The organism is Streptomyces himalayensis subsp. himalayensis (assembly GCF_013778455.1).
Lineage (GTDB): Bacteria > Actinomycetota > Actinomycetes > Streptomycetales > Streptomycetaceae > Streptomyces > Streptomyces himalayensis.
This window is the reverse complement of record NZ_JACEHE010000001.1, coordinates 576,717-633,064: the sequence shown is the minus strand read 5'-3', so window position 1 is coordinate 633,064 and position 56,348 is coordinate 576,717. Positions and strand designations below refer to the sequence as shown.

General features: G+C 70.1%; 51 protein-coding genes and 5 tRNA genes (2 of these 56 cut by a window edge). 17 read left to right on the top strand and 39 right to left on the bottom strand.

Features of this window, described 5'->3' with window-relative positions:
* The 9 genes from mutM to fakA form a co-directional block, all read right to left on the bottom strand.
* Positions 1-707, bottom strand: partial view of a bifunctional DNA-formamidopyrimidine glycosylase/DNA-(apurinic or apyrimidinic site) lyase gene (gene mutM, locus H1D24_RS02775; RefSeq protein ID WP_181655687.1) — the 5' portion only. Its footprint begins 163 nt before the window's first position; the window shows 707 of its 870 coding nt (coding positions 1-707); its start codon is at positions 705-707; the stop codon falls past the left edge of the window.
* Between the two features lie 199 nt (positions 708-906).
* A complete protein-coding gene (gene rnc, locus H1D24_RS02770) occupies positions 907-1,725 on the bottom strand; it encodes a ribonuclease III (protein WP_181655686.1) in 819 nt (272 codons plus the stop codon).
* Positions 1,726-1,744: 19 nt separating this feature from the next.
* Positions 1,745-1,918, bottom strand: a complete 174-nt coding sequence (gene rpmF / locus H1D24_RS02765; RefSeq protein ID WP_028802425.1) for a 50S ribosomal protein L32 — start codon at positions 1,916-1,918, stop codon at positions 1,745-1,747.
* A 2-nt stretch (positions 1,919-1,920) separates the two neighbouring features.
* Positions 1,921-2,559 (bottom strand): YceD family protein, encoded by a 639-nt coding sequence (locus H1D24_RS02760; RefSeq protein ID WP_181655904.1) that lies wholly within the window; start codon positions 2,557-2,559, stop codon positions 1,921-1,923.
* Positions 2,560-2,771: 212 nt separating this feature from the next.
* Positions 2,772-3,911, bottom strand: coding sequence for a F0F1 ATP synthase subunit B (locus H1D24_RS02755; protein ID WP_181655685.1), 1,140 nt, complete (start codon positions 3,909-3,911; stop codon positions 2,772-2,774).
* A gap of 98 nt (positions 3,912-4,009) precedes the next feature.
* Complete coding sequence (gene coaD / locus H1D24_RS02750; protein WP_181655903.1) at positions 4,010-4,489, bottom strand: pantetheine-phosphate adenylyltransferase; 480 nt, start codon at positions 4,487-4,489, stop codon at positions 4,010-4,012.
* A 26-nt stretch (positions 4,490-4,515) separates the two neighbouring features.
* On the bottom strand, positions 4,516-5,100 hold the full coding sequence (rsmD, locus tag H1D24_RS02745) for a 16S rRNA (guanine(966)-N(2))-methyltransferase RsmD (RefSeq protein ID WP_181655684.1): 585 nt from the start codon (positions 5,098-5,100) through the stop codon (positions 4,516-4,518).
* A 96-nt stretch (positions 5,101-5,196) separates the two neighbouring features.
* Positions 5,197-7,386 (bottom strand): ATP-dependent DNA helicase RecG, encoded by a 2,190-nt coding sequence (gene recG / locus H1D24_RS02740; protein WP_181655683.1) that lies wholly within the window; start codon positions 7,384-7,386, stop codon positions 5,197-5,199.
* Between the two features lie 82 nt (positions 7,387-7,468).
* Positions 7,469-9,292 carry a DAK2 domain-containing protein gene (gene fakA / locus H1D24_RS02735; RefSeq protein ID WP_181655682.1) on the bottom strand — a complete coding sequence of 608 codons (1,824 nt, stop codon included), beginning with the start codon at positions 9,290-9,292 and terminating at the stop codon, positions 7,469-7,471.
* 272 nt (positions 9,293-9,564) lie between these two features.
* Here fakA and rpmB point away from each other — a divergent pair, with 272 nt between their 5' ends.
* On the top strand, positions 9,565-9,750 hold the full coding sequence (rpmB, locus tag H1D24_RS02730; protein ID WP_003957616.1) for a 50S ribosomal protein L28: 186 nt from the start codon (positions 9,565-9,567) through the stop codon (positions 9,748-9,750).
* Positions 9,751-9,923: 173 nt separating this feature from the next.
* On the opposite strand, the gene thiD is transcribed toward rpmB, so the two are convergent.
* Both thiD and H1D24_RS02720 read right to left on the bottom strand, forming a co-directional pair.
* Positions 9,924-10,739: a bifunctional hydroxymethylpyrimidine kinase/phosphomethylpyrimidine kinase gene (thiD, locus tag H1D24_RS02725; RefSeq protein ID WP_181655681.1), complete on the bottom strand. Its 816-nt coding sequence runs from the start codon at positions 10,737-10,739 to the stop codon at positions 9,924-9,926.
* A 10-nt stretch (positions 10,740-10,749) separates the two neighbouring features.
* Positions 10,750-11,721 carry a thiamine-phosphate kinase gene (locus tag H1D24_RS02720; RefSeq protein ID WP_181655680.1) on the bottom strand — a complete coding sequence of 324 codons (972 nt, stop codon included), beginning with the start codon at positions 11,719-11,721 and terminating at the stop codon, positions 10,750-10,752.
* Between the two features lie 236 nt (positions 11,722-11,957).
* Here H1D24_RS02720 and H1D24_RS02715 point away from each other — a divergent pair, with 236 nt between their 5' ends.
* A complete protein-coding gene (locus H1D24_RS02715) occupies positions 11,958-12,191 on the top strand; it encodes an Lrp/AsnC family transcriptional regulator (RefSeq protein ID WP_003997603.1) in 234 nt (77 codons plus the stop codon).
* Positions 12,192-12,211: 20 nt separating this feature from the next.
* The gene (locus H1D24_RS02710; RefSeq protein WP_181655679.1) at positions 12,212-12,721 is read left to right on the top strand and encodes a DUF3515 domain-containing protein; all 510 of its coding nucleotides are present in this window, start codon (positions 12,212-12,214) and stop codon (positions 12,719-12,721) included.
* 15 nt (positions 12,722-12,736) lie between these two features.
* Here the strand turns inward: H1D24_RS02710 and H1D24_RS02705 are convergent, their stop codons facing one another.
* The 3 genes from H1D24_RS02705 to H1D24_RS02695 form a co-directional block, all read right to left on the bottom strand.
* Positions 12,737-13,909, bottom strand: coding sequence for a D-alanine--D-alanine ligase family protein (locus tag H1D24_RS02705; protein WP_181655678.1), 1,173 nt, complete (start codon positions 13,907-13,909; stop codon positions 12,737-12,739).
* 127 nt (positions 13,910-14,036) lie between these two features.
* Positions 14,037-15,047 carry an NAD(P)H-dependent glycerol-3-phosphate dehydrogenase gene (locus tag H1D24_RS02700; protein WP_181655677.1) on the bottom strand — a complete coding sequence of 337 codons (1,011 nt, stop codon included), beginning with the start codon at positions 15,045-15,047 and terminating at the stop codon, positions 14,037-14,039.
* Entirely contained in the window at positions 15,044-15,889 is an 846-nt protein-coding gene (locus tag H1D24_RS02695; protein WP_309484179.1) for a lysophospholipid acyltransferase family protein, read from the bottom strand. Before H1D24_RS02695 ends, H1D24_RS02700 begins: the two co-directional genes overlap by 4 nt.
* Before the next feature lie 281 nt (positions 15,890-16,170).
* Here H1D24_RS02695 and cofC point away from each other — a divergent pair, with 281 nt between their 5' ends.
* Together cofC and H1D24_RS02685 are read left to right on the top strand one after the other, a co-directional pair.
* Positions 16,171-16,806 carry a 2-phospho-L-lactate guanylyltransferase gene (cofC, locus tag H1D24_RS02690; protein ID WP_181655676.1) on the top strand — a complete coding sequence of 212 codons (636 nt, stop codon included), beginning with the start codon at positions 16,171-16,173 and terminating at the stop codon, positions 16,804-16,806.
* A gap of 43 nt (positions 16,807-16,849) precedes the next feature.
* Positions 16,850-17,053 (top strand): hypothetical protein, encoded by a 204-nt coding sequence (locus tag H1D24_RS02685; RefSeq protein ID WP_181655675.1) that lies wholly within the window; start codon positions 16,850-16,852, stop codon positions 17,051-17,053.
* A 73-nt stretch (positions 17,054-17,126) separates the two neighbouring features.
* Here H1D24_RS02685 and H1D24_RS02680 read toward each other — a convergent pair whose 3' ends face one another.
* The 4 genes from H1D24_RS02680 to leuC all read right to left on the bottom strand — a co-directional run bounded on the left by H1D24_RS02680 (position 17,127) and on the right by leuC (position 20,490).
* Positions 17,127-17,741 (bottom strand): HU family DNA-binding protein, encoded by a 615-nt coding sequence (locus H1D24_RS02680; protein WP_181655674.1) that lies wholly within the window; start codon positions 17,739-17,741, stop codon positions 17,127-17,129.
* A 146-nt stretch (positions 17,742-17,887) separates the two neighbouring features.
* Positions 17,888-18,115 carry an SCO5555 family protein gene (locus H1D24_RS02675; RefSeq protein WP_181655673.1) on the bottom strand — a complete coding sequence of 76 codons (228 nt, stop codon included), beginning with the start codon at positions 18,113-18,115 and terminating at the stop codon, positions 17,888-17,890.
* Positions 18,116-18,465: 350 nt separating this feature from the next.
* Complete coding sequence (gene leuD / locus H1D24_RS02670; protein WP_181655672.1) at positions 18,466-19,059, bottom strand: 3-isopropylmalate dehydratase small subunit; 594 nt, start codon at positions 19,057-19,059, stop codon at positions 18,466-18,468.
* Between the two features lie 6 nt (positions 19,060-19,065).
* Positions 19,066-20,490 (bottom strand): 3-isopropylmalate dehydratase large subunit, encoded by a 1,425-nt coding sequence (leuC, locus tag H1D24_RS02665; RefSeq protein ID WP_181655671.1) that lies wholly within the window; start codon positions 20,488-20,490, stop codon positions 19,066-19,068.
* Between the two features lie 216 nt (positions 20,491-20,706).
* Between leuC and ndgR the strand changes: the two genes are divergently transcribed.
* Complete coding sequence (gene ndgR / locus H1D24_RS02660) at positions 20,707-21,423, top strand: IclR family transcriptional regulator NdgR (RefSeq protein ID WP_026278050.1); 717 nt, start codon at positions 20,707-20,709, stop codon at positions 21,421-21,423.
* 203 nt (positions 21,424-21,626) lie between these two features.
* Here the strand turns inward: ndgR and H1D24_RS02655 are convergent.
* The 13 genes from H1D24_RS02655 to H1D24_RS02595 form a co-directional block, all read right to left on the bottom strand.
* Positions 21,627-21,699: transfer RNA gene (locus H1D24_RS02655), tRNA-Glu, on the bottom strand.
* Between the two features lie 28 nt (positions 21,700-21,727).
* Positions 21,728-21,799: transfer RNA gene (locus tag H1D24_RS02650), tRNA-Gln, on the bottom strand.
* Positions 21,800-21,819: 20 nt separating this feature from the next.
* A tRNA-Glu gene (locus tag H1D24_RS02645) sits at positions 21,820-21,892 on the bottom strand.
* Positions 21,893-21,978: 86 nt separating this feature from the next.
* Positions 21,979-22,051: transfer RNA gene (locus H1D24_RS02640), tRNA-Glu, on the bottom strand.
* A 36-nt stretch (positions 22,052-22,087) separates the two neighbouring features.
* Positions 22,088-22,159: transfer RNA gene (locus tag H1D24_RS02635), tRNA-Gln, on the bottom strand.
* A gap of 86 nt (positions 22,160-22,245) precedes the next feature.
* Positions 22,246-22,968: an HAD family hydrolase gene (locus H1D24_RS02630; protein WP_181655670.1), complete on the bottom strand. Its 723-nt coding sequence runs from the start codon at positions 22,966-22,968 to the stop codon at positions 22,246-22,248.
* A gap of 252 nt (positions 22,969-23,220) precedes the next feature.
* Positions 23,221-24,507 carry a sugar ABC transporter permease gene (locus tag H1D24_RS02625; protein WP_181655669.1) on the bottom strand — a complete coding sequence of 429 codons (1,287 nt, stop codon included), beginning with the start codon at positions 24,505-24,507 and terminating at the stop codon, positions 23,221-23,223.
* Positions 24,507-25,295 (bottom strand): ATP-binding cassette domain-containing protein, encoded by a 789-nt coding sequence (locus H1D24_RS02620; RefSeq protein WP_181655668.1) that lies wholly within the window; start codon positions 25,293-25,295, stop codon positions 24,507-24,509. The genes H1D24_RS02625 and H1D24_RS02620 overlap by 1 nt, the downstream gene beginning before the upstream one ends.
* A 44-nt stretch (positions 25,296-25,339) precedes the next feature.
* Entirely contained in the window at positions 25,340-26,434 is a 1,095-nt protein-coding gene (locus H1D24_RS02615) for a sugar ABC transporter substrate-binding protein (protein ID WP_181655667.1), read from the bottom strand.
* Between the two features lie 41 nt (positions 26,435-26,475).
* The gene (locus tag H1D24_RS02610) at positions 26,476-29,142 is read right to left on the bottom strand and encodes a SpoIIE family protein phosphatase (protein WP_181655666.1); all 2,667 of its coding nucleotides are present in this window, start codon (positions 29,140-29,142) and stop codon (positions 26,476-26,478) included.
* 741 nt (positions 29,143-29,883) lie between these two features.
* Entirely contained in the window at positions 29,884-31,356 is a 1,473-nt protein-coding gene (gene gltX, locus H1D24_RS02605; RefSeq protein WP_181655665.1) for a glutamate--tRNA ligase, read from the bottom strand.
* A complete protein-coding gene (locus H1D24_RS02600) occupies positions 31,349-32,143 on the bottom strand; it encodes a fumarylacetoacetate hydrolase family protein (RefSeq protein ID WP_181655664.1) in 795 nt (264 codons plus the stop codon). The genes gltX and H1D24_RS02600 overlap by 8 nt, the downstream gene beginning before the upstream one ends.
* Positions 32,144-32,322: 179 nt before the next feature.
* A complete protein-coding gene (locus tag H1D24_RS02595) occupies positions 32,323-32,511 on the bottom strand; it encodes a hypothetical protein (protein WP_181655663.1) in 189 nt (62 codons plus the stop codon).
* 567 nt (positions 32,512-33,078) lie between these two features.
* On the opposite strand from H1D24_RS02595, the gene H1D24_RS02590 reads away from it, so the two are divergent.
* The 8 genes from H1D24_RS02590 to H1D24_RS02555 all read left to right on the top strand — a co-directional run bounded on the left by H1D24_RS02590 (position 33,079) and on the right by H1D24_RS02555 (position 43,526).
* A complete protein-coding gene (locus H1D24_RS02590; RefSeq protein WP_181655662.1) occupies positions 33,079-36,759 on the top strand; it encodes a sensor histidine kinase in 3,681 nt (1,226 codons plus the stop codon).
* A gap of 9 nt (positions 36,760-36,768) precedes the next feature.
* Complete coding sequence (locus tag H1D24_RS02585) at positions 36,769-37,182, top strand: roadblock/LC7 domain-containing protein (RefSeq protein ID WP_181655902.1); 414 nt, start codon at positions 36,769-36,771, stop codon at positions 37,180-37,182.
* Positions 37,183-37,333: 151 nt separating this feature from the next.
* Positions 37,334-37,741, top strand: coding sequence for a DUF742 domain-containing protein (locus H1D24_RS02580; RefSeq protein ID WP_181655661.1), 408 nt, complete (start codon positions 37,334-37,336; stop codon positions 37,739-37,741).
* On the top strand, positions 37,722-38,297 hold the full coding sequence (locus H1D24_RS02575) for a GTP-binding protein (protein WP_181655660.1): 576 nt from the start codon (positions 37,722-37,724) through the stop codon (positions 38,295-38,297). The genes H1D24_RS02580 and H1D24_RS02575 overlap by 20 nt, the downstream gene beginning before the upstream one ends.
* A 351-nt stretch (positions 38,298-38,648) precedes the next feature.
* The gene (locus H1D24_RS02570) at positions 38,649-41,855 is read left to right on the top strand and encodes a sensor histidine kinase (protein WP_181655659.1); all 3,207 of its coding nucleotides are present in this window, start codon (positions 38,649-38,651) and stop codon (positions 41,853-41,855) included.
* 10 nt (positions 41,856-41,865) lie between these two features.
* Entirely contained in the window at positions 41,866-42,279 is a 414-nt protein-coding gene (locus H1D24_RS02565; RefSeq protein ID WP_039658182.1) for a roadblock/LC7 domain-containing protein, read from the top strand.
* A gap of 94 nt (positions 42,280-42,373) precedes the next feature.
* Entirely contained in the window at positions 42,374-42,964 is a 591-nt protein-coding gene (locus tag H1D24_RS02560; protein ID WP_181655658.1) for a DUF742 domain-containing protein, read from the top strand.
* Complete coding sequence (locus tag H1D24_RS02555) at positions 42,945-43,526, top strand: GTP-binding protein (protein ID WP_181655657.1); 582 nt, start codon at positions 42,945-42,947, stop codon at positions 43,524-43,526. Before H1D24_RS02560 ends, H1D24_RS02555 begins: the two co-directional genes overlap by 20 nt.
* A gap of 260 nt (positions 43,527-43,786) precedes the next feature.
* Here the strand turns inward: H1D24_RS02555 and H1D24_RS02550 are convergent, their stop codons facing one another.
* The 3 genes from H1D24_RS02550 to H1D24_RS02540 form a co-directional block, all read right to left on the bottom strand.
* A complete protein-coding gene (locus H1D24_RS02550) occupies positions 43,787-44,002 on the bottom strand; it encodes an acyl-CoA carboxylase subunit epsilon (protein WP_181655656.1) in 216 nt (71 codons plus the stop codon).
* Positions 44,003-44,074: 72 nt separating this feature from the next.
* Positions 44,075-45,715: an acyl-CoA carboxylase subunit beta gene (locus H1D24_RS02545; protein WP_258563753.1), complete on the bottom strand. Its 1,641-nt coding sequence runs from the start codon at positions 45,713-45,715 to the stop codon at positions 44,075-44,077.
* 269 nt (positions 45,716-45,984) lie between these two features.
* Complete coding sequence (locus H1D24_RS02540) at positions 45,985-46,494, bottom strand: hypothetical protein (RefSeq protein ID WP_181655655.1); 510 nt, start codon at positions 46,492-46,494, stop codon at positions 45,985-45,987.
* Between the two features lie 320 nt (positions 46,495-46,814).
* Between H1D24_RS02540 and H1D24_RS02535 the strand changes: the two genes are divergently transcribed.
* Positions 46,815-47,435 carry a YceI family protein gene (locus H1D24_RS02535; protein ID WP_181655654.1) on the top strand — a complete coding sequence of 207 codons (621 nt, stop codon included), beginning with the start codon at positions 46,815-46,817 and terminating at the stop codon, positions 47,433-47,435.
* A gap of 117 nt (positions 47,436-47,552) precedes the next feature.
* Here the strand turns inward: H1D24_RS02535 and H1D24_RS02530 are convergent, their stop codons facing one another.
* Positions 47,553-48,074: a MarR family winged helix-turn-helix transcriptional regulator gene (locus tag H1D24_RS02530; protein WP_181655653.1), complete on the bottom strand. Its 522-nt coding sequence runs from the start codon at positions 48,072-48,074 to the stop codon at positions 47,553-47,555.
* A gap of 186 nt (positions 48,075-48,260) precedes the next feature.
* On the opposite strand from H1D24_RS02530, the gene sigJ reads away from it, so the two are divergent.
* Complete coding sequence (gene sigJ, locus H1D24_RS02525; protein WP_181655652.1) at positions 48,261-49,352, top strand: RNA polymerase sigma factor SigJ; 1,092 nt, start codon at positions 48,261-48,263, stop codon at positions 49,350-49,352.
* Here the strand turns inward: sigJ and H1D24_RS02520 are convergent.
* From H1D24_RS02520 to H1D24_RS02505, 4 genes are all read right to left on the bottom strand, one after another.
* On the bottom strand, positions 49,349-50,701 hold the full coding sequence (locus H1D24_RS02520; RefSeq protein ID WP_181655651.1) for a hypothetical protein: 1,353 nt from the start codon (positions 50,699-50,701) through the stop codon (positions 49,349-49,351). The two genes, sigJ and H1D24_RS02520, sit on opposite strands and share 4 nt — an antisense overlap.
* A 172-nt stretch (positions 50,702-50,873) precedes the next feature.
* Complete coding sequence (gene cimA, locus H1D24_RS02515) at positions 50,874-52,637, bottom strand: citramalate synthase (RefSeq protein WP_181655650.1); 1,764 nt, start codon at positions 52,635-52,637, stop codon at positions 50,874-50,876.
* Between the two features lie 345 nt (positions 52,638-52,982).
* Positions 52,983-54,071, bottom strand: coding sequence for a branched-chain amino acid aminotransferase (locus H1D24_RS02510; RefSeq protein WP_181655649.1), 1,089 nt, complete (start codon positions 54,069-54,071; stop codon positions 52,983-52,985).
* Positions 54,072-54,320: 249 nt separating this feature from the next.
* Entirely contained in the window at positions 54,321-55,361 is a 1,041-nt protein-coding gene (locus H1D24_RS02505; RefSeq protein ID WP_181655648.1) for a 3-isopropylmalate dehydrogenase, read from the bottom strand.
* A 231-nt stretch (positions 55,362-55,592) separates the two neighbouring features.
* Between H1D24_RS02505 and H1D24_RS02500 the strand changes: the two genes are divergently transcribed.
* Positions 55,593-56,348, top strand: partial view of a purple acid phosphatase family protein gene (locus H1D24_RS02500; protein ID WP_181655647.1) — the beginning only. Its footprint extends 828 nt past the window's final position; 756 of the gene's 1,584 nt are visible here — the first part of the coding sequence; its start codon is at positions 55,593-55,595; the stop codon falls past the right edge of the window.

The following is a 56,348-nucleotide window of genomic DNA, read 5'->3' as shown; positions in this document are numbered from 1 at the left end:
CCGTTCACATTGACGTAGAGGCTGTCGAAGCTGGTGCCGCCGACGGCCAGTGCGGCGTTCATGACATCCCGGACATGGCCGAGGAGCTCGGTGGTACGGGGGCGGGTGAAGGTCGCGGTGGGGCGGTCGTAGTGCAGCTTGGCCCGCCACAGCGCCTCGTCCGCGTAGATGTTGCCCACGCCGCTGATCAGTGACTGGTCGAGCAGGGCGCGCTTGATCGTCGTACGGCGGCGGCGCAGGGCGGTGTGGAACGCGGCCTCGTCGAACTCGGGGTCCAGCGGGTCGCGCGCGATGTGCGCGATGACGTCGGGAAGACCGTCGAGGGTGTTCTCGTGCAGCGAGAGCCCGCCGAAGGTGCGCTGGTCGACGAACCGCAGTTCGGTCCCCAGGTCGTCGGCGAACCGGATCCGGATCCGCAGATGCTTCTCGTCGAGGGCCTCGGCCGGCTGGACGAGCAACTGTCCGCTCATGCCGAGATGGGCGAGAACGGAGGTGTTCGTGTCGGCGAGCGGCAGCCACAGGTACTTGCCGCGGCGGCTCGGGGCGCCTATGACGTGGCCCTTGAGGCGGTGCGTGAAGTCGTCCGGGCCGCCGATGTGGCGGCGTACGGCGCGGGGGTGCAGGACCTCGGCGTCGGCGACGGTGCGGTCGGCTGTCCAGCGGGCGAGTCCGCGCCGTACGACCTCTACTTCGGGCAACTCTGGCACGGGTCTCCTCCGGAGGTGCTTGCCGACGACTGGGGCGCCGCCCCACGCCTCGGCAGCGTACCTCCGCGTCTGCGGCGCCGGCCGGGGACCCCTACGGCGCCCAGGCGCCGCACCCGGCAATAGCGCGAGGCACGCCAGGCAGGCGCCGACCGCAAAGCGATGGGCGCGTGGGTCGTCATATGACCCACGCGCCCCGCCGTCAGGCCGTCGTCGGGGCCGACGCAACGTCGTCGGGGACCCCGTCGGAGGCGGCGGCTGTCGCGGCCTCCGTCTTCGCCCGCTCGTCCGCCGCCGCGCGAATCGCGCGCCACGCGGACTCCGCGGCCTGCTGCTCCGCTTCCTTCTTGCTGCGGCCGGTGCCGGTGCCGTACGAGACGCCTCCGACGCGGGCGGCAGCAGTGAAGGTCTTCTCGTGGTCGGGGCCGGTCTCCGTGACCAGGTACTCGGGTACGCCGAGGCCTTCGGTCGCGGTGAGCTCCTGGAGACTGGTCTTCCAGTCCAGGCCGGCTCCCAGGTTCGACGACTTCTCGATCAGCGGGTCGAAGAGGCGGTGCACCAGCTCCGCCGCCACGTCCAGCCCCTGGTCGAGATAGACCGCGCCGATCACTGCTTCCAGCGTGTCGGCGAGGATCGAGGCCTTGTCCCTGCCGCCCGTGCCTTCCTCGCCCCGGCCGAGCCGGACGAAGGCACCGAGGTCGAGCCCGCGGCCCACCTCCGCCAGCGCACGCGAGTTGACCACCGCGGCCCGCAGCTTGGCCAGCTGGCCTTCGGGCAGGTCGGGGTGGGTGCGGTACAGCGTGTCCGTGACGACGAGGCCGAGCACCGAGTCCCCGAGGAACTCGAGCCGCTCGTTCGTCGGCAGACCGCCGTTCTCGTATGCGTAGGAACGGTGGGTCAGCGCACGCACCAGAAGGGCGGACTCGAGCTTGTACCCGAGCCGCCCTTCCAGAAGCGTGTGGGACGAGGCCGTGTTGTCCGCCTTGTTCTTGACGGTCGATTCCGCCTTGGCGTCAGACATCGCGCCTCTCACCAGCCGCTCAGACCTCGAGGACCTGGCGCTTGTTGTAGGTGCCACAAGCGGGGCACGCGATGTGCTGCTGCTTGGGCTCGTGGCAGCGCTCGCACGCAACCAGGGTGGGGACCGCAGCCTTCCACTGCGACCGGCGGTGGCGCGTGTTGCTGCGCGACATCTTCCGCTTCGGAACAGCCACGGCTACTTCTCCTGCTTCTCGTCGACGCCCGCTTCGGCGCCGCTCATCTCGTCCTTCTCGCCGTCCTGAATGGTCTCGGCGAGTCCCTGCAGTGCCGCCCAACGGATGTCGACGGCGTCATGGTGGTGGTCCGGGTCGTCCGCCAGCCGCGCTCCGCACTGGGAGCACAGACCCGGGCAGTCTTCCTGGCACACCGGCTGCATCGGCAGTGCGAGCACCACCGCATCGCGCAGCACGGGCTCGAGGTCGAACAGGCCGTCCTCGATAAAGAGCCTGTCCTCGTCGTCCTCGGCGTCGTCGCCCGGTTCCGCGATCACACGGCCCCGGTCGTCGGCGTCAGGGTACGAGAACATCTCCTGGAAGTCCGCTTCGAGCTCCAGCCCGAGCGGCTCCAGACACCTTACGCACTCCCCCTCGGCGCGCGCACGGGCGGTCCCTGTGACGAGCACCCCTTCCATGACCGACTCCAGCCGGAGTTCGAGCTCGACCGGAGCGCCTTCCGGCACTCCGATCACTCCCTGGAGACCGAAGTCCTTGGGAGCGTCGATCGTGCGGGTCAGGCGCTGAAGCGCACCAGGACGCCGCCCCAGCTCGTGTGTGTCGAACACGAGGGGGTTGCGGTGGTCGAGGCGGGCGTTCAGGGCCGTTCCTGCTTTCGATCGTCGAAGGTCGGGGGAGAGCCGCTCCGTCGTGGCCTCACCGGAATGAGGACCCGACGTTCGAGCAGCACGGATCGCGGGCGGTCTGCGAAGTCAGCGCAGCGCAAGCGCGACCGAAGAGCCAGGATACTGGACCTTTCGCTCTCGGCCCAATCCGCGCTTCGCCGGCCCCCCGGCTCGGAACCGGCGTGGGCTTAGCGCCCCTGTTCGTACTGGCGCAACTGCTCCGCGCTGATCATGCTCGTGTCGAAGAGGCTGGTCTCGTCGAGTGCGGCCGTCCCGTCCCCCGGCCGGCCGTGGCCGTATCCCTGCTCCTGGCCCTGCCCCGGGTCGTACGCCTGCTGCGGCTGCTGCCCGCTCTGGTCGTAGGCCTGCTGGTAGCCGTACGGGTCCTGCTGCCCGTAGGGCTGCTGGTAGCCGTACTGGTCCTGCTGCTGGTACGCGTAGGGGTCCTGATGGATGGGGGCACCTCCCGCTCGAGCGAAGTCGAGAGTAGGCGAGTACGCATCCTGCTGCTGGTAGGGCTGCTGGGCCGGGATGTGTGCGTCGGTCGCCGACCCGGACTGCGCTGGGGCTGACTGGGGCTGCGAGCCGAACGGGGAGGGCTCGGCCGGGTCTGCCAGCTGCGCGAGGTCCGCCAGGTACTCGGCGTCACTGGTGTGCTGGTGCGCCAAGCCGTCGGGGCCGAGCGCGCCCAGCTCGTCGGTGGCGATGCGGCCGTGGAGCTTCTGCCGGCCGCGGCCGACCGCCTCCAGCGTCTTGGCGAGCACCGCCTCGAAGGCGCCCAGCTTCGTGTCGACGTACTGGTCGGCGGTGCGGCGCAGGGTCTCGGGGTCGTGGCTGCGCTGGGGGGCGTCCTCGTCCTCGTAGCCCTGCTCGTCGAGGCCCGGTCCTGTGCCCAGCAGCTTCTCGCGGCCGCGGCCGACGGAGCCGAGGGTCTTGTTGAGGACCACCTCGAAGTTGGCGAGCTTGGAGTCGACGTAGTCGTCGGCCTCGGCGCGGATCTCCTCGGCTGCCTTGCGGGCCTCGTCGAGGATGCGCTCCGCCTCGCTCTGCGAGCGCCGGGCGATCTCCGTGTCGGAGATCAGCGAACCGCGCTCGGCGTGCGCGCTCTCGATGATCCGCTCGGCCTCCTGGCGGGCCTGCTCGACCATCTGCTCGCGGTCGCCGATGAGCTCCTGGGCCTGCGCCAGGGAGCCGGGCAGCGCCTGACGTACTTCCTCGAGCATCGAAAGCAGCTCGGCACGGTTCACCACGCAGGAGGCCGACATGGGCATGGAGCGGGCATTGCCGACCGCCGCGACGATCTCATCGAGCTTCTTCTGCACGTCCACCGGCGCTCGCCACTCTCTACAGCTGTGTTGAAGACGGACAAGGCGACTGTACGGGCAGTCCGCTGCGGCCCGACACCGGGTGACGGCCAGTCAGGGCTTCAGTCCTTGCCGAGGCGCTTCTTGAGGGCCTCCAGGACCACTGGCGGCACCAGGTGGGAGACGTCGCCGCCCCAGGTCGCGACCTCCTTGACGAGCGAGGAGGAGAGGAAGCTGTAGGTGGGGTTGGTCGGGACGAAGAGCGTCTCGACGCCGGTGAGGCCGTTGTTCATCTGGGCCATCTGCAGCTCGTAGTCGAAGTCGCTGACGGCGCGCAGGCCCTTGACGATGGCCGGGATGTCGCGCTCCTTGCAGAAGTCGACGAGGAGGCCGTGGAAGGACTCGACCTCGACATTGCCGAACTCCGCGGTGACCTCGCGGATCAGCTCGATCCGCTCCTCGATGGTGAACAGGCCCTTCTTGGACTGATTGATCATCACCGCGACGTGCACCACGTCGTAGAGCTTGGAGGCTCGGGCGATGATGTCGAGGTGTCCGTTGGTGATGGGGTCGAACGACCCCGGACAGACGGCGCGGCGCAACTTGAGTCCCTCGCTCTCCGGTCCGGTCATGGTGCGTCTTCGCACGTAGAGGCGGCGCGACCGTACCAAAAGGTCCCCTCGCCGTAACGACGGGCCCTGATCGCTTCGAAGCCGTCCGGCCACCTGAATTCGCCGCCCCTGGTGCTTCGCTCCACGGTGACGAGGGCATCGGCCGCGAGCCAGCCCCCGGTGCGGAGTGTGAGCAGAATCTCGCGAAGATCGTCGTCTGAGACGGCGTACGGCGGGTCGAGAAAGACCAGGTCGTACGGGTCGGACGGGGCCGGTCCCGCGATGATCTGGGCGGCTTTTCCGGTACGTACGTCTGCTCCCGGAAGTCCCAGAGTGCGCACGTTCTCGCGGACGGTGCGGGCGGCTCGGCCGTCGGCCTCGACGAGAAGGGCATGCGTGGCACCGCGGGACAGCGCCTCAAGCCCGACGGCCCCCGAACCGGCGTACAGATCGGCTATCCGGACGCCTTCGAGCGGGCCCATGAGGGACTCCCACGTGGAGAAGAGGCCCTCGCGTGCGCGGTCGGATGTGGGGCGGGTGCCGTTGCCCGGCGGTACGGCGAGGCGGCGTCCGCCGGCCCGGCCGGCGATCACGCGGGTCATCTCTGTCCTTGTCGGAGTACGTGCGCGTTGGTCACGCCTTCAGTTTCCCAGCCCCCGTGCCTCCATTCTGTCAGTCCTCACCTGGCTGCGGCTCTGTCAGCCCTTGTCCAGGTACTGCTCGCGCTCCTCGTCCAGCAGTGCGTCCAGGGCCGTGCGCAGGCCGGGGAGATGCTCGAGCTCCGGGTCCTGGGCGACGACGGCTGCCGCTTCCTCGCGGGCCTCGGCGATGATCTCCTCGTCGTCGATGACGGTGAGCATCCGCAGGGAGGAGCGGACGCCGGACTGGGCCTGGCCGAGGACGTCGCCCTCGCGGCGCTGCTCCAGGTCGATACGGGAGAGCTCGAAGCCGTCCAGTGTCGCTGCGACGGCATTGAGCCGGGCCCTGGCAGCGCTCGCCTCGGGCATCTCGGAGACCAGCAGGCACAGGCCCGGGGCCGAGCCACGGCCTACGCGGCCGCGCAGCTGGTGGAGCTGGGAGACGCCGAAGCGGTCCGCGTCCATGATCACCATCGCCGTGGCGTTCGGGACGTTCACCCCCACCTCGATGACCGTCGTCGCGACCAGGACGTCCGTCTCGCCGGCGGCGAAGCGGCGCATCACGACGTCCTTGTCGTCGGGCTGCATACGGCCGTGCAGGATCTCCACCTTGAGGCCCTTCAACGGGCCTTGTGCGAGCTGCTCGGCGACGTCCAGGACAGCGAGCGGCGGGCGCTTCTCCGCCTCGTCCTCGGGCGACTTCTTCTTGCCCTTGGCCTCCGGCTCCTCGTCGCCGATGCGCGGGCACACGACGTACGCCTGGTGGCCCTGCTCCACTTCCTCGCGCACGCGCTCCCAGGCGCGCGCCAGGAAGTGCGGTTTGTCCTGGGCAGGTACGACATGGCTGGCGATCGGTGAGCGTCCGGCGGGGAGCTGGTCGAGGACCGAGGTCTCCAGATCGCCGAAGACCGTCATCGCTACCGTGCGCGGGATGGGCGTCGCGGTCATGACCAGGAGGTGCGGCGGCTGCTTGCCCTTGCCGCGCAGGGCGTCGCGCTGCTCCACACCGAAGCGGTGCTGCTCGTCGACGACGACCAGGCCGAGGTCGTGGAACTGCACCTTGTCCTCGATCAGGGCGTGCGTACCGATGACGATCCCGGCCTCGCCGGTGACCAGGTCGAGCAGGGCCTGGCGGCGGGCCGCTGCGCCCATGGAACCGGTGAGGAGGACGACCTTGGTGGCCTGCTCGGCGCCGCCGAGCATCCCTCCCTCTGCCAGCTCGCCCATCATCTCGGTGATCGACCGGTGGTGCTGCTGGGCCAGGACTTCCGTGGGCGCGAGCATCGCGGCCTGGCCGCCCGCGTCGACGACGGCGAGCATCGCGCGCAGAGCCACCATCGTCTTACCCGAACCGACCTCGCCCTGGAGGAGGCGGTGCATCGGGTGCTCGGCGGCCAGGTCGTCGAAGATCTCCTTGGAGACCTTCTCCTGGCCTTCCGTGAGCGTGAAGGGCAGCCTGGCGTCGAAGGCGGCGAGCAGGCCGTCCGGCTTGGGCTTGCGTGCCACGGCGGGGAGCTGGGTGTCCGCGTACCGCCGCCGGGCCAGGGCGACCTGCAGCACGAACGCCTCGTCCCACTTCAGGCGCGCGCGGGCGTCCGCGATGTCCGCCTTCGTACTCGGCCTGTGGATCTTGAGGAGCGCTTCGGGGAGCGGGACGAGTCCGCGCCCCTCACGCAAGGCGGGCGGCAGCGGATCGACGGCCTCCCGGGCGCTGGGCAGCACCGTGTCCACCGACTTGGCGATCTTCCAGGACTCCAGCTTCGCCGTGGCCGGATAGATCGGGATGAGCGCTCCGGCCCACGAATCCACGGTCTCGCCGTCCTCGCCGCCGCGCAGCAGCTGGTACGCGGGGTGGGCCAGCTGCAGCTTGCGGTTGAAGACGGAGACCTTGCCCGCGAACATCGCGCGCGTGCCGGGCAGCAGGTCCTTGTGGGGCTTGTGCACGCCCTTGCCGAAGAAGACCAGCTGCAGCTGGCCGCTGCCGTCGGTGATGACCACCTCGAGGCGCTGGCCGCTGCCGCCCCTGAACTTCATGATCCGGGCGCTCGCGACCTGCGCGACCACCGTGACGTGCTCGTCCAGCGGGAGGTCGGCGAGGCGCGTGAGCTCGCCCCGCTCGGCATACCGCCGGGGGTAGTGGTGCAGCAGGTCGCCGACGGTGTGCAGGCCGAGGTGCTCGGCCATCACCTTCGCTGTGGCGGGGCCGATCACTTTCTTCAGGGGTTCTTCGAGCACGGGCACGAGATCCATTGCACACCACGGCACTGACAAAGCCGTAGACGTCCGGGGAATCCGCGACGCAGGCGGGCCGGCTTACCGGGCCGTTCCCGGCTTACTCGACGCCGATCAGCATCGGTGCCGCCTGCCGGCCGCCGCGGTAGACCACCGTGTCGACGGCCAGGTAGTTCTCGCGTACGTGCTGCTCAAGGCCGTCGGCCGTGGCATCGGGTACGTCGTCGCCGAGGACGAGCGTGACCATCTCGCCTCCCGCCGCCAGCATGCGGTCGAGGACCGTTTCCGCGACGGCCGCGACCTCGGAGCCGATCACGGCGACATCGCCGTCGATCAGCCCCAGCACATCGCCGGCCTGGCAGATGCCGGCCATGGTCCAGGACTGCCGCTCCGCGACGACGACTTCGGCGTGCCGGGTCGCACCGGCCGCCGAGGTCATCGCGACGACGTCCTCGTCGAAGCGGCGGTCCGGCTCGTGGACGGCGAGGGCGGCGATGCCCTGGACGGCTGAGCGGGTGGGGATCAGTGCGACGCGCAGGCCCTCGGAGCGGGCCTGCTCCGCTGCCGCCGCCGCGGTGTGGCGCAGCTCGGCGTCGTTGGGCAGCAACACCACCTCGCGCGCGTGGGCGTGCCGGATGGCGTCGACGAGCTCGCCGCTCGCGGGCCTCTCCCCCGGGCTCACCGGCACTGTCGTCGCCCCGGCCTCGGCGTACAGAACCCGCAGGCCCTCGCCCGGCACGACCGCCACGATGGCGCGCTGCGCCCGCTCCCGGGGCGGCTGCACGGCGGATGCCGTGTGTGCGTCCTCCGCGCCGAAGTGTGTGATGCGGATCCGGTAGGGCCGCCCGGCCTCGACGCCGGCCTCGACGGCGGCGCCCGCGTCGTCGACGTGTACGTGGACGTTCCACAGGCCGTCGCCCCCGACGACGACGAGGGAGTCCCCGAGGGCGTCGAGCCGGGTGCGCAGCAGGGCCACGGCCGCGTCGTCGGCCTCCAGCAGGTAGATCACCTCGAATGCCGGGCTCGCCCCGTCCACCGGATCGTCCGGGCAGGCCTCCGCCGCGTCCACGCGCGCGTGGGGCTCGCGGTCCACCCGCGTGTGGGGGCCGCGACTGTGCTTCTCTGCGGCTGAGGACGGGCCTCCCACGCGCGCGTGCAGCGCGTCCGCCGGCGTCGGCGGCTCCCCCGTGAAGGTCTGGACGAGTGCGCCGAGGAGCGCCAGGAGGCCCCGCCCGCCCGCATCGACCACGCCCGCCTGCCCGAGCACCGCCAGTTGCCCGGGAGTGGCGTCGAGCGCCGCCCGCGCCCCCTTGTAGGCGGCTCGCGCCACCGTCGCGCAGTCGCCCTCGGTCCCCTCGGCCGCATCCGCCGCCGCGGACGCCACCGTCAGGACGGTGCCCTCGACGGGGTGCGCCACGGCTTCGTACGCGGACTCCGCCGCCCGCCGCAGCGCGAGCCGCAGACGGGGGCCGTCGGCGTGAGAGGTCTCACTCGCCGTCTTCACAGCGGCCTGGCTTTCCGCGGCCCCTGTGGCGGGTGCATGCGCAGCCCCTCCCGCCGTGCTCGCCGCAGGCGAGGCTTCGGCACGCGGGTTCCCCGCGGCCAGCACCTGGGCCATACCGCGCAGCAGCTGCGCCACGATCGTGCCGGAGTTTCCGCGGGCCCCGATCAGCGCGCCATGGGCCATGGCGCGCATCGCCTCGGCCGTGGAGGGCTGCTGCGGTTCGAGGCCCTGGAACGCCGCCTCGACGGCCTGGGCGGCCGACTCGACGGTCAGATACAGATTCGTGCCGGTGTCACCGTCCGCGACCGGATAGACGTTGATCGCGTCGATCTCCTCGCGGGCCCGTCCGAGGGCTTCCAGGGCCAGACCGCACCAGGCGCGCACAGCGACAGCGTCGAACCTCTGCGGCACCTGCGGCACCTGCGCCTCCTCGTCGAGCAGCTGGACTGGGACGCAGCGTAGACCCCGGACGGCCCCCTTCCGGAAGAGGGCCGGGGCGGTGGCCGCGGGCGAGGGTGTGGAGCAGAGGCCGGAGCAGCCATGGTAATTTCGTTGTACCGAGGCAGCCGTTGTATGCTGCTCCGGTTGCCCGATACGCATCGGGCCATTACCCCTGGCAACGCCACTCAGATCACTGATCCCGGCATGCCGGGTTCCAACCGTAAGTGCATCTGAAGTCTTTGGAGTGACCCGTGGCTGCCAACTGCGACGTCTGCGGCAAGGGGCCGGGCTTCGGCAACAACATTTCCCACTCGCACCGCCGTACGTCTCGCCGCTGGAACCCCAACATCCAGCGCGTGCGTGCCGTGGTCGGTCGGACGCCGAAGCGGCTCAACGTCTGCACCTCGTGCATCAAGGCCGGCAAGGTCTCGCGCTGACGTAGTGCTAGCGCGGCCACCTCGCTGGTTGCTGCAGGGCCGGTTCCACCTCCTGGTGGAACCGGCTTTTTGCATGCCCGGCGTGCCGACCATGCCGGGCACAGCGGCGCCGTCCCCCGCGGGCTTGCTGATGATCCAGGATCTGACGGACGTTGCCGACGCAGTGGCATCCCCTACACGGCCCTGAACCGCCAGCCGTGATCCACCGGCCCGATCCCGCCGCCCAGTGCGAACCCGCCGGCGATGGCCCCGGTGACGTAGTCCTTGGCCGCCGCGACCGCCTCCGGCACCGACTGCCCCTTCGCGAGTCCCGACGCGATCGCGCTGGCGAGGGTGCAGCCCGTGCCGTGCGTGTGCCGGTTGTCCAGCCGCGTGGCACGCAGCCAGTGCTCCTCCGAGCCGTCAGTCAGGAGGTCCACCGCGTCCACCGCCTCACCGCTGAGGTGACCCCCCTTGATGACCACCCAGCGCGCGCCGTACGCGAGAACGGCGGCCGCCGCCCGCCGCATGTCGTCCTCCGATTCCACGCGCACACCCGTGAGTTGGGCCACCTCGTCGAGGTTCGGCGTGGCGACTGTCGCGGTCGGCAGCAGCTTCGTACGGACCGAGTCGAGCGCGGACGCGGCCAGCAGCGGGTCGCCGTGCTTGGAGACGCCGACGGGGTCGACGACCACCGGGGCTTGCGTGTCCGCGAGGAGCTCCGCGACGGTCTCCACCAGCTCGGCCGACGACAGCATGCCGGTCTTGACTGCCTGGACGCCGATGTCGTCGACGACACTGCGGTACTGGGCCCGCACGGCCTCTGCCGGCAGCTCCCAAGCGCCTTGCACGCCGAGGGAGTTCTGGGCGGTCACGGCGGTCAGCACGCTCATGCCGTGCGCACCGAGGGCGAGCATCGTCTTCAGGTCGGCCTGGATACCCGCGCCGCCTCCGGAGTCGGAACCGGCGACGGTCAGCACTCGGGGAAGCGCTCGCGATGGTGTGTGCATGGCTCCGACGCTATCGCCCGCCCTCGATGTCCCCGAAGTGGTCCCAGCCGCCCGTGCTGGTCCAGGGCGCCCCGTCCACCGTCACCTGCGGCATCGCGGAGGGATTGAGCACCTCGCCGATCACCTTCCAGCGGGCGGGCAGCTTCACGTCCGACGGGAAGGTCGCCACGATGGCGTGGTCCTCGCCGCCGGTGAGCACCCACTGCAGCGGGTCGACGCCGACGGCCTGTCCGATGTCGTTCATCTGCGAGGGGATGTCGAGCGCGCCGGAGCGGACGTCGATGCGCACCTTGCTGGCCTCGGCGATGTGCCCGAGGTCGGCGATCAGACCGTCGCTGACGTCGGTCATCGAGGTGGCGCCGAGCCCGGCGGCCGCGGGGCCCGCGTGGTAGGGCGGTTCGGGCCGCCGATGGGCCTCGACGAACGCGCGGGGCGACCGGAAGCCGCGGGACAGCACCGCGTACCCGGCGGCGGACCAGCCGAGCCAGCCCGTCACGGCGACCACGTCACCAGGCTGGGCACCGGCACGGGTCACCGGCTCGTGGCCGCGCATGTCGCCGAGCGCGGTGATCGCGATGGTGATGGTCTCGCCGCGTACGACATCGCCGCCCACCACGGCGGCGCCCGCGACCTGGCACTCGTCCCGCAGCCCGTCCATCAGCTCGACCGGCCAGGCGGCCTGGAGCTCGGCGGGGACGACCAGGCCGAGCAGCAGTGCGGTCGGTACGGCGCCCATCGCGGCGATGTCCGCGAGGTTCTGCGCGGCCGCCTTACGGCCGACGTCGTACGCCGTGGACCAGTCGCGGCGGAAGTGCCGTCCCTCCAGCAGGACGTCCGTACTCGCCACCACCCTGCGGTCCGGTGCCGCCACCACCGCGGCGTCGTCGCCCGGCCCGAGCCGTACGGCCGGGGTGGAGGTGAGCCGGGAGGTGAGCTCCCTGATGAGCCCGAACTCCCCCAGCTCGCCCACGGTTCCCTTCACCGCGGATCACCTTGCCCTTTCACCAAAAGCCCCGTTCATTCCGAAAGCCCCGTCCCGGCGTGCGGTCGCGTGCCGTCACCGTCCTGGGTACGGTCGACGTGTCCGCCCACCTGTGCTGTCCGTGCACCTCCGGTGTGCACGCCACAGCCTCCGCGGGTCTCCCCGCAGCGTGCAGCGACGCGATACCGTGGCGTCCCTTCTCCCCACATGATCCTCGTGGCCGCCCTGGAGGTTCCGTGGTACAGGCGTACATCCTGATCCAGACGGAGGTCGGCAAGGCCTCGACCGTCGCCGAGACGATCTCCAAGATTCCGGGGGTGATCCAGGCCGAGGACGTGACCGGACCGTACGACGTGATCGTGCGCGCACAGGCCGACACCGTCGACGACCTCGGTCGCATGGTGGTCGCGAAGGTCCAGCAAGTGGACGGCATCACCCGCACCCTGACCTGCCCGGTCGTGCACCTCTAGCCCCCGTCTACCCTTGGCCGGTGAACATCTTCCGTCACCGGCCCCGCACCTTCGTCGGGCCGCCCGCGCTCGCACTGCTGATCGCCGCCACGGGCTGCTCCTCAGCAGACGACACGGCGACAGCCGTGGTTCCCTCCCCGGACGCGAAGGTCACCGAGCTGTGCCGGAACCTGGACAAGGTGCTGCCGAAGAAGGTGGACGGCTTGGACCGGCAGGATCCGGAGCCCGTGTCCGCGCTGACCGCGGGCTGGGGAAGCCCGGCGATCATACTGCGCTGCGGTGTCGGACAGCCCGCGAAGATGGTCGACCCGAAGGTGGCCGACGGCAACGACCCTGACGCGATCGGCGGCGGCGTGAACGGCGTCGGCTGGCTGATGGAGAAGCTGGACGACGGGTCGCAGCGCTTCACCACCAGTCTGCGCCTCGCGTACGTCGAGGTGACCGTACCCGCGGGAGTGGACAGCGCCGGCGTGCTCGTGGACCTGGCCGCGCCCATCAAGAAGGCGATCCCCAAAGGGATCGCCTCCTGAGGGCTCGGGCCGGATTCAGCGCAGCCCGGTCGACCGCCTGAGCGCCGCCTGGATCAGCAGATCCACCAGCTCCTGGTAGGCGACTCCGCTCTCCTGCCACATCCGCGGGTACATGGAGATCGGCGTGAAACCGGGCATCGTATTGATCTCGTTGATCACGAACTTCCCGTCCTCGGTGAGGAAGAAGTCCGCGCGCACCAGCCCCTCACAGGACGCGGCCTCGAAGGCCTCGACGGCGAGCCGCTGCACCTCGGCGGTCTGCTCGTCGGTGAGCGGGGCGGGCACGATGCCGGAGGCGGAGTCGATGTACTTCGCCTCGAAGTCGTAGAAGTCGTGCGACTGCACGGGCGGGATCTCGGCGGGCACGCTCGCACGCGGGCCGTCCTCGAACTCCAGCACCCCGCACTCGATCTCACGGCCGCGCAGCAGCGCCTCGACGAGGATCTTGGGGTCGTGGCGCTGCGCCTCCTCGATGGCCTCGTCGAGGTCCTCGAAGGAGTCGACCTTGGTGATGCCGATCGAAGAGCCCGCGCGCGCGGGCTTGATGAACAGCGGCCAGCCGTGTTCGCCCGCGAACTCCGCGATCCTCTTGCGGGCGGCGGACTCGTCACGCTCCCACTCGCGCGGGCGGATCACCAGATACGGGCCGACGGGCAGCCCGAAGGAGGTGAAGACCCGCTTCATGTACTCCTTGTCCTGGCCGACGGCGGACGCGAGCACGCCCGAGCCGACGTACGGAGTTCCGGAGAGCTCCAGAAGCCCCTGGAGAGTGCCGTCCTCGCCGTACGGGCCGTGCAGCATCGGGAAGACGACGTCCACCTCGCCGAGGGCCTTGGGCACCGATCCGGGTTCGCTGTAGACCACTTCGCGGGTCGAGGGGTCGACGGGGATCACGACGCCCCCCTCGGCCGACTCGGCGAGTTGCTCCACGTCGGGCACCTGCCGGTCCGTGATGGCCATCCGCTCCGGCTCGTCGGCGGTGAGCGCCCAGCGGCCCTCCCGCGTGATACCGATGGGCAGGACGTCGTACTTCGTACGGTCGATGGCGCGCAGTACGGCCCCCGCAGTGACGACCGAGATGCCGTGCTCGGAACTTCGGCCGCCGAACACGATAGCCACGCGCGGCTTGCGGGATTCCCCTCCTGGCGTGGAGGGAACCGGGCTCTGGGTGGTGTACTCGCTGCTCATATCGCGATGAGCGTACCTGCTGGTAGTCCTCGAGTCAGCGCCCGACGGGCCCTGTCGCTCAGCGTTGCCGCCGCCTGGCGCAGCGCGAAGTCGCGGGTACCGCCCGGGCCTCGCGCCACGCCGTGTATCAGCGCCGTTCGGGCTTCGCGCTGCGCGACATCAGCTCCTTGAGGGCCACCATCGGCGGCTTTCCCTCGTGGACGATGCCGACCACGGTCTCCGTGATGGGCATGTCGACGCCGTGCCGGCGTGCCAGATCCAGCACCGACTCGCAGGACTTGACGCCCTCGGCCGTCTGCTTGGTGACCGCGATGGTCTCCTCCAGGGTCATGCCCTTGCCGAGGTTGGTGCCGAAGGTGTGGTTGCGGGACAGCGGCGACGAGCAGGTCGCCACCAGGTCGCCCAGGCCCGCGAGTCCGGAGAAGGTCATGGGGTCGGCGCCCATCGCGAGGCCGAGTCGGGTCGTCTCGGCGAGTCCGCGGGTGATGAGGGAGCCCTTGGCGTTGTCGCCGAGGCCCATGCCGTCGGCGATGCCGACGGCGAGTCCGATCACGTTCTTGACTGCGCCGCCGAGTTCGCAGCCGATGACGTCGGTGTTGGTGTACGGCCGGAAGTACGGCGTGTGGCAGGCGGCCTGGAGGCGCTGGGCGACCGATTCGTCGCGGCAGGCGACAACCGCGGCCGCGGGCTGGCGGGCGGCTATCTCCCGGGCGAGGTTGGGCCCGGTGACGACGGCGATCCGCTCGGCGCCCACCTTGGTGACGTCCTCGATGACCTCGCTCATCCGCATCGCGGAGCCGAGTTCCACGCCCTTCATCAGGGAGACGAGGACGGTGTCGGCGGCCAGCAGAGGCGCCCATTCGGCGAGGTTGCCGCGGAGTGTCTGCGAGGGCACGGCGAGCACCGTGAACTCGGCGCCGGCCGCGGCCTCGGCCGGGTCGGTGGTGGCCCGCAGGTTCTCGGGGAGTTCGACGCCGGGCAGATAGTCGGGGTTCGTACGCGTGGAGTTGACCGCGTCCGCGAGTTCGGCGCGACGCCCCCACAGGGTGACGTCGCATCCGGCGTCGGCGAGCACCATGCCGAAGGCCGTGCCCCAGGATCCGGTCCCGAAGACGGCCGCCTTGACGGAGTTCGTCACTTGGCGTCCTCCGCATCGCCGTTGCCGCCCGCCTTCGCGGTCCGGCTGTCGTCGCCCGCGTCGGCGGCTTCGCCGGTGGCCTGCCCGGGGACCTCACCGCGTACGGCGCCTCTCGTCGCCCTGCGCCGCTGCTCGATCCGTACGATGCGCGGGTCGAAGGGCGTCGCGGGGGCCTTCTCGCCGCGAAGCTCCTCGAGCAGCGCGGTGATCGCGGCCATGATGACCTCGGTGGCCTCCTTGAGGACCTCGGGGGTCATCTCCTTGTCGTAGAAACGCGAGAGGTCCACGGGCGGCCCGGCGAGCACGTGGTGGGTCTTGCGGGGCAGCAGGTCCGGCTTCTTGGCGTACGGCGGAAGCAGCAGGTTGGCGCCCCACTGGGCGACGGGGATGACCGGGCACTTCGTCTTGAGGGCCACGCGTGCGGCGCCGGTCTTGCCGGTCATCGGCCACTGGTCGGGGTCGCGGGTGAGGGTGCCCTCGGGATAGAAGGCGACGCACTCGCCCCGCTCGACAGCCTCGATAGCGGCCCGGAAGGCACTGAGCGCATCCGTGCTCTCGCGGTAGACGGGGATCTGTCCGGTGCCGCGCATCATGGTGCCCACGAAACCCTTTTTGAAAAGGCCGTGCTTGGCCAGGAATCGCGGAACTCGACCCGTGTTGTACTGGAAATGGGCATATGCGAACGGGTCCACATGGGAATTGTGGTTCACCGCCGTGATAAATCCGCCCTCGGCCGGAATATTCTCCATTCCGCGCCAGTCCCGCTTGATCAGAACCACCAGCGGCGGTTTGCAGATGACCGCTGCCAGGCGGTACCAGAAGCCGATTCTGCGGCGGGACACTCGGACACCTTCCTCTAGGACCTGGTCGGCCGCACAAGTGTCGCTCCAGGCCGCCGGTCTGTCGAGAACACCGTACGCCCACCCTCCTCCGAGGCCGTCAGGGCGTGGCGTACGTCATCTCCGCGCCGCCGCCGCTCCCGTCGGACCCGGTCCTCTGCCCTCTCCCGGAGAAACTGACCCGCTGTTCTCCTCGCGCCGGAGCGGTCCAGCATTCTCGCCTCGGCACGGTCACCGCTGCACAGCAGGCCACAATGGGCCCGAAACGAAGGGACGGAGCGCTGGTGCAGTGGACTCTGGTGATACCGCTGAAGCCCCTGGCACGGGCCAAGAGCAGACTCTCGGACACGGCCGGCGACGGGCTGCGGCCGTCCCTCGCGCTCGCCTTCGCCCAGGACACGGTGGCCGCGGCAGCGGTCTGTCCCGCGGTGCTGGATGTGGTGGTCGTCACGGATGACCGCCTCGCCGCGCGCGAGCTCGCGGAGCTGGGAGCCCGGATCGTGCCGGACTCTCCCGGTGCGGGTCTCAACGCCGCCCTGGCGCACGGAGCTGCGGCGGCGCGCGCGGCCCGCCCGGACGCCCCCGTCGCCGCTCTCAACGCGGACCTCCCCGCGCTGCGCAGCGCGGAATTGGCCACGGTCCTGGCGGCCGCCGCACCGTTTCCCCGGTCTTTTCTCCCGGATGCGGCGGGCATCGGCACCACATTGCTGTCGGCACTCGCCGGCACGGAATTGCGCCCTGCATTCGGCGGCGAATCCCGTGCCCGGCACGCGGCTTCCGGGGCGGTGGAACTCCGTCTCGACTGCGTCGACTCGGTGCGCCGGGACGTGGACACCGGCGACGATCTGCGGGCCGCGCTGGCGCTCGGCGTCGGTCCGCGCACGGCCGCGGCCGCGGCCCGGCTGCTGATCGCGGACTGAGCGGCCCCGCGGTGTCCCGCCCCAAATCGCCTACGCTTCCCTCATGCAGGCGACCTCGTACACGTACGACCCCGAAACCCGCAGCGGCAGCGTGCTGCTGGACGACGGCACCCCGGTGCCCTTCGACGCCCCGGCGTTCGACGCGGGCGGCCTCCGGCTGCTGCGGCCGGGACAGCGCGTGCGTATCGAGGTGGAGGGCGAGGGCGACGCCCGCCGCATCACACTGATCACACTCGCCACACTCTGACCAGCACATACCACGGGCCGGGCTCCCTCGGGGAGCTCGGCCCGGTGCGTGGTGCGTGAATAGCCAGTGCCCGTCAGCGGGCAGTGGTCTTCTTGGCGGTGGTCTTGCGCGCCGTGGACTTCTTGGCCGGCGCGGTCTTCTTGGCCGCCGTCTTCTTCGCGGTGGTCTTCTTGGCGGTGGTCTTCTTGGCCGCCGCCTTCTTCGCCGTGGTCTTCTTCGCGGTCGTCTTCTTTGCCGCGGCCTTGGCCGGCGCGGCCTTCTTCGCAGGCGTGACCTTCTTCGCCGTGACCTTGCGTGCCGGCGCCTTCTTGGCGGCGGCCTTCTTGGTTGCGGCCTTCTTCGCGGCCGCTCCGACCTGGAGGCTCCCCTTGGGGGCCTTCTTGACGGCCACCTCGCCACCTCGGGGCAGCTTCTTGGTGCCGCTCACCAGGTCCTTGAACCCCTGTCCCGCACGGAAGCGCGGAACCGAGGTCTTCTTGACCCGCACACGCTCACCGGTCTGCGGGTTACGGGCGTACCGGGCCGGCCGGTCGACCTTCTCGAACGAGCCGAAGCCGGTGACAGAAATCCGCTCACCGGCGACGACAGCACGGACGATGGCGTCGAGTACCGCGTCGACGGCGTCGGCGGCCTGCTGACGCCCGCCGACCTTGTCGGCAATCGCTTCTACGAGCTGCGCCTTGTTCACGTCTTCCCCTTCGGAGACATCGCCGGAACGAAAGTGTTCAAGCTTTTTCGCACGTTAGGCAGATATATACCGCAAATCAAACACGAAACGGGCTAATCACCCTTGTGCCGCAACGAACTCGGCGTCATGGAGTTGGGGCTTGATGCTCAGACGTCTTCGGGGAAACGACCCGCGTCGAGGTCCGCCGTCAATCGCTCCAGACGCCTTGCCGCATCGGCGAGATCGTGTTTGGCCGCGGCCGTAATGACCAGCAGCTTCCGGGTCAGCGCCATCCGTACGCCCTCCGGGACTTGCAGTGCGCGCACCCTTGCGTGCGCTTCCTTCAGCCGGGCCGCGACCGCCTCGTAGAGCTCGAGTTGGCTGTCGCGGTCCATGCACCGATTGTGCCATCTGGGGCGAGTTGTCGCCTGCGCAGGGGGCAACTACCCTGCCGAGCCGCCTTTCCGGCACCTCCCCACAAGCACCGCCTTTCCCGTGGAAGCCGTCTCTACTCCCCTTTTCCGCGGGCGAGTTGACACCGTCCGCACGGCCCGTCCGGGCTCCGGCGGACCCCGGAGGGCCCCGGAAACGGGCATACAGATGTACCCCCAACCGTGATCGGTCGGGGGTACATCTGAGTACTGCGTGAGGGCCGGCGCCGCGGTCGGATGCGGTCGAGGGGCCGGTTCGGGAGCCGCTTCCGCCTCGGAGCGGCCTCTGCGGGGACCGGTGGGCCCGGTGGGCCTCAGACCTGGAGCGTCCGCGGCTTGTACGAGGGACGCTTCGCCTCGTACGCAGCGATGTCACCCTCGTTCTGCAGCGTGATGCTGATGTCGTCCAGGCCGTTCAGCAGCCGCCAGCGGGAGTTCTCATCCAGCTCGAAGGCGGCGGTGATGCCCTCGGCGCGCACCTCGCGGGCCTCGAGGTCGACGGTGATCTCCGCCGTCGGGTCCTGCTCGGTCAGCTCCCACAGGGCGTCCACGATCTTCTGCTCCAGAACCACCGTGAGCAGGCCGTTCTTGAGCGAATTGCCGCGGAAGATGTCGGCGAAGCGCGAGGAGATGACGGTCTTGAAGCCGTAGTTCTGCAGTGCCCAGACGGCGTGCTCGCGCGAGGATCCCGTACCGAAGTCTGAGCCGGCGACCAGCACGGTGGCACCCTGCCGCTCGGGGCGGTTGAGCACGAACTCGGGGTCCTTGCGCCAGGCCTCGAAGAGCCCATCCTCGAACCCGTCGCGGGTGACCTTCTTCAGCCAGTGGGCGGGGATGATCTGGTCGGTGTCGACGTTGCTGCGGCGCAGCGGGACGGCACGTCCGGTGTGCGTGGTGAATGCTTCCATGATTGCTCAGACTCCGGCGGTCGCGGGGGCGTCGGACAGGTCGGCGGGCGAGGCCAGGTGACCCAGGACGGCTGTGGCGGCAGCGACCTGGGGTGACACCAGGTGCGTACGCCCGCCCTTGCCCTGCCGGCCCTCGAAGTTGCGGTTGGAGGTGGACGCGGAGCGCTCGCCGGGGGCGAGTTGGTCGGGGTTCATACCGAGGCACATGGAGCAGCCCGCGTGCCGCCATTCGGCGCCGGCCTCCTTGAAGACCACGTCCAGGCCCTCCTCGACGGCCTGCAGACCGACCCGCGCGGAGCCGGGGACGACCAGCATCCGTACGCCGTCGGCGACTTTGCGACCCTCGACGATCGCGGCGGCCGCACGCAGGTCCTCGATACGGCCGTTGGTGCAGGAGCCTACGAAGACGGTGTCGACGTTGATGTCGCGCAGCGGCTGCCCGGCGGTCAACCCCATGTATTCCAGGGCCTTTTCGGCGGCCAGGCGCTCCGAAGCATCCTCGTACGAAGCGGGGTCGGGGACGTTCGCCGACAGGGGCGCGCCCTGGCCGGGGTTGGTACCCCAGGTGACGAACGGCGACAGAGAGTCGGCGTCGATGAAGACCTCGGCGTCGAAGACCGCGTCGTCGTCCGTCTTCAGGGTCTTCCAGTACTCGACGGCGGCGTCCCAGTCCTCGCCCTCGGGGGCGTGGGCGCGGCCCTTGATGTACTCGAAGGTGGTCTCGTCGGGGGCGATCATGCCCGCGCGCGCACCGGCCTCGATGGACATGTTGCAGATGGTCATGCGGGCCTCCATCGAGAGCTTCTCGATGGCGGAGCCGCGGTACTCCAGGATGTAGCCCTGGCCGCCGCCCGTACCGATCTTGGCGATGATCGCGAGGATCAGGTCCTTCGCGGTGACGCCCTCGGGCAGTTCGCCCTCGACCGTGATCGCCATGGTCTTCGGGCGGGCCAGCGGCAGGGTCTGGGTGGCCAGCACGTGCTCGACCTGCGAGGTGCCGATACCGAACGCCAGCGCACCGAAGGCGCCGTGGGTGGAGGTGTGCGAGTCACCGCAGACGACGGTCGTGCCGGGCTGGGTCAGGCCCAGCTGCGGGCCGACCACGTGGACGACACCCTGCTCGATGTCGCCGAGGGGGTGCAGCCGTACGCCGAATTCGGCGCAGTTCTTGCGCAGCGTCTCCAGCTGGGCGCGGGAGACGGGGTCCGCGATGGGCTTGTCGATGTCGAGGGTCGGGGTGTTGTGATCCTCGGTGGCGATGGTCAGGTCGAGCCTGCGCACCTGGCGACCGCCCTTACGGAGGCCGTCGAAGGCCTGGGGGCTGGTCACCTCGTGCAGCAGGTGCAGATCGATGAAGAGGAGGTCGGGCTCGCCCTCGGCGCGCCGGACGACATGGTCGTCCCAGACCTTCTCCGCGAGTGTCCTACCCATCGCTTTCCCTCCGGCCGGCGTTGCTGCCGACCCAACTAGAGATGTGAGCGCCTCCGCCCATGCCCCTCACAGGGCCCCCGCCGCTCGAGCGAAGTCGAGTGGGGGGTGGACTTCGGCCTGGGACCCGTCGGTCGCCGGGCCGCTGCCACTCCAGAGTCGCAAGTTCCCCGGAAAATTGAACTTGCGTTTCACAGAGTGAGACGCGAATATCGTTGCATGGACAACTCTAGCGGCGTCGGCGTTCTCGACAAGGCTGCTCTTGTTTTGAGCGCCCTGGAGTCCGGTCCGGCCACCCTCGCCGGGCTGGTCGCGGCGACAGGGCTCGCACGACCCACGGCACACCGCCTTGCCGTGGCACTGGAACACCACCGGATGGTGGCGAGGGACATGCAGGGCCGGTTCATCCTCGGCCCGCGCCTGGCCGAGCTGGCCGCGGCGGCGGGCGAGGACCGCCTGCTGGCCACGGCAGGACCGGTACTGACACATCTGCGTGACGTGACGGGCGAGAGCGCGCAGCTCTACCGCCGCCAGGGCGACATGCGCATCTGCGTGGCCGCCGCGGAGCGCCTCTCGGGCCTGCGGGACACGGTCCCGGTCGGCTCGACCCTCACGATGAAGGCCGGCTCGTCGGCCCAGATCCTGATGGCCTGGGAGGAGCCGGAGCGCCTGCACCGCGGCCTCCAGGGGGCCCGCTTCACGGCCACGGCCCTCTCGGGCGTACGCCGCAGGGGCTGGGCCCAGTCGATCGGCGAGCGCGAGCCGGGCGTGGCGTCGGTGTCGGCACCCGTCCGCGGGCCGTCCAACCGCGTGGTCGCCGCCGTCTCGGTATCCGGACCGATCGAGCGCCTGACCCGCCACCCGGGCCGTATGCACGCCCAGGCGGTCATCGATGCGGCCGCCCGCCTCTCCGAGGCCCTGCGCCGCTCCGGCTGACCCTGCACCACCACCAGTAACACCCGTCTCACCGGCACAGATCGGCGGGCCGCCTCAGCGCCGCGGCAGCCCGCGATCACTACGCCGCCCCCACCCGCCGCTGCCAAGTCGCCCGGCCGGTAAGGGATGCGGACAGTATGGGATGCCTAACGCCGTGAACGCCGATGGGCCCTCCGCCGAAGCGGAGGGCCCATCGCCCTGTGTACCCCCGACCGGATTCGAACCGGCGCTACCGCCTTGAGAGGGCGGCGTGCTAGGCCGCTACACAACGGGGGCGAGGATCTTACGTTTCCGCAGATCCGAGCTGGTCTACCTGGACTCGAACCAAGACTAACTGAACCAGAATCAGTCGTGCTGCCAATTACACCATAGACCAATGCGGTTTAGACCAGTTTGTACCCCCGACCGGATTCGAACCGGCGCTACCGCCTTGAGAGGGCGGCGTGCTAGGCCGCTACACAACGGGGGCCTTGGCGATCCCACCCGACGTATCGCCGGGTGTTGTCACCGCCGGATCAACGGGAGCTACCCGATTGATCATGCGGGATGGATCAGTACCCCCGACCGGATTCGAACCGGCGCTACTGCCTTGAGAGGGCAGCGTGCTAGGCCGCTACACAACGGGGGCTTTGCAGACGTCTCTGCAGAGACGGGCATCTGCGAGCTGGGGTACCAGGACTCGAACCTAGACTAACTGAACCAGAATCAGTCGTGCTGCCAATTACACCATACCCCACCAAAATTCAACCCCCGCCCGGGGGTTCATTCGGTGTGCGCTTCCCGTCCAGCCTCTCGGCCCGCTCGGGCGGCGCAGGAAGAACATTACCCGAAGGTGGACGGCGCTCCAAAACGGGTATCGGCCAGCAGTGCGGGGAGCTCCGCCAGGCTCGTGATCCGGTGCACGCCGGTCGGGGCCGGCCGGTCGACGCCGGTCCGGTCGAGCCAGATCCCCAGCATTCCGGCGTCGCGGGCGCCCCGGGCGTCGATCTCCGGCTGATCTCCCACGTAGGCGATCTCCGCGGGATCCAGCGCGAGTGCCGCGCACGCGGCGTGGAAGGCCTCGGCGGCCGGTTTGGAGACACCGAGCTCCACGGCGCAGAGCACGACCTCGAAGCGGTCGCGCACGCCGAGGGAGCGCAGCTTGCGTTCCTGGTGGACGGCGGCGGAGTTGGACAGGACGGCGTGCCGGTAGCTGCCGGCGAGCGCGTCCAGGGTGGGCACGGTGTCCGGGAAGAGCGACCACGCGGCCTCGTAGTGTCCGCGATGGCGCTCGAACCAGGCATCGGCCTCCGTGTCGTCCAGGTCAGCGTCGAGGAAGTCCCGCACACGGTCGCGCCGCTGAGTGTGGAAGTCGACCTCTCCCGCACCGAAACGCGCCCAGTGGTTTTCGGTGATCTCCTTCCACCGGGCCAGGGCGTGCTCCGCCGTGACGTACCGGGCGGGCAGCCCCTCGGCGAGCAGATGCGCGTGCATGCCGGCGGTGTCCGCGCCCGCGTAGTCGAAGATCGTGTCGTCGATGTCCCAGAGCACGGCTTGGATCGGCATGAGACGACCGTACCGGCGACCGTGGTCTCGGCTGGGGGTTCGGGGGTTATCCCCCGAGAAATGCAGTGTCGATGTCCCAGAGCACCGCTTGGATCGGCATGAGACGACCGTACCGGCGACCCCTTCTCGGCTGGGGGTTCGGGAGCCCGCGGCGGAGCCGCAGATGAATACAGCCCCCCGAAAAGTGCGGTGTCGATGTCCCAGAGCACGCCTGGATCGGCGTAGGAGGACGTACTCATCCGAGCCCCCTCGTCATGCCCGGCCGTGGGCCTCCTGGGAGCGTCGTGACAGGGAGTCGATGACTACCGCCAGGAGCAGGACGCCGCCGGTGATCATGAACTGGACGGCGGCCTGGACGCCCATGAGTGCCATGGCGGACGCGATCGACTGGATGACCAGCATGCCGAGCAGCGCGGACCAGGTTGTGCCGCGGCCGCCGAACAGGCTGGTGCCTCCGATGACGGCTGCCGCGATGGCGTTCATCAGCAGGATGCCGGAGCCGGACGTCTGGCTGGCCGAGGTGATCCGGGAGGCCAGGAACAGGCCGCCGATCGCGGCCATCGTCCCCGACACCATGAACACGGAGATCCGCACCAGCACGACGTTGATGCCGGCGCGGCGGGCCGCCTCGACGCCGCCGCCGAGCGCGAACACCTGTCGTCCGTACCGCGTGCGGCGCAGGAGGTAGTCCAGGCCGACGACGACGAGGAGGAAGATCAGCAGAGCGAGCGGCAGGCCCTGGAACTGGTTGAGGACATAGGCCGCCGCAAGGGCGATCACCGCGAGGGCGCCGGTGCGGAATCCGAGCCGGCCGAGCGACCGGGACTCCATGCCGCCGGCCCTGCGGCGCAGGCTGTCACGGTAGGCGGCGAGGAAGAACGCGGCCGTGCCGAGGACGGCCAAGCCGTAGGCCACGGCCGCGTCGGAGAAGTAGTGGCTGGTCAGCTTGGCGACCAGGCCCTGGTCGTCGATGCTGATCGTCCCGCTTTCGCCGAGGACGTAGAGCATCAGGCCGTTCCAGCCGAGCAGTCCCGCGAGGGTGACGACGAACGAGGGCACGCCGACCCTGGCGAAGAAGAACCCGTGGACGGCCCCGACCGTCGTGCCGCAGAGCACCGCGACGATGACCGCGAGCCACTCGGGCATGCCCTGATGGACGTTGAGCACGGCGAACATGGCTGCCGCGAGACCGCTGACCGAGCCGACCGACAGGTCGATCTCGCCGATCAGCAGCACGAAGACGATGCCCACGGCGATCAGGCCGGTGCCGACGATGTCCACGCTGAGGTTGGACAGGTTGCGTGGTGAGAGGAAGTTCTCGTTGAGGATCTCGAAGATGATCCAGATCAGGGCGAGTCCCAGTACGACGGGGAGCGAGCCGAGCTCTCCGTCGCGCAGCCGGCGCCGGAATTCGTCGACGGCGCGCCCGACGTCCCCTCTGCGCACGAGCAGGCGCCGGCCGGCCGCGGCGGGCGCCCGCGCCTCGGGTCCGCCTGCCGTTCTGCCGGGTTCCGTGTTTCGGAATGTCTCTTTCCGCATCACAGCCACGCCTCCCCCGTACGCCCCATGCGGGTCCTGCCGGCGTTGTCCGTGGCACCGGTGATCGAGGAGATGACCTGTTCCTGGGATGTGGTGTTCACATCGAAGAAGCCGTTGTTGCGGCCGAGGCGCAGCACCGCGACCCGGTCGGCGACGGCCTTGACGTCACCCATGTTGTGGCTGATGAGCAGCACACCGAGACCACGGTCGCGCAGGTGGTCGATGAGGTCGAGGACCTGGGAGGTCTGCTCGATGCCCAGGGAGGCGGTGGGCTCGTCGAGAAGGAGGAGCTTGGGTACGCCGAGCAGCGAGCGGGAGATCGCGACGGCCTGGCGCTGGCCGCCGGACAGCGAGGCCACGGGGAGGCGGATGTTGGGGATTCTGATCGACAGGGTGTGCAGCAGCTCGACGGCGCGGCGCTCCATCTCCACCTCGTCGAGGACGCCGACCCTGTGGATCTCCCTGCCGAGGAAGAGATTGCCGACGACGTCGAGGTTGTCGCACAGCGCGAGATCCTGGTACACGGTCGCGATGCCGAGTGCCTGGGCGTCGTGAGGGCGCCTGACCTGGACGATCCGGCCCTGCCACTCGATGACACCGCTGTCGGCGGGGCTGACACCCGCGATGACCTTGACGAGGGTCGACTTGCCTGCGCCGTTGTCACCCACCAGGGCGATGACCTCACCACCATGGATCTCCAGCTCGACATCGCAGAGCGCCTGGATGGCGCCGAAGCGCTTGGAGACGCCGCGCAACGCCAGCAGGGGTGGAGCCCGCACAGAAACCATCTCCTTCTTCCGGGCCCGGCCCCCACGGAGGCCGGAGACCGGCCCTATCCGGTCAGTCCGGCCTTGTCGCAGGCAGACCTGAACTTCGGGGTGCAGATCTGGTCGATCGTGTAGAGGCCGTCCTTGACCACGGTTTCCTTGATGTTGTCGACGGTCAGGGAGACCGGCGTGAGCAGGACGGCCGGAACCGCCTGCGCGGTAGGGCTGTTGACCGTCGTGTGCTCGGCGATGCCGTCGAGGTTTTCACCACGGGCCAGTGCTACGGCCATCTCGGCGCCGGCGGCGGCCTGCGGCTCGAAGGGCTTGTAGACGCTCATGTACTGCTCTCCGGTGACGATGCGCTGAACGCCTCCGAGTTCGGCGTCCTGGCCGGTGACCGGCGGCAGCGGGTTGATCTTGTTGGCCTTGAGGGCGGAGATGACGCCGGCGGCGAGGCCGTCGTTGGCGGAGTAGACGCCGTCGATGTTGTCGGCACCGAGGGTGGAGATGGCTCCGGACATGTTGGTGTGGGCGTGCTCCGACCTCCAGCCGGGGTTGTCGTACATCTTGGCGATCCTCACCCTGTCCTCGAGAACGGACAGCGCGCCCTTCTTGAACGCGGCGGCGTTGGGGTCGGTCGGGTCGCCGTTCATCATGACGATCCGGCTGCCGTCCGCCTTGTCGCCCAACGCGTCGAGGAGCCCCTCGCCCTGGAGCCTGCCGACCTCCTCGCCGTCGAAGGAGACATATCCCGAGATCGGGCCCTCGGCGAGGCGGTCGTAGGCTACGACCCGGACGTTCGCCTCGTCCGCCTTCCTGACCGCGGGCTGGAGCGCCTTGGCGTCGACGGCGGCGAGGACCATCACATCCACACCCCTGATGATCATGGAGTCCACCTGCTGCTGCTGGGTGGCCACGTCGCCCTTGCCGTTGGCGTGCTCGACCATGCACTCGGCGCAGAGTTCCCTGATCTTCTTCTCGAGCAGCGGCCTGTCGTCCTTCTCCCAGCGGGCGGTGGTGGCGTCGGGCAGCAGCAGGCCGATCTTCAGGGCGTCCTCCGCCCTGTCGGCGGAGCCGCCGTCGCCCCCTCCGCAGGCGGCAAGGGCCACGGCCATCGACAGCGCGGCGATGGCGGCGGCTTCCCGCACGTAGGTCTTCATCGGAGGGACCTCCCTTGTCCTTCCACGGGGAGAAGGCCTGGTCAGGGTCCTCGGGACGGCAGCAGGCCGAGGGGTTCCGCAGCCGGTCCTGTTCCGGTCTCCGTGCCCGGGGGCTCGTGGGGGGGCACAACGATCTCGCTCCACACCTGCTTGCCACCGCTGACCGGCACCGATCCCCAGCCCGCCGACATCGCCTCGACGAGGAGGAGTCCACGTCCGCCGGTCGCCTCCCAGTCCACGATCACCGGCTTGGCCGGCGCGCGCGGAGACGAGTCGCTCACGGCGACCCGCAGCCGGTCCGCGGCGAGCGTGAGGTCGAGGCGTACCGCGCCGTGGGTGTGCACCAGCGCGTTGGTGACCAGCTCGGAGACCACCAGCAGCACGACGTCGGCCTCCTCGGCGAGGTTCCAGGAGCGCATGGTGCGGGCGGTGAACCGGCGCGCGTGCATAACGGCGTCGGGGAGTCGCCATACGGTCCAGCCGACCCGGATCGGGCGGACCTTCAGACCGTCGTAGCGCATGAGCAGCAGTGCCACGTCGTCCTCTCGCCGACTGCGGTCGCCGAGGAGGTCGTCGGCAACGTGCCCGGCGTCGGAGGGGTCGGTGGAGGAGAGCACCTGCTGCAAGCGGCGTAGGCCTTCGTCCAGCGGCAGGCTCGAGGACTCGACCAGGCCGTCCGTCGCCATGACCAGGAGCGTGCCCGGGGTCAGTCCGGCCGCGGTCATGGGGTACTCCGCGTCCTCGACCACGCCCAGCGGAAGTCCGCCCTCGATGGCCATCTCCTCGGTGGTGCCGTCCGGGTTGCGCAGCAGCGGTGGCAGATGCCCGGCCCGGACGAACCAGGCGTTGCCCTCCTCGATGTCCAGGTCGACATAGCAGCAGGTGGCGAACAGATCGGTCTCCATGCCGACGAGCAGCCGGTTGGCGTGCGAGACGACGACGTCGGGCGGGTGGCCCTCCACGGCGTAGGCCCTGATCGCGGTACGGATCTGGCCCATGATCGTCGCGGCCGCGGCGCTGTGTCCCTGCACGTCCCCGATGACCAGCGCCACATGGCGGTCGGAGAGGGATATGACGTCGTACCAGTCACCGCCCACCTGCAGTCCTCTCCTGGCGGGCAGATAGCGGGCGACGGCGACGCAGCCGGGCAGCTCCGGAAGGCGGCGGGGCAGCAGGCTGCGCTGGAGCGTCGTGGCGAGTTCCTGCTCGGCGTCGTACGTCTGCGCGCGCATCAGGGCCTGTCCGACCAGCCCCGCGGTCGCGGTGAGCAGGGACCGTTCCTCGGGGACGAACTCGTGCGGCTCGTCCCAGCCGACGAGGCAGACACCGGCTATCCGGCCCTGGGCCAGGAGCGGCAGTACGGCGAGTCCGCCCGGGCCGACGCCCGCGAGACCGGGTTCGAGCTCGGTGCCCGCGTGCCAGAGGCTGGGACGGCCTTCCCGCAGTGCGGCCTGCAGCGTGGGCAGGGCCTGCAGCGGTGCGTCGGGCCACTCGGAACGCCATTCGGAACGCCAGATCTCGGGCCAGGCGCTCGGCTCCGGCGGGTCGAGGACGGTGACCACCAGTCTGTCGGCCGCCTCGAGCCCGGCGAGTGCCACGCGGTCGGCTCCCAGCGGCTCGCGCAGGGCGATGGCCACCACGCGGCTGACGTCCCGGACGGACAACGCGTTGGCGAGTGAGGCGGCCAGCCGCTGCACCCGGGAGACCTCGTCGGCGACGGGGCGCAGAATGGATGCGTCGGCGACCACGCCCAGCACCTGCTCCGGTACCCGGCCGGGTCCACGGTCGCCGCCGGCCGGCACCCGGCAGCTCAGGCGCAGCCAGCGAAGTTCGCCGTTGGCGCAGCGGATACGGAAGTCCAGTTCGCGCCCGCCGACGGCCTGACGCGGCTCGACGACGGACATGAGCGCGGGCAGGTCCTCCGGGACGGTTTGTGCGAGCAGGGTCTCCACCCTGCCGTCGAAGGCGTCGGGGGCGACGCCGACCAGCTCCAGGACGCGTGCGTCAGCATCGATGAGGCCCGAAGCCGGCGCCAGGGTGAAGGAGCCGACTCCCAGACGGTCCAGGGCCGGGCCCAGCAACGGGCGCCGTGTGGCGGGGCCGCCCGCCGGGCCGTCGCGGGGAGCCGGGCCGTCGGCGTCCGTGGTGCTCGTGCCTGCTCCCTCTGAATCTCCGCGGCCCGGGACTCCGCTTTGCCGGCCTTCACCACCGGGGGCTCGACCACCGGGGCGGCCAGACGTGCCCTGGCCGCCCGGGCCCGGGGCGATCGGTTCAGCGGCCGTTTCGAGCCCGGCGGCGACCTCTTCGGCGTACAGCTCCAGAAAGCTGCGCTGCTCGGGAGCGAAGCCCTCCGCGGTGTCGCCGACGACGAGCAGGCAGCCCAGCCGCGTGCCGTCGGTCGCCAGGGGCAGCACGCCCAGCGATACGCCGCTCGGCAGGGTCGGAGTCTCCGAGCCGTTCTCCGTTTCGCGGTACGTGTCGAGTTCGGCGGCGTCCCACCACATGGAGCGGCCTGCGCGGACGGCGTCGGCGGCGGGTGAGCGGCCGGACAGGGCGTAGCTCTCGGGCGGCCCGTACCCGGACGGGGCGCTCGCGGTCCTCCCGCTCCTTTCGGCGAGATCGAGCAGCCGCAGCTTGTCGTCCTTGCCGGCCAGTGCGTAGACAGCGCTCAGTGCGACCCCGGCGAAGACCAGGACCTGGTCCTTCATGCCCGGCCACGGCGCCGAAGGGCGCGGACCTGCCTCGGCTGCCCCGGCCAGGTCCGCCCTCGGCCTCGGGAGCCCGGAACCGGCACCGCCGTCATCGCGCATGTCGTCACCCGACCTCCCCTCCATGCCCAGCGCGGGGGCAGGCAGAGGCCCGGAGATAAGCGGACGGCCGTGATGCAGGCTTCGGACGAAGCCATGCCTGAATCGCGCCGCCTCGAGGCAAGGCGCCCACACCATCAGAATGGCACCCGGTGGGGCGGGCTGCGAGGGCAGGCGGGGTCGGGCTGGGCTTGGTGCCCGGCCCTAGCCCGCCTGCCCTCGCAGCCGGAGCGGCCGCCCTTCCGCCGGGGGACCGCCAACTGGTCGGCACAGCCCATGTCCCACGGCGCCCGTCGTCGTGGGTTGTGCCCACCCTCCCCCATTGCCTTAGAGGTCCTCAGAAAATGGGTGTCCGATCAGCTCGAGGCGCCTGGTGCGTGCGATCGCAAGGCGCCGGAAGACCCTCGATGGGGGCACCTCCCATGCCCTTAAGGCAATGGGGCAGGAGCTCTGGGGTGTTCCGGCAACGCGGCGTGGGGGCATCTCCTGGGGGCACCCCCAGCGTTAGCTGGGGGTGCCCCCAGCGTTAGCTGGGGGAGTGCGTGCCAGGCGCCTCGAGCCGGGCGCCCATTTTGTCAGCACCTCTAAGGGCATGGCAGGTACCCCCATCGCCCATACGGAACGATTGCCCACAACGGTGCGCTACGCCGTCAGCTTCTCCAGGGCCCGGTCCACGCGAGCCAGGGTCTTCTCGCGGCCCAGGACCTCGAGGGACTCGAAGAGGGGGAGGCCGACCGTGCGGCCGGTGACGGCGACGCGGACCGGGGCCTGGGCCTTGCCGAGCTTGAGGCCGTGCTCCTCGCCGGCGGCCAGGACGGCCGCCTTGAGGGCCTCCGCGTTCCAGTCGGCGGCGGCGAGCTTCTCGCGGGCCGTCTTCAGGAGCGCGTCGGAGCCCTCCTTCATCGCCTTGGTCCAGGACGCCTCGTCCTCCACCGGCTCCGGCAGGAAGAGGAAGTCGACGTTCTGCGTGATGTCCGAGAGGACGGTCAGGCGCGTCTGGGCGTGCGGGGCGATGGCCTCCCACGCCGCCTGGTCGAAGTCCTCGGGCGCCCAGGGGGCGCCCGGGGACTTCAGCCACGGGCCGCAGGCCTCGACGAAGGTCTTCGGGTCCAGCATCCGGATGTGGTCGGCGTTGATCGACTCGGCCTTCTTCAGGTCGAAGCGGGCCGGGTTCGGGTTCACATCCGCGATGTCGAAGGCCGCCACCATCTCGTCGAGCGAGAAGATGTCGCGGTCGGGGGCGAGCGACCAGCCAAGGAGGGACAGGTAGTTGAGCAGGCCCTCGGGCAGGAAGCCGCGCTCACGGTAGAGGTTCAGGGACGACTGCGGGTCGCGCTTGGAGAGCTTCTTGTTGCCCTCGCCCATCACGTACGGCAGGTGGCCGAAGGACGGGATCTCTTTGGCGATGCCCAGTTCGATCAGCGCCTTGTAGAGGGCGATCTGGCGGGGCGTGGAGGAGAGCAGGTCCTCGCCGCGCAGGACGTGGGTGATCTCCATCAGCGCGTCGTCGACCGGGTTGACGAGCGTGTAGAGGGGTGCCCCGTTGGCGCGGACGATGCCGTAGTCCGGAACGTTCTCAGGCGTGAACGTCAGCTCGCCGCGGACCAGGTCGGTGAAGGTGATCGGCTCGTCGGGCATGCGGAAGCGGACGATCGGCTCCCGGCCATCGGCCCGGTACGCCTCGGCCTGCTCGGCCGTCAGCACGCGGCAGTGGCCGTCGTAGCCGGACGGCTTCCCGGCGGCGCGGGCGGCCTCGCGGCGGGTGTCCAGCTCCTCCGTCGAGCAGTAGCAGTAGTACGCGTATCCGCCGTCGAGGAGCTTCTGCGCGACGTCCTTGTAGAGGTCCATACGCTGCGACTGGCGGTACGGCGCGTGGGGGCCGCCCACCTCCGGGCCCTCGTCCCAGTCGAGGCCCAGCCAGCGCAGCGAGTCGAGCAGCTGGTTGTAGGACTCCTCGGAGTCGCGGGCCGCGTCGGTGTCCTCGATGCGGAAGACCATGGTGCCGCCGGTGTGCCGGGCGAACGCCCAGTTGAACAGGGCGGTGCGGACCAGGCCCACATGGGGGTTGCCGGTCGGCGAGGGACAGAAACGTACGCGGACGGGTCCGTTAGCCACGCTTGATCACCTTGTTGGTGAGAGTGCCGATGCCTTCGATGGTGACGGCGACCTCGTCGCCGACACTGAGGGGGCCGACCCCTGCCGGGGTGCCCGTGAGGATCACGTCGCCGGGGAGCAGCGTCATGGCCTCGGAGATGTTCACGATCAGATCCTCGACGGAGTGGATCATCTCGCTCGTACGACCCAGCTGGCGCTGTTGACCGTTGACCGTGCACTGGATCGTGAGGTCGGACGGGTCGAGATCCGTCTCCACCCAGGGGCCGAGCGGGCAGGAGGTGTCGAAGCCCTTGGCCCGCGCCCACTGCTTCTCGCGCTTCTGGACGTCGCGGGCGGTGACGTCGTTGGCGCAGGTGTAGCCGAGGATGACGTCCTTGACGCGCTCGCGCGGGACCTCGCGGCACATGCGGCCGATGACCACGGCCAGTTCGGCCTCGTGGTGCAGGTCCTGCGAGAAGGAGGGGTAGGCGATCTCGTCGCCGGAACCGATCACCGAGGTGGACGGCTTGAAGAAGGCGAAGGGGGCCTCAGGCACCTCGTTGCCGAGCTCCTTGGCGTGTTCCGCGTAGTTGCGGCCGAAGGCCACGACCTTGTTCGGGAGCACGGGGGGCAGCAGCCGGACCCTTGTTCTTGAATCAGAAGGGGCCAGCGGGACCTTCGTACCGGAGAGCTCGAAGTCCGCGAACGGGATGCCCTTGATGATGTCGAGGACGAGCTCGTCCGGCTTGTCGCCCTCGACCGCGCCGAAGGCGACGTTCCCGTCGATGGAGAATCTGGCGATGCGCACGGGATCCTTGCGCCCCACTTTCCGCTGGCTGGAGTCTGACGCTCCAGGCTAACGCGGCGGGGGCGCGCTCCTCGCGCCATCAGGGCGCGGCCTGGCCGGTGCCGACCCCGGGCGGCACCACAACGATGAGCAGAGCCGGAGAAAAACGGTGAGCAGAGCCGGAGAAAGCGGCTCCTCCGCTACGCCGCCGAAGTCCGTTCCGGGATCTCCATGAGAATCGTGCGGCGCGGGTTGGCCGTCTGCGTCGGCAGGTCGACGGGGTGCTCCGGCAGCTCCGCCGCGGTCGTCATCTCGTCGGCGTCCTCGAGGTGCGCCAGCGTCGTCCGCCGCGGATTGGCTATGTTGCGGAACATCATCGTCGTCTTCATCTGTCGCTCGAGACCTTGTCCATACGGGCGCCGGCGGCGCCGGTTGTCGGATTCCCCATCCCTGTAAAGCGCCAGGTTAAACGTGCAATTCCCAGCCACAGCCGCGAACACCCCTTGATGTTCATGTGAGTTTGCTCACGAGCGAGTGGGCAAATGGGTTAATTCAGGCCATCAACTCACCGCGATGAAACGGACATTGCACCACTGAAGGCATCATTCCGCTCCCGATCATGCCGACTGGGACAGTCCGTAACGGCCAGGATCTCGCGGCAAACGCCCGTTATGTACGGGAACTCCTTCTACGCCACGTAACCCATCCGTCACAGCAGGTGACAGGGGCCGTCCCCTGCCCCTCGGGCCTTGTTGGAGATCCTGCACTGTGCTGAAATTCGCGGGACCGCCGCAGATTCAAACCGGCGCGCTGGGGGCGCAACGCAGCGCCGAGCGGCGGTGGAAAGGGGAAGCAGCGCCGGTCACTCACGACCACCATGGGGACTCACCGCCCCACGACGCCGACACCGTCCCGCTGTCACAGGGGGGACGCCTGGTCCAGAGGTTGCGACGCTAGTGCAGGGACGTTTCAAGAGGGATGGCAGCGCTGCGGCGGAGCAGGAGCCGCACGGCGGGACCGACCGCGGCTCCTCGCCCCAGCACGCCCAGAGCCCCGGCCCAGGGCCGTCCGGCGACGGCGGTGAACGCGGAGCCCGCACCGGTGCGCCGGCCGCGGGTCTGCCCGCGTCACAGCCGAAACCGAAGGCCCCGGTGGGCCCGGGCTCTCGCATAGCCCTGCGCAACTGGCGCATCTCCACACGCCTGGTCGCGCTCATGACCCTTCCGGTGGTCGCCGCGACCTCGCTCGGCGCACTGCGCATCAGCGAGTCCATGGACGACATCCAGCAGCTCGACAACATGAAGCTGCTGACGGAAATGACGAAGCAGGCGACCGATCTGGCGGCAGCGCTCCAGGACGAGCGCGACCAGTCGGCGGGCCCGCTCAGTCACGGCGGCGACACCTCGGACTTCTCGGTCAAGGGTCCGCGGGAGACGACGGACAACCAGATCAAGGCCTTCGTCCAGGCCACCCGCGACATCCAGGACGCCGAAGACGGGCAGAGCCTCGACGGCGTACGCGACCACGTCCTGCAGATCCAACGCGAGCTGGCCACGCTCAGGAGCATCCGCCAGGACGCCTACACCGACCGGACCAACTCCTCCCAGACCGTCGATGCCTACAGCCGCCTCATCGAGCAGCTGCTGTCGCTCTCGACGGACATGGCGCAGGCGACGAGCAACCCGGAGATGATCCAGCGCACCCGCGCCCTGGCCGCCTTCTCCAGCGCCAAGGAGTACGCCTCGGTACAGCGGGCGATCATCGCCGCCGCCCTGCCGGCGAACGACAGCCAGGTGGGCAAGCTCTCCGAGACCGACCGGCGTTACGCGTCCGCCGCCGCGGACAACGAGGAGTCCGAGCGCACGGTCTTCACCAACATCTACAACAGCTACGGCGGCAACGCCGCGGAGCTGACGAAGCCCATCGACAAGGGCAACCCCACCATCACGGCCGCCAACGCCTACGCCAAGGGAGCACTGCGCGAGGGCGGTCTGCGCCTGCAGGACAAGCGTTCCTACAAGGACTGGGTCGACGCGGACTCCGCCAAGATCGACCAGATGGCGAAGATCGAGCTCACCCTGCTCGACCAGATGGAGCAGAAGGCCCGTGAGCTGCGGAACGAGTCCGAGCGCGAGGCCTACCTCAGCGGTGCGGTGATCCTGCTGGTGCTGGGCATCTCGCTGGTCGGCGCGTTCGTCGTGGCGCGGTCCATGATCCGCTCGCTGCGACGGCTGCAGGACACCGCGACCAGGGTCGCCCAGGACCGCCTGCCCGAGCTGGTCAAGGAGCTCTCCGAGTCCGACCCGCAGGACGTGGACACCTCCGTCGAGTCAGTCGGTGTGCACTCGCGGGACGAGATCGGCCAGGTGGCCGCGGCCTTCGACGACGTGCACCGCGAAGCCGTCCGCCTCGCCGCCGAACAGGCGCTGCTGCGGGGCAACGTCAACGCGATGTTCACCAACCTGTCCCGCCGCTCGCAGGGTCTGATCCAGCGTCAGCTGTCGCTCATCTCCGAGCTGGAGTCGCGCGAAGCCGACCCGGACCAGCTGTCCTCGCTGTTCAAGCTCGACCACCTCGCGACCCGTATGCGCCGTAACGGTGAGAACCTGCTCGTTCTCGCCGGTGAAGAGCCCGGCCGCCGCTGGACGCGCCCCGTTCCGCTCGTCGACGTGCTGCGCGCCGCGGCCTCCGAGGTGGAGCAGTACGAGCGCATCGAGCTGGCCTCGGTGCCGGCCACCGAGGTCGCGGGCCGCGTCGTCAACGACCTCGTGCACCTGCTCGCCGAGCTCCTCGAGAACGCGACGTCGTTCTCGTCGCCCCAGACCAAGGTCAAGGTCACCGGTCACGCGCTGCCCGACGGCCGCGTACTGATCGAGATCCACGACACCGGCATCGGCCTCTCCCCCGAGGACCTCGCCGCGATCAACGAGCGGCTCGCCTCGCCGCCCACCGTGGACGTGTCGGTCTCCCGCCGCATGGGTCTGTTCGTGGTCGGCCGTCTGTCGCAGCGCCACGGCATCCGCATTCAGCTGCGTCCGTCCGACTCGGGTGGTACGACCGCGCTGGTCATGCTGCCCGTCGATGTCGCCCAGGGCGGCAAGAAGGCTCCGGGCAAGCCGGGCCCCGGCGGGTCCGGCGGTCCGGCGGCGGCTCAGGCCGCCGCGGGCGCTGCCGCCGCACGCCGCGGGGTCGGCGCCGGTGCCTCCGGGGCCCCGAACGCGGGCCGGCTGGGTGCCGGTCCGGCGCCTCGCGGGCAGGTCGGCGCCGGAGCGGGTCCCCGCGCGGCGCTGCCGTCGCGTGACCCGGAGCCCGGGCGCCCGGGCCCGCAGTCCGGGCCCGGAGGCGGCGGTCTTTTCGGCGGCCCGCAGGACGGCCCCTCGTCCCCATCGCAGCAGGGCCCGGGCAGGCCCGCCCCCGCCGGTGCCGGTGCCGGTGCCGGTGCGGGCATGCTCCGGCAGGGTCCGCCGCACAGCGGTCCCCGGGCGGCCCAGACACATGCCGAATCCGCCGACGACGGACGCACGCCCCAGCTGCCGCCGCGCGGCGGCCCGCGCGCCGAGCTGCCCGGCGGCAACCCCAAGCCCCGGGTCCCGAGCGCGCCGGCCTGGAGCAACGACACCGGTCAGCCGGCCGCGTCCCGCGCCTCGCTCGACACCCCCCGCGGGCACGAGGAGCCGGAGTCCACGGCGCCGATCCCTCGCGTGGACGGCCGTCAGGGCCCCGGCCCCGGTGCGCGCTACCCGAGCCCGGTCCCCGACGACCGCCAGGGCCCCGGCTCCACCGCGGAGTTCGCGCGCCCCGACTTCGACGGTCCGCGCCCCGGCAGCCAGCACCCTCAGGGCCCCGGCGCCAACGCGCCCGGCCACACCGGCCAGTTCGTCCGTCCGGACGTCTTCGGCGACCCGAACCCGTCCGGCACCGGCCAGTTCCCGGTGCAGGGCTACCAGACTCCCCAGCACGCAGCTCAGGACAGCGCCTCCACGGGGCAGTTCGAGCGGCCCGGCACCAACGGCGCAGAGCCGCGCGGCGGCCGGGAAGGCTTCGGCACCCGGGGCGGCCACAGCGCCCCGCGGCCGCCGGCCCCCCGCGCGGACCGCGTTCCGCAGCAGCCCTCGGGCCCCGTACGGGAGCCCGAAGCCCTGCCGCCGGCCGGCCCCGGTGACGGCCGGACGCCGCTGTACGACACGCTCGAGACCAACTGGTTCCGCGGCCAGCAGGGCGGCGGCGATCAGCCGACCGACCCGCAGCAGCGTCCGCCCCAGCCGCAGGCACCCGCTACTCCGGCCCCGCCCCGTCCGGCCCCCACGGCCGCCCCCCAGGCGGCCTCGGGCGGGCCCGCGACCACCGCTTGGCGGAGCACGCCGAACGACGAGCTCGTCCGGCAGGCCGAGCGGGTCCGCAAGCCCACCGCCGGCGGTGTCACCACCTCAGGACTGCCTCGCCGGGTACCGCGCGCGAACCTCGTCGCGGGCACGGCTCAGCAGCAACAGCACCAGACCGGTCCGCAGGTGTCGCGTGCGCCCGATGACGTACGCGGCCGGCTGACCAATCTCCGTCGGGGCATCCAGCAGGGTCGGCAGGCCGGTACCGGCCAGACCGGCAGCTTCCCCCGCCCCACTCACCAGCAGGAGCGTTAGTTGAGTCAGATGAGCCAGGCGGCACAGAACCTGAACTGGTTGATCACCAACTTCGTGGACAACACCCCCGGGGTGTCCCACACCGTCGTCGTCTCCGCCGACGGACTCCTTCTGGCGATGTCCGAAGGCTTCCCGCGCGACCGCGCCGACCAGCTGGCGGCCGTGGCCTCCGGCCTGACCTCGCTGACCGCGGGCGCGTCCCGCATCTTCGAGGGCGGCACCGTCAACCAGACGGTGGTCGAGATGGAGCGCGGTTTCCTGTTCCTCATGTCCGTCTCCGACGGCTCGTCGCTGGCGTGCCTGGCGCACCCCGAGTGCGACATCGGCCTCGTCGGTTACGAGATGGCCCTGCTGGTCGACCGCGCCGGTGCCGTGCTCACGCCGGACCTCCGCGCCGAACTGCAGGGCAGCCTGCTCCACTGACACTCCGATCCACCCCACCCACCGGCCCCACCGAACGTACGATCAAACCCCCACACGACGTACGAACACACCGTCCGGCCGCCAAACCCGCAATCCCCCCACCGGCTCTGTCAGACGGCACGCAAACCCCTTGCTGTCACCCGGAGGATCCATGACCCCGCCCACCGCCTCTCACGACCCGTACGGAGCCCATCACGCGCCGTACGGCGACGAAGGCGACCAGCCGCTGGTCCGTCCCTATGCGATGACCGGCGGGCGGACCAGGCCGCGGTATCAGCTCGCCATCGAGGCGCTGATCAGCACCACGGCCGACCCGGCCCAGCTGATGGGGCTGCTGCCCGAGCACCAGCGGATCTGCCACCTGTGCCGTGAGGTCAAGTCGGTGGCGGAGGTGTCGGCGCTGCTGTCGATGCCGCTCGGCGTGGCTCGGATCCTGGTCGCCGACCTGGCCGAGGCCGGACTCGTCGCCATCCATCAGCCCGGCGGCGACGAGAACAACGGCGGTGCGCCTGATGTGACACTGCTCGAAAGGGTGCTCAGTGGACTTCGCAAGCTCTGACGGAGCGCGGGCGACGACCTCCGCGAAGATCGTGGTGGCGGGCGGCTTCGGCGTCGGCAAGACCACGTTCGTCGGCGCGGTCTCGGAGATCAACCCGCTGCGCACCGAGGCCATGATGACGACCGCGTCCGCGGGCATCGACGACCTGACGCACACCGGCGACAAGACGACGACCACCGTCGCCATGGACTTCGGCCGTATCACCCTGGACCAGGACCTGATCCTCTACCTCTTCGGTACGCCGGGTCAGGACCGCTTCTGGTTCATGTGGGACGACCTCGTACGCGGCGCCATCGGCGCCGTCGTGCTGGTGGACACCCGCCGTCTCGCCGACTGCTTCCCGGCCGTCGACTACTTCGAGAACAGCGGCCTGCCCTTCGTCATCGCCCTCAACGGGTTCGACGGGCATCAGCCCTACACCCCCGACGAAGTGCGGGAAGCGCTGCAGATCGGCTCGGACTCCCCCATCATCACGACGGACGCCCGCCACCGTGCGGACGCAAAGAGCGCCCTGATCACGCTGGTGGAGCACGCACTCATGGCGCGCTTGAAGTAGAACGTCAAGTAGGCATCTCCATACGGCAGTTGCCGTAGTTGCGCTGGAGGGGCTTGTGTCGTTTGACACGGTCAGCCTTGGTGTTCATAACGTTTCGACAGAGAATTTCGGTGGCATCGACACGCGTCGCGGTCGCCTGGTCTCACTGTGCTCATATGGGCCCCGCCTTTTGGCGGGGCTCGCTCTTTATGACCGTTTTATCTAGGGCGTACCGCCCCTGGATCTTCCGCTTCCCACTGTTTGGAAGACCACCGCCTGACGTGCTGGAATGCGGCTGAACTGCCCAGTAGACGGGCCTGAGGACACACAGCGGCACAACGTACGTGCCGACGCCGAGAGGTTGTTGGTCGAGTGAGGCGAAGCAAGAGCAGTCCCGAGCCGTCGGCACGGGGCAACTTCACCCCGCCGCCGCGCGGAGCGGCGCCGCCCGCGTATGCATCCGGTGCCGAGCCGTCGGCGCCGGCGCCGAGCGGCAGCCGGCTCTCCCCGCGGAACTGGCGGGTGCCGACCCGGCTGAACGCGATCCTGCTCATACCCGTGCTGGTCGGCCTGGTCATGGGCGGCTTCCAGGTGAAGGGCTCGATCGACACCTGGCAGGAGGCCCAGGACGCCGAGAGCACGGCGCGCCTGGTGCGCGCCGCCCTGACGTACGCCGACCGCCTCATCGACGAGCGCGACATATCCGCCGAACCGATGCTGCGGGGCAAGCGCGACGATGAGGCCGTGACCAATGCGCAAGCGGCGACCGACGACGCGGCCGACAAGTTCGACGCCGCGGTCGAGGACATGCCGCAGCAGGCCGGCCTGCTCCGCCGCCTCGACACGTTCCGGAAGGTCGAACCCGGCCTCGAGGACCTGCGCAACGCCGCCTACACGAGCAAGCTCCCCGGTGCGAAGACCGAAGAGAGCTACACCGCGATCCAGCACCCGCTGACGGAGTTCGCCAACGAGCTCGGCCTGGGCACCGGCAACATCACCAGCTACGGCCGCACCGTCTACGCCATCACGCTCGCCAAGGGCACCGTCTCCCTCCAGCGCTCCCTCGGTATGCATCTGCTGGTCAAGCCCGGTCCCACCGCCACGAGCCTGGGCCAGCAGCGCGTCGCTCTCACCTCGTTCGCCTACCTCGAGCGCGTCGCCATCGACGAGTACAAGGGCGGTGGCACCCAGGCCGACCGCGCCAAGCTGGCGGACTTGCAGAAGGAGCTGGAGGCGGACGGCGAGAAGAAGGCCAAGGCGGCCGCCGCGGCCGCCAAGGCGAAGGGCGAGACCTATGTCCCGCCGCCGGACACCGAGACGATGGTCGGTGCTCTCGCCCAGCTGTCCACCACGCAGCCCAGCGCCCGGGTCGCCCTCGCCACGCAGGGCGTCACCGCCGAGAACTGGTGGGCGGTCAACACCGCGAGGTTCGACGCGTACACCACCATCGAGTCGGACCTCGCCGACAAGGCCGTGAACGAGGCCTCGTCGATCGCCGACGAAGCCAAGCGCGACGCGTTCATCACCGGAGCGGCCGTCGTGGTCGCCCTGCTCGCCGCGTTCCTCCTGGCCGGTCTGGTCGCGCGCCAGATGAGCCGCTCCATGCGCCGGCTGCGCAACGCCGCCTTCGGCGTCGCCGAGCAGCGTCTGCCGATGCTGGTCGACCAGCTCTCGCGCACCGACCCGGGGCGGGTCGACACGCGCGTCGAGCCCATCCCGATCACCAGCACGGACGAGATCGGCGAGGTCGCCCGCGCCTTCGACCAGGTGCACCGCGAGGCCGTCCGGCTCGCCTCCGAGCAGGCCCTGCTGCGTGGCAACATCAACGCGATCTTCACCAACCTCTCGCGCCGCAACCAGTCGCTGATCGAGGGCCAGCTGACCCTGATCACCGACCTGGAGAACAACGAGGCCGACCCGGACCAGTTGGAGAACCTCTTCCGCCTGGACCACCTCGCGACCCGTATGCGCCGCAACGGCGAGAACCTCCTCGTCCTCGCCGGCGAGGAGCCGGGCCGCCGCTGGGACCAGCCGGTGCCTCTCGTCGACGTGCTGCGCGCCGCATCCTCCGAGGTGGAGCAGTACGAGCGCATCGAGCTCTCCGGTGTCCCGGAGGCCGAGATCCACGGCCGCGCCGTGACCGACCTCGTGCACCTTCTCGCCGAGCTCCTCGAGAACGCCACCACGTTCTCGTCGCCGCAGACCAAGGTGCGTGTCACCGCGACCCGTCTCCCCGACGGCCGCGTGATGATCGAGATCCACGACAAGGGCATCGGCCTGACCGCCGAGGACTTCGCGGACATCAACCACAAGCTGGCCAACCCGCCGACCGTGGACGCCGCGATCTCGCAGCGCATGGGCCTGTTCGTGGTCGGCCGACTGTCCGACCGCCACGGCATCCGGGTCCAGCTTCGCCCCTCGGGCGAGCAGGCCGGTACGACCTCGCTGGTCATGCTGCCGGACGCGATCACCCATGGTGGCGGCGGCCAACAGCACGTTCCGGACTCGGAGTTCACGGTTTCGTCGATGATCCCGCGGCAGGAGGCCTATGAGGTCGCACCGCTGCGCACGGCGGCTGAGCTCGGCTTCGACGACAGCCGCTACGGCGAGGTCCCGGACGACATACGCGAGTTGGACCCCGTCGGCCGTTCGCTGATGCGCGAGGAGCGCCGTGCCGCTCTGGAGGCCCAGGCAGGGCCTCAGCAGGGCATCGGCGAGCCCCTTGTGTTCGGCGACGAGACCGGCCCGCAGCAGCCGTCGTACGACAGTTCCGCGTACGAGCAGCAGCGCCCGTACGACGACCCGCAGGTGGCGTACGACAACCAGCACGGCGCGTACGACGAGCAGCCGCAGAACGCGTACGACGAGCGGTACTTCCAGGGCTCCGGCGGCTACCAGGAGCCGGCCTATGCGGAGGCACCCCAGCCGGACCAGCAGGGTCCGGGCCAGGAGTCCTTCAACGGCTTCGGCGCCCGTCCCCGCCAGGGCGACTGGCAGCAGCAGACGGGGTACCAGGGTGCGTATCAGTCCGAGTACGCTCCGGAAACGGAATCTGCTCGGGCCGCTGACGGAAACCCGCAGGACCGCGTAGGCTTCGAGCGTCCGGGACCGACTTCGGGCGGCGGCCCCCAGCTGACCGACGCCGGCCTTCCGCGCCGCGGCTCGCCCGCGAGCAACAACGGAGGCTCCCCCACCGGCCCGCAGCAGTGGCAGCAGCCGGAGACCGGTCAGGACGGCCTGCAGCAGCGCCAGGAACGGGATCTGTCCGCGGGCAACGGCGGCGACGACGACTGGCGCTCGGCCAACGACGAGCGGTGGCAGCGCGCCGGGTCGCTCCGCAAGCCCAAGGCGGGCGGGGTCACCCCCTCAGGCCTGCCGCGGCGGGTGCCCCGCGCCAATCTGGTCGAGGGCACCGCTGAACAGACCCCGCAGGGCGGCCCCCAGGTCTCCCGCGCTCCCGAGGAGATCCGGGGCAGGTTGAGCAACCTGCGCCGGGGCGTCGAACGGGGACGCAATGCAGGTAGTGACACGAACGGCCAGGGCCTCGGTCCTGACAGCACCTACGACCAGGAGCGTTAGTGTGAGCCCGATGAGCCAGGCGGCACAGAACCTGAACTGGTTGATCACCAACTTCGTGGACAACACCCCCGGGGTGTCCCACACCGTGGTGGTCTCCGCCGACGGACTCCTTCTGGCGATGTCCGAAGGCTTCCCGCGCGACCGCGCCGACCAGCTGGCGGCCGTCGCCTCCGGCCTGACCTCCCTCACGGCCGGTGCCTCCCGCATCTTCGAGGGCGGCAGCGTGAACCAGACGGTTGTGGAGATGGAGCGGGGATTCCTCTTCATCATGTCCATCTCCGACGGCTCGTCGCTCGCGGTCCTTGCACACCCCGAAGCGGACATCGGCCTCATCGGGTACGAGATGGCGCTTCTCGTCGACCGTGCGGGCTCGGTCCTTACGCCCGATCTGCGCGCCGAGCTCCAGGGCAGCCTTCTCAACTAACAGACAGACAGTGCGGATTCGCGTCCCGTGGCCTTAAAGTTTCGGGACGCGACCCCACCGTAACGGGTGCCCGGCGCAGTCGGAGGAGGAAAAAGTGGCAACACCCCCAGACGGTTCGTCCTCGGCCAACTGGCCCTACGGCCATGGCCAGGGCGAGGGTGACGGTTCGGCGAACCGGTACAACTTCCCCTCTGCGCCGAGCCAGCGGCGTCAGCCGTACGTCCCCCAGCAGCCGCACCAGCCGGCTCCTGGACCGTCCCCGTACGACCAGCCGCAGGCGCCCCGCATCCAGCCCGTAGGGCCCCCGCGGCGCGCCCCCGAGCCGGCGCCGGGCGGGGCGTCGCACAACCCTCTGGTGCGCCCGTACGCGATGACGGGCGGGCGGACCAGGCCGCGGTACCAGCTCGCCATCGAGGCGCTGGTGCACACCACGGCGCAGCCGCACCAGATGCAGGGGCAGCTGCCCGAGCATCAGCGGATCTGCAACCTGTGCCGGGAGATCAAGTCAGTCGCTGAGATCTCGGCCCTTCTCACCATCCCCCTCGGCGTTGCCCGGATCCTCGTCGCCGACCTGGCGGAGGCCGGACTTGTCGCCATCCATCAGCCCGGCGGCGACGAGAACGCCGGCGGCCAGCCTGACGTGACACTGCTCGAAAGGGTGCTCAGTGGACTTCGCAAGCTCTAGCGGCGATGTAGCCCGCTCCACTACCTCCGCGAAGATCGTGGTGGCGGGCGGCTTCGGCGTGGGCAAGACCACGTTCGTCGGCGCGGTCTCGGAGATCAACCCGCTGCGTACCGAAGCCGTGATGACCTCGGCTTCCGCGGGCATCGACGACCTGACGCACACCGGGGACAAGACCACCACCACGGTGGCCATGGACTTCGGCCGTATCACCCTGGACCAGGACCTGATCCTCTACCTCTTCGGTACGCCGGGTCAGGACCGCTTCTGGTTCATGTGGGACGACCTCGTACGCGGCGCCATCGGCGCCGTCGTGCTGGTGGACACCCGCCGTCTCGCCGACTGCTTCCCCGCGGTCGACTACTTCGAGAACAGCGGCCTGCCCTTCGTCATCGCCCTCAACGGGTTCGACGGGCACCAGCCCTACAACCCCGACGAGGTCCGCGAGGCCCTCCAGATCGGCCCCGACACCCCGATCATCACGACGGACGCCCGCCACCGCGCAGACGCCAAGAGCGCCCTGATCACCCTGGTGGAGCACGCGTTGATGGCCCGCCTGCGCTAGGCGCTCCGCTGGGAAGTGCGGTGACGAGGCTGCGGGGCCGGTGGGGGCTGGTCGCGCAGTTCCCCGCGCCCCTTACGGGGCGCTCCCCCGCCGCCGCTGCGGGCAATCGTGCCGCTGGGGCGGCACGGGTGGGCGCAGCGGCACCCGGACGGCGGGCAGCCTGACTCGCTACGGCGCCCACGACGCACTTACAGCACACCAAAGGCCCGGCACCCGAATTGGGTGCCGGGCCTTGACGCTTACCCCGGCCGGCCAGAGGCCTAGCGCCAGCTGTGCGGCGCCCGGAACCCGGGCTCCCGCTCAAGCCGCCGCCACCCGGCCTTGCTCCGCCCCCGGTGAACGGAGGCCGCGGCGGGCAGCGCGGCGGCACGCGCCATGAGGATCGCCGTTATGGCCGCGAGCTCCTCGGGCTCGGCGTGCCCCTTCTCGACGCGCAGGAAGTTGCTCGGATCAGCGGCTGCAGCAGGAACGGTCATGAGTCTCAGTCTCCGTGAGAGAGGGTTCCGCAGGGTTACCGCGGAGGATCGGCGAGGTTGCCGTTCGCGGGATTACTGCGGCGGGTTGCCGTGCTTACGCGACGGCAGGTCGGCGTGCTTCGTGCGCAGCATCGCCAGGGACCGGATGAGCACCTCGCGGGTTTCGGCCGGGTCGATGACGTCGTCGACGAGACCGCGCTCAGCGGCGTAGTACGGGTGCATCAGCTCGGCCTTGTACTCCTTGACCATGCGCGCGCGCATCGCCTCGGGGTCGGCCGCGGCTGCGATCTGCCTGCGGAAGATGACGTTGGCGGCACCTTCGGCGCCCATCACCGCGATCTCGTTGGTCGGCCAGGCATACGTGAGGTCCGCACCGATCGACTGGCTGTCCATCACGATGTACGCACCTCCGTACGCCTTGCGCAGGATCAGCGAGATCCTCGGCACGGTGGCGTTGCAGTACGCGTACAGCAGCTTGGCGCCGTGCCGGATGATTCCACCGTGCTCCTGGTCCACACCGGGGAGAAAGCCGGGGACGTCCAAAAGGGTGACGATCGGGATGTTGAAGGCGTCGCACATCTGGACGAAGCGCGCGGCCTTCTCGCTCGCCTCGATGTCGAGCACACCGGCCAGCGACTGCGGCTGGTTGGCGACGATGCCGACCACCTGGCCGTCCAGGCGGGCGAGGGCGCAGATGATGTTGCGGGCCCAGCGCTCGTGGACCTCGAGGTAGTCGCCGTCGTCGACGAGCTCCTCGATCACCTTGGCCATGTCGTACGGACGGTTGCCGTCGGCCGGGACCAGGTCCAGGAGCACGTCGCTGCGGCGCTCGGCCGGGTCCTCGCACTCGGTGACCGGCGGGTTCTCGCGGTTGTTGGACGGCAGCAGCGACAGGAGGTACCGCACCTCGGCGATGCAGGTCTCCTCGTCGTCGTACGCGAAGTGGCAGACGCCGGAGGTCTCCGCGTGCACGTCAGCGCCGCCGAGGCCGTTCTGGGTGATCTCCTCGCCGGTCACGGCCTTGACGACGTCCGGTCCTGTGATGAACATCTGCGAGGTCTCGCGGACCATGAACACGAAGTCCGTCAGGGCGGGGCTGTAGGCCGCGCCGCCCGCGCACGGGCCGAGCATCACCGAGATCTGCGGGATGACCCCGGAGGCCTTGGTGTTGCGCTGGAAGATGCCGCCGTAGCCGGCGAGGGCGCTGACACCCTCCTGGATGCGGGCGCCGGCACCGTCGTTGAGGGACACCAGCGGCGCACCGGCCGCGATGGCCATGTCCATGATCTTGTGGATCTTCGTGGCGTGGGCCTCGCCCAGCGCCCCGCCGAAGATCCGGAAGTCGTGCGCGTAGACGAAGACCGTACGCCCCTCGACCGTGCCCCAGCCGGTGATCACACCGTCGGTGTGCGGCTTCTTGGCCTCCAGGCCGAAACCGGTCGCCCGGTGCCGGCGCAGCTGCTCGACCTCTCGGAACGAGCCCGGGTCGAGCAGCAGCTCGATCCGCTCACGCGCCGTCAGCTTGCCCTTTGCGTGCTGCGCCTCGGTGGCCTTGTCGCTGGGTCCGCGCAGCGCCTGCGTACGGATCGCGTGCAGCTCGGCCACGCGGCCGCGGGAGTCGGTCGGCTCAGCCGTCTCCACCGTCGCGTCACTCGCCGTGCCACTGTCTGCGGCACTCGTCGTGTCACCCGGCGTCTCGTCCAAAACGGTCATGTAGCGACCTTACGAAGCCCGCCAAGCAAAACGGGCCGTCGACTCCGTACAGTCTCCGACCCGTTTTCCTGGTGCCCCCTGACAGAACCCGAGATGGATGCAGCCGAACTGACTGCTCAGACGGCCATCTCGTTGTAGGGACTACACAAAGCCGTCACCCGAGAGCCACCTCACATTTATGCGCGGCACATGCCTTCCCTGGGGTGATTCCGAGCCGGAGCCTACGCCCGTTCGAGGGCATTTCGGCGGACGGGGTTCCGGCTCGGGACTCAGCAGCCGCCGCAGTTGTAATACGTGACGTCCCAGTGGTTGCCCTCGTCCGCGTAGAGGTTGCCGGCACCGGACTTCCACTGCGGGGCGCCGTCACCGCGCAGGCCTATGTAGGTGAAGGTGTTCTTGATGTAGTTCCCGACGCATGTGTACTTGCTGTAGTCGAGCTTGTAGCCGTTCCAGTGCGAGTACGTACCGCCGGCATGCCCGGTCTCGGTGCCGCCGGTGATGTTCAGCGCGCAGCCGCTGGCCGACTTCAGGGTCTGGGCGCCCTGCGCGGTCGCGAGGTTGAGCTGCTCGAAGGACGTACAGGTCGGGTTGTTGCGGTCGGAGCAGCCGCCGGACGACGACCAGGTGATGCCGGACGAGCGGAACATCGAGGTCGCGGTGGCGTGACTGATCTTCGTCACGGCGAAGGCGTCGGTGGCACCGGTGAGGACGCCGAAGCCGGGGGCGAAGAGGGCTCCCAGGATCAGAGCGAGTGCGCTGACGGCCGAGCGGAGTTTCATCGGGTTCCTTCCTGCTGATGACCGTTCTGATGACGTGCGTACTCGTGATGCGCGCGTACTCGTGACGCGCGCTCGTACTGCTGACGTGCGTTCAGTGCGACGGATGTGCAGGCAGAGCAGGGAGATCCTGCCCGAGGTCTACGCGCGTCCGCCAGTGGGCACCCAAAACAGCGAGAGAGGTTGCCGGAAAGGCCCGGGAACCGATGGAAAATCACCCTGGCAGAAAAGTTGAAAGTTGAACGGAATAGACCTATGGTCGGTGTCATTGAAGGTTAAACAGCTTCGGCGCAAGGCCGGGGCTCGTCCCCAGGGAGCCAGTCATGGGCATCTTCGGCCGTAAGAACACCGCTACCGACACCGCAGTCGCCGCCGCGCCCGCGCCCGCCGTCAACCCGGACCTCGCCGCTCTGACCGGCGACTACACGATCGACCCGTCGCACAGCACGCTGGGCTTCGTCGCACGCCACGCCATGGTCACCAACGTCAAGGGCTCGTTCCTGGACTTCACGGGCTCCCTGCACCTGGACGGCACGGACCCTGCCAAGTCCACCGCCTCCATCGACGTCACCATGGACAGCATCGACACAGGCTCCGCGGACCGTGACGCCCACCTGAAGAGCTCGGACTTCTTCAAGACGGAGGAGTTCCCGACGATGACGTTCCGCTCGACCAAGGCCGAGGCCCTGGGCGGCGACGACTACCGGATCACCGGGGACCTGACGATCCTCGGCACGACCAAGCCGCTGACGATCGACCTCGAGTTCAACGGCTCCGCGAAGGACCCCTTCGGCAACGAGCGCGTCGGCTTCGAGGGCAAGGCGGAGATCCTGCGCTCGGAGTGGGGCCTGACCTGGAACGCCGCGCTCGAGACGGGCGGCGTGCTGGTCTCCGACAAGATCAAGCTGAACTTCGACATCTCGGCGATCAAGAACGCCGAGTGAGACGGCCGGACGACGAGTCGGACGTACGGCTCGTTCACCGCGTACAACCACCGCGAGTGGAGCGTGACCTGGGGGGAGCACCCCGGCATGGGACCCCGGGAGCCACGGCGCCCCGGGTCAGTGCCGGAGTGCTCCCCCGAGCCGTCCCTCCAGCACCAGCAGCAGATCGCCGAGTTCCGTCGCGAGCCCGTGGCGGCGCTCCTCGCTGAGGCCGGCCAGCAGCGTGGCCTCGTAGGCGAGTTGCTCGGGCAGCAGCTCGTCGATGAGTTCGCGGCCCTGGTCGGTGAGCGTGAGATGGCTGACCCGGCGGTCGCGTTCGTCCGCGCGGCGCCCGACGAGGCCGCGCTCCTCGAGCGTCCGTACCCGCTTGGTGATCGCGGCCCCGGAGGCGAAGGTCTCCCGGGCCAGCTGCTTCGGCGTCAGCGACCGGTCCACGCGGCGCAGCGTTCCCAGGATGTCGAACTCCGGACGGCTGAGGCCCGCTCGGGTCAGCGGGGCGTCCGCGGCCTGCTGGAGCAGCGCGGAGCAGCGGTTGAGCCGCCCGATGAGCGCCATCGGGGCGGTGTCGAGCTCGGGGCGGACCTGCTGCCACTGCCGCAGCACCGTTGCCACGACGTCTTCCACGGTCTTTCCTTCCATTGCCGGGCCGGATCACGGGGCTGTACGCGCGGGGATCCCGCCTGACTCTACGCCGCCGGGTCAGCCCGGCCCGCCCGGCCCTCTCCTGCCGTAGCCGCAGGCTGGGGCTCGTACCGGCAGTCCGTCGTCGATGTCACAACTTTGCGGGCTGCCGCCCTCTCAGATATGAGCGTCCAAGGAGGGCGAATGTCCGAGAGTCCGGCACAAGAGCCGAGTCCGTCACGAGAGTCGAGTCCGTCACGGACGGGGGCCGGGAGTGGGCCCCTGCACACGGCCACGCGGCTCTTCGTCGACCACCGCGAGCTGCTGTTCTCCATCGTCTACAACATGCTCGCCAGCGTCGCCGACACCGAGGACGTCCTCCAGGAGACCTGGCTCTCGCTGACCGGCAGAGGGCGCAGGTCTCCGCTGGAGGAGATCGGGAACCCGCGCGCGTATCTCGTGCGGATCGCGGTGAACCATGCGCTGGCCCGGCAGGCGGTCATCCGCCGCCGGCGCGAGACGTACGTCGGGCCGTGGCTGCCGGAACCCCTGGTGGCCGGAAGCGCCGCCGTGGTCGACGCCGCCGGCGGGGAGAGCGGCGACGCCGCGGATCAGGCGCTGCGCACCGAGTCCGTCTCGATGGCGATGCTGGTGATCCTGGAGACGCTCACCCCGCTGGAGCGGGCCGTGTTCGTCCTGAACGAGGTCTTCGGCTATGCCCACACCGAGATCGCCGCGATCCTCGACCGCACCCCCTCGGCCGTACGCCAGCTCGCCCACCGGGCCCGAGAGCACGTGCACGCCCGTCGTCCGCGCTTCGAGGCGCACCCGCGGGTCCAGCAGGAGGCCGCCGAGCGGTTCGTCGCGGCCGCGCTCGGGGGCGACATGGGGGCGCTCATGGAGATCCTCGCGCCGGATGTGACGCTGTGGTCCGACGGCGGCGGCAAGAGGCGCTCGTCGGCGCTGCGGCCGGTCCACGGCCGCGAGAAGGTCGCGCGGCTGCTGGCCTCGTACAGCTCGCGCCGCCGCCCGGAGGGCATGGCCGTCGAGTACCGGCGCGTCAACGGCGATCCCTCCGCCGTGGTGTTCGCCGGCGACTCCCCCTACGCCGTGATGGTCATGGATCTGACCCCGGAGGGAGACCAGGTGTCCGGCGTCTACCTCGTCACCAATCCGGACAAGCTCTCCCGCGTCCCGAAGCACGGGGAACAAGTCCCGAAGCACGGCGAACAGGTCCCAGAGCACGGCGAACAGGGTCGGAGGCACGGGGAACAGGGGCAGGGAGGGCAGCCCTAGAAGCCGCCCCCGAAGTCCCCACCGCCGAAGCCTCCGTCTCCGAAGCCGCCGCCTCCGAACCCTCCGCCGAAGTCGCCGGATTCGAAGTCGGCGCCCGACACGTCGCCGCCTCCGTAGCCGGCGTCCGCGCCGAAGTCGCCGTATCCGGCGCCGTAGCTGGCGGCGTACGCGGGGCCGGCCATCAGGTTGCCGAGCAGAGTGCCTACGAGCAGGCCCGGCAGGAGGCCGCCGCCGAAGTAGCCGCCCGCCCAGGGGCCGTAGGCGGGGCCCGCCTCCCAGTACGGGCGGCGGCCGGCGTCGGTCTCGACCTCGCGGACCATCGGCTCCGCACCGTCCTTCAGACGTGTCGCGTCGGCGGCGCAGACCGGCACCTCGCGTTCGGCGCCGTCCTGCGGGGCCCACAGCATGTCCGTCACCGACGGGCCGTGGCGCGGGTCGAAGAAGCACGGAGGGCGCCGCTCCGGCAGCGGGCGGCCCTCGCGGCGGGCGGCCAGCCGGGCGAGCGCGAAGCGGCCGTCATCCAGCGCCTGGGTGACGCCTCGCACCTCCTCGGGGCGCTGGGCGGCGGCCATCAGGGACTTCGCCTTCTCGTAGGAGTCGAGGGCGCGTTCGTAGTCGGCGCGCATCGCGTCGTCCGCGCCGGGCTCGGCCGGGTGGAAGTCGAGCCGGTCGAGCTCCTCGCCGAAGGCGGTGATGTCCTCGTCGACGACGACGCTGAGCTTGTCGAGGGCCGCACGCTGCTCCTCCTCGCGCCTGCGACGGTTACGGCGGGCGATCACGTACGCACCGCTGCCGCCCGCGACGATCGCGGCGCCGACGCCGATCAGCGCGCCGGTCGAGACGCCGTCGCCGGTGTCGCCCCAGGACGCCGGTGCCGAGCCGCCCATGTTGCGCACGGCGTTGTCGACGAAGTCGTTGAGCTGGGTCGTGGCGTCCTCGCCCTGGACGCTCGTCACCAGGTTCTGGACGGCGTCTCGGGACAGGACGCGGCTGTCCGCGCGGGCGTCGAACCCGTCACCGAGCCGGATCGCGTACAGGCCGGTGATGCCCGTCTCGGTACGGAGGTTCTGGAAGAGGTTGTCCGTGGGGAAGCCCTCGGGCAGCACGGCGACGAAGACGGGCTTGTCGGCGTCCTTGATCTTCTTCGCCAGATCGTCGGCGGCGCCGGACGGCAGCAGGCCGGAGGCGTCCGGGTCGACGTAGACAGGGTTGTCGCGCAGGGCCTCCGCGACCGTGCCGACGTCCGTGGCCGCCTGGGCGGACGGTGCCGATACGGACAGCACCGCCAGGACAGCGGCCGCAAGGACGAGTGCCGGGCCCCGGAGTACTCGTATCAGTACGGCCTTCATACCTACGAAAGTACCGGAAATCCGGCAAATAAGGTCATCCCCCAGGCTGGGGCAGGTCCTGCCGGTGGGCGGGGGTGTGCTGCCGGGGCCGGGACGGGCCAGACCCCCCGCCGCTGAGGCGCGGCGGGGTGCGGTCCGTGCGGCAGCCCCGAGCCCGCCGCCTACTCCCCGCCTATTCCGAGGGGACCACTCCGGCCCGCAGCAGCCCGTACGTGTACGCGTCCTCCAGCGCCTGCCAGGACGCCGCGATGACGTTCTCGCCGACGCCGACCGTGGACCACTCGCCCTCGCCGTCGGAGGTGGAGATCAGCACGCGCGTCGTGGACTGCGTGCCGTGCTTGCCCTCCAGGATGCGGACCTTGTAGTCGACGAGCTCCATCTTGGCGAGCTGCGGGTGGATCCGCTCCAGGGCCACGCGCAGCGCGCGGTCGAGGGCGTTGACGGGGCCGTTGCCCTCGGCCGTGGCGACGATGCGCTCACCCTTTGCCCACAGCTTCACGGTGGCCTCGTTGGCGTGCGTGCCGTCGGGGCGGTCCTCGACGATGGCGCGCCAGGACTCGACGCGGAAGTAGCGGAGGGCGCGGCCCTCGGCCTCCTCCCTCAGCATCAGCTCGAAGGAGGCGTCGGCGGCCTCGTACGTGTAGCCCTGGAGCTCGCGCTCCTTGACCCGCTCGACGACGCGGCCCACGAGCTCGCGGTCGCCGCCCAGGTCGATGCCGAGCTCCTTGCCCTTGAGCTCGACGGAGGCGCGGCCTGCCATGTCGGAGACGAGCATCCGCATGGTGTTGCCGACCAGCTCGGGATCGATGTGCTGATACAGGTCCGGGTCGACCTTGATCGCGGAGGCGTGCAGGCCGGCCTTGTGGGCGAAGGCGGAGACACCGACGTACGGCTGGTGCGTGGAGGGCGTGAGGTTGACGACCTCGGCGATGGCGTGCGAGACGCGGGTCATCTCGGCGAGGGCGCCCTCGGGCAGAACCCTTTTGCCGTACTTGAGCTCCAGCGCGGCGACGACAGGGAAGAGGTTGGCGTTGCCGACGCGCTCGCCGTAGCCGTTGGCGGTGCACTGGACGTGCGTGGCACCGGCGTCCACGGCGGCCAGGGTGTTGGCGACCGCGCAGCCCGTGTCGTCCTGGGCGTGGATGCCGAGCCGGGCGCCGGTGTCGGCCAGCACGGTGGAGACGACGGCCTGGACCTGGGCGGGCAGCATGCCGCCGTTGGTGTCGCAGAGTACGACGACGTCGGCCCCGGCCTCGGAGGCGGCCCGGACGACGGCCTTCGCGTACTCGGGGTTGGCCTTGTACCCGTCGAAGAAGTGCTCGCAGTCGACGAAGACGCGGCGGCCCTGCTCGCGCAGATAGGAGACGGTGTCGCGGACCATCTCGAGGTTCTCGTCGAGCGTGGTGCGAAGGGCCAGCTCCACGTGCCGGTCGTGCGACTTGGCGACCAGCGTGATCACCGGAGCGCCGGAGTCGAGGAGCGCCTTGACCTGCGGGTCCTCGGCCGCCTTGGCGCCGGCGCGGCGGGTGGAGCCGAACGCGACGAGCTGGGCGTTCTTGAAGCCGATCTCCTGCTGGGCACGGGCGAAGAACTCGGTGTCCCGCGGGTTGGCCCCGGGCCAGCCGCCCTCGATGAAGCCGACGCCGAAGTCGTCCAGATGCCGGGCGATGGCCAGCTTGTCCGCGACCGTGAGGTTGATGCCCTCGCGCTGGGCGCCGTCGCGCAGCGTCGTGTCGAAGACGTGGAAGCTGTCGTCGAGGCGGGGCGCGGACGCGGACGCCGTGTCATGGGCGGACGCGGTGCCCTGCGGAGGCACCGTGCCCCCCGCCGAGGCGGTGCCCTGCGCGGCGGCGATGTCCTGTCCCGTGACCGTGCCCTGCGCCGACGTGGCGGCGGACGCGGCGTGGGAACTGTCGTCGGTGGCCTGACTGGTCATGGCTGACTGACTCCTGTCGGTGAGTGGCTCCGAAATCTCTGGCTCCACTTGCCCCCATCATCGCGCGGCGCTCGCTTCCGGCCGGGATGGGGTCCGGGAAACGAAAAAACCTCTCGCGGGTGCGAGAGGTCTGCGCGCGGGTCTGAGGCACGGTGTCCGCTGCCGCGAGGGTGTGTCGCGGGGTCAGCGGCCACTGCGGACCGGCGCGCTGATGCCAATAATCATGGCGAAAGCGAGCATGGTCGGCAGTCTGCCACATGCTTCGCCGAACGGGGCCCGGGGTCTCACGATGTGGGCGCCCCTTTTGTGCGGCGCCCACATCGTCTGTCCGCGGAAGCCGGGGGTTCAGCCGAGGCGGTGCATCCAGCCGTGCTTGTCCTCTGCGACGCCCCGCTGGATGTCCAGCAGCGCGCTGCGGAGCTTGAGGGTGACCTCGCCGGGCTCGCCGTCGCCCTGGGTCCACTCGCCGCTCTTGGACTTCACCGTGCCGACCGGCGTGATGACGGCGGCGGTGCCACAGGCGAAGACCTCGGTGAGCGTGCCGTTCGCGGTGTCCTCACGCCACTGGTCGATGGAGACGCGGCCTTCCTCGGACTCGTACCCGAGGTCACGGGCGACGGAGAGCAGGGAGTCCCGGGTGACGCCGGCCAGGAGGGAGCCGGTGAGCGCGGGGGTGATGAGCTTGTCGCCGTACACGAAGTACAGGTTCATGCCGCCCAGTTCCTCGACCCACTTGTGCTCCACGGCGTCGAGGTAGGCGACCTGGTCGCAGCCCTTCTCGGCGGCCTCAGCCTGCGCGAGCAGGGACGCGGCGTAGTTGCCGCCGGTCTTGGCGTCGCCCATGCCGCCGGGGACGGCGCGCACGCGGTCCTCGGACAGCCAGATGGAGACCGGCTTGACGCCGCCGGGGAAGTACGCGCCGGCGGGCGAGGCGATGACGAGGAAGAGGTACTCGTTGGCGGGCCGGACGCCCAGGCCGACCTCGGTCGCGATCATGAACGGGCGCAGGTAGAGCGACTCCTCGCCGCCGTGCGCGGGCACCCACGCCTTGTCCTGCTGGACCAGCACGTCGCACGCCTCGATGAACGTCTCGACGGGCAGCTCGGGCATCGCGAGCCGGCGCGCGGAGGCCTGGAAGCGCCGGGCGTTGGCCTCGGGGCGGAACGTGGCGACGGAGCCGTCGGGCTGGCGGTACGCCTTGAGACCCTCGAAGATCTCCTGGGCGTAGTGCAGGGTCATGTTCGCCGGATCGATCGACAGCGGCGCGTACGGAACGAGCTGGCCGTCGTGCCAGCCGCGGCCCTCCGTCCACTTGATCGTCACCATGTGGTCGGTGAAGTAGCGGCCGAACCCGGGGCTGGCGAGGATCGCCTCCCGCTCCTCGTCGGACAGCGGGTGGGCGGAGGGCTTGAGCTCGATCGTGGGCGTCGTCATGAGTGGTTGTCCTTCACCGTTGGTTGTGACGGACCGCGCTCACGCCAGTACTACCGGTACTTGGACGTCCGAGCTTCCCTGCACACCGCGGTCCCGCTTCTCGATTATCGCGCGAGGGGGAACGTGGTCGTACCGGGCGTGAATGCGGCCCAGGGGTCGATGGTGGCACCCGGTGGCCGCATAGGAGAAGCCGCCGGGCGCCCTCGGGCTCCGGCGGCTTCTCGTTGTTCGAGAGGTGAGTCCGCCGGATCAGCCGGCTACTCGTACGGCGAGCGCGTCGCCGATCTGGTCCGTCGTACGAGTGGTTTCGCCGCGTTCCGCGAGGTCGGCGGTGACGGCGTCCTCGATGCGGGCGGCCTCGGCCTCGTAGCCGAGGTGGCGCAGCAGGAGGGCGACGGACAGGACGGTGGCGGACGGGTCCGCCTTGCCCTGACCCGCGATGTCGGGCGCCGAGCCGTGCACAGGCTCGAACATCGACGGGAACTCGCCGGAGGGGTTGATGTTGCCCGAGGCGGCGACGCCGATGCCGCCGGAGATCGCCGCGGCGAGGTCGGTGATGATGTCGCCGAAGAGGTTGTCGGTGACGATCACGTCGAAGCGCTCGGGCTGCGTGACGAGGTAGATCGTCGCCGCGTCCACGTGCATGTACTCGGTGGTGACGTCGGGGAACTCCTCGCCCACCTTGTTGAAGATGTCCGTCCACAGGTGACCGGCGTGCACGAGCACGTTGTTCTTGTGGACGAGGGCCAGCTTCTTGCGGGGGCGCGCCTGGGCGCGGGCGTAGGCGTCGCGGACGACGCGCTCGATGCCGAAGGCGGTGTTGAGGGAGACCTCGGTGGCGACCGCGTGCGGGGTGCCCTTGCGGATCGTGCCGCCGTTGCCCGTGTACGGGCCCTCGGTGCCCTCGCGGACCACGACGAAGTCGATCTCCGGCTGGCCCGCCAGCGGCGTGCCGACACCCGGGAGCAGCTTCGAGGGACGCAGGTTGACGTGGTGGTCGAAGGCGAAGCGGAGCTTGAGCAGGAAGCCGCGCTCCAGGACGCCGGACGGGACCGAGGGGTCGCCGATCGCACCGAGCAGGATCGCGTCGTGCTGCTTCAGGGCGTCGAGGTCGGCGTCGGTGAGGGTCTCACCGGTGGCGTGGTAGCGCTTGGCACCGAAGTCGTACTCCTTGGTCTCGAGCTTCACGTCTTGCGGAAGCGCGGCGTTGAGGACCTTCAGACCCTGGGCCACGACCTCCTGGCCGATGCCGTCGCCGGGGATCACTGCGAGATTGATGCTTCGAGACATGTCGGCACCCTACTCCTCGTCCCATGCCTTGACACGTCGCGTCCAGAATCCGGACCGGTGGGTGCCGCGGCGCGTTTGTTTCGCCCCCTCCGCCCCTTCCCTTCCCGTCCCCCGGGGGCTTCGCCCCCAGACCCCCTTATCGGCCTTGACGGCCTCGTCCTCAAACGCCGGACGGGCTTTGTTAACCCTGGAGACTGGCCGCCGTTGGCCGTTGCTGGGAAGTTGTCCGCCATGGACACCCCCAACGTCGGCATCCCCGAGCAGCTCGCCCGGCGCATGAGCATGCCGGAGCAGCACGAGTATCTGCGGGCGAGACTCACGCGGCGGAGGGTGCTGACGGGCACCGCCGGGGCGGCGGGTGGGCTCGGTCTGCTGGCCGGGAGCTCAGGGGCGGCGTACGGCAGCCGCGCCGCCTCCGCCGCGCCGCTGGTGCGGTCCGCGACGGTCACGGTGGACGGCTCGCTGGTGGCGCCCTTCGGGCGGCATCTGGCCTTCGGCGCCGACCCGAAGACGCAGATGCGGATCTCGTGGCAGGTGCCGTTCGCGGTCCGGAACCCGTACGTACGCGTGGGGTTGAGGCCGTGGGAGCTCGGCCAGAAGATCGAGGCCGAGGTGCGGGATCTGCACACTCCGGCGCTGTCGGCGAAGCTTCCTGCGGTCGACCAGTACTACCTGCACGTTGCCCTGGACGGTCTGAAGCCCGGGACGACGTACTACTACGGCGTCGGCCACGACGGCTTCGACCCGGCGAGTGCCGAGCGGCTGGCCACGCTCGGTTCCTTCCGCACGGCGCCGGCGACGCCGGAGACGTTCGTGTTCACGGCCTTCGGCGACCAGGGCGTGAGCTATGACGCCCTGGCCAACGACCAGCTGATCCTGGGCCAGAACCCGTCGTTCCATCTGCACGCGGGCGACATCTGCTACGCGGACTCCACGGGGCACGGTGAGGACTCGGACACGTACGACGCGCGTGTGTGGGACCAGTTC

What these genes read in the sequence shown, in the direction of transcription:
- rnc (WP_181655686.1), bottom strand. Translation starts at nt 1,725, where the DNA reads ATGTCTGACGCCAAGGCGGAATCGACCGTCAAGAACAAGGCGGACAAC.
- rsmD (WP_181655684.1), bottom strand. Translation starts at nt 5,100, where the DNA reads ATGACCCGCGTGATCGCCGGCCGGGCCGGCGGACGCCGCCTCGCCGTA.
- recG (WP_181655683.1), bottom strand. Translation starts at nt 7,386, where the DNA reads ATGGATCTCGTGCCCGTGCTCGAAGAACCCCTGAAGAAAGTGATCGGC.
- thiD (WP_181655681.1), bottom strand. Translation starts at nt 10,739, where the DNA reads ATGCACACACCATCGCGAGCGCTTCCCCGAGTGCTGACCGTCGCCGGT.
- H1D24_RS02705 (WP_181655678.1), bottom strand. Translation starts at nt 13,909, where the DNA reads ATGAGCAGCGAGTACACCACCCAGAGCCCGGTTCCCTCCACGCCAGGA.
- H1D24_RS02685 (WP_181655675.1), top strand. Translation starts at nt 16,850, where the DNA reads ATGCAGGCGACCTCGTACACGTACGACCCCGAAACCCGCAGCGGCAGC.
- H1D24_RS02675 (WP_181655673.1), bottom strand. Translation starts at nt 18,115, where the DNA reads ATGGACCGCGACAGCCAACTCGAGCTCTACGAGGCGGTCGCGGCCCGG.
- leuD (WP_181655672.1), bottom strand. Translation starts at nt 19,059, where the DNA reads ATGGAAGCATTCACCACGCACACCGGACGTGCCGTCCCGCTGCGCCGC.
- leuC (WP_181655671.1), bottom strand. Translation starts at nt 20,490, where the DNA reads ATGGGTAGGACACTCGCGGAGAAGGTCTGGGACGACCATGTCGTCCGG.
- ndgR (WP_026278050.1), top strand. Translation starts at nt 20,707, where the DNA reads ATGGACAACTCTAGCGGCGTCGGCGTTCTCGACAAGGCTGCTCTTGTT.
- H1D24_RS02630 (WP_181655670.1), bottom strand. Translation starts at nt 22,968, where the DNA reads ATGCCGATCCAAGCCGTGCTCTGGGACATCGACGACACGATCTTCGAC.
- H1D24_RS02625 (WP_181655669.1), bottom strand. Translation starts at nt 24,507, where the DNA reads ATGCGGAAAGAGACATTCCGAAACACGGAACCCGGCAGAACGGCAGGC.
- H1D24_RS02620 (WP_181655668.1), bottom strand. Translation starts at nt 25,295, where the DNA reads ATGGTTTCTGTGCGGGCTCCACCCCTGCTGGCGTTGCGCGGCGTCTCC.
- H1D24_RS02615 (WP_181655667.1), bottom strand. Translation starts at nt 26,434, where the DNA reads ATGAAGACCTACGTGCGGGAAGCCGCCGCCATCGCCGCGCTGTCGATG.
- H1D24_RS02610 (WP_181655666.1), bottom strand. Translation starts at nt 29,142, where the DNA reads ATGAAGGACCAGGTCCTGGTCTTCGCCGGGGTCGCACTGAGCGCTGTC.
- H1D24_RS02595 (WP_181655663.1), bottom strand. Translation starts at nt 32,511, where the DNA reads ATGAAGACGACGATGATGTTCCGCAACATAGCCAATCCGCGGCGGACG.
- H1D24_RS02585 (WP_181655902.1), top strand. Translation starts at nt 36,769, where the DNA reads ATGAGCCAGGCGGCACAGAACCTGAACTGGTTGATCACCAACTTCGTG.
- H1D24_RS02580 (WP_181655661.1), top strand. Translation starts at nt 37,334, where the DNA reads ATGACCCCGCCCACCGCCTCTCACGACCCGTACGGAGCCCATCACGCG.
- H1D24_RS02565 (WP_039658182.1), top strand. Translation starts at nt 41,866, where the DNA reads ATGAGCCAGGCGGCACAGAACCTGAACTGGTTGATCACCAACTTCGTG.
- H1D24_RS02550 (WP_181655656.1), bottom strand. Translation starts at nt 44,002, where the DNA reads ATGACCGTTCCTGCTGCAGCCGCTGATCCGAGCAACTTCCTGCGCGTC.
- H1D24_RS02545 (WP_258563753.1), bottom strand. Translation starts at nt 45,715, where the DNA reads ATGACCGTTTTGGACGAGACGCCGGGTGACACGACGAGTGCCGCAGAC.
- H1D24_RS02540 (WP_181655655.1), bottom strand. Translation starts at nt 46,494, where the DNA reads ATGAAACTCCGCTCGGCCGTCAGCGCACTCGCTCTGATCCTGGGAGCC.
- H1D24_RS02535 (WP_181655654.1), top strand. Translation starts at nt 46,815, where the DNA reads ATGGGCATCTTCGGCCGTAAGAACACCGCTACCGACACCGCAGTCGCC.
- H1D24_RS02530 (WP_181655653.1), bottom strand. Translation starts at nt 48,074, where the DNA reads ATGGAAGGAAAGACCGTGGAAGACGTCGTGGCAACGGTGCTGCGGCAG.
- sigJ (WP_181655652.1), top strand. Translation starts at nt 48,261, where the DNA reads ATGTCCGAGAGTCCGGCACAAGAGCCGAGTCCGTCACGAGAGTCGAGT.
- H1D24_RS02520 (WP_181655651.1), bottom strand. Translation starts at nt 50,701, where the DNA reads ATGAAGGCCGTACTGATACGAGTACTCCGGGGCCCGGCACTCGTCCTT.
- cimA (WP_181655650.1), bottom strand. Translation starts at nt 52,637, where the DNA reads ATGACCAGTCAGGCCACCGACGACAGTTCCCACGCCGCGTCCGCCGCC.
- H1D24_RS02510 (WP_181655649.1), bottom strand. Translation starts at nt 54,071, where the DNA reads ATGACGACGCCCACGATCGAGCTCAAGCCCTCCGCCCACCCGCTGTCC.
- H1D24_RS02505 (WP_181655648.1), bottom strand. Translation starts at nt 55,361, where the DNA reads ATGTCTCGAAGCATCAATCTCGCAGTGATCCCCGGCGACGGCATCGGC.